Origin of the sequence: Echinicola arenosa, from assembly GCF_014841125.1 — a bacterium.
Taxonomy (GTDB): Bacteria; Bacteroidota; Bacteroidia; order Cytophagales; family Cyclobacteriaceae; genus Echinicola; species Echinicola arenosa.
Map to the genome: position 1 here is coordinate 1 of NZ_JACYTQ010000011.1, position 57,015 is coordinate 57,015.

Below are 57,015 nucleotides of genomic sequence, written 5' to 3' on the forward strand. Positions count from 1 at the left end.
TTCCCATCCCGAACAGAGAAGTTAAGCCCTGTCGCGCCGATGGTACTGGGGTTACACCCGGGAGAGTAGGTCGCCGCCCTCACCTATATGCCCCCTGTCCTACAAGGACACGGGGCTTTTTTTTGTGCCATAAAACATAAGAAGACCTTAAAACAGGTACTGATGCTGTATTTTAATAGCGGGTTGCTTAAACACAAAAGCCAAGAACTTTACTAAATGCCAAAGAAAAATAATTGAAATGGTAGTAAAATTATAATCGTGTAAAGATTATGGTATTGTTTCAATAAAATCAATAAAGTATTAATTGTTATAAATGATATTTTGTAGACCTCCAATTTTTTATTCTTTTGTAAAAAAATCACTATCTTTGGTAATTAGATTAAAACTTTGCAATATTATTCTGCATGGATTAATGATTTACAAAGTTTACAATAATGGAGGAGTAACTAAGTTTGGTTTTTTCAATTTCTTAAGACTTTTATATGTTGTTAATTATATTTTCTGTTTTGACAGCCTTTTTCATTGGGGTGATCATCACTCCCATGTTGATATTTTTTATTAAGAAAGGTAACCTACTAGATAAACCTGGAGGAAGAAAAATTCATAAGTATTCAGTGCCATCCATGGGAGGAATAGCTATTTTTTTAGCCCTATTAGGAGGTGTTCTCATATGGCTTAATTTTCAGCAATTGGTGGAAATAAGGTTTTTTATGATGGGACTGGGGATCATGTTTATACTAGGGCTAAGGGATGATTTAGTGGAGTTAACAGCTTACCAAAAGTTAATCGGTCAACTTATAGCCATCATAACAGTTGTTGTTTTGGGAGATGTAAGAATTCATAGTTTTTATGGTTTTTTGGGCATTGATGAACTTCCGATTTGGTTCAGCTATTCTTTGACTATATTTTCAATCATTGGGCTTACCAACGCTTTTAATTTAATTGATGGGCTAGATGGTCTGGCAAGTACATTGAGCTTGATTACGTTTGTATTCTTGGGCTCATGGTTTATTTACTCTGATTATACAACATATGGATTTATAGCCTTCACATTTGTTGGGGCAATTCTTTCTTTTATGGTTTACAATTGGCATCCTGCCAAAATATTTATGGGCGATACCGGCTCGCTGACATTAGGATTTACCCTTTCTGTTTTGTGTATTAAGTTTATAGAAGCTAACGGTACTGTTCCTGAAGGGATGTTTAAATTTGACGCACCATTAACAACTAGCATAGTCTTAATGATTGTGCCGTTTTACGATACACTAAGGGTTTTTATAAGGAGAGCAAGCAAAGGAAAATCTCCTATGGCAGCAGATAAAAGCCATGTACATCATTTTTTATTAAGAATGGGGTTCAGGCATGATCAAGTTGCCTTGATTTTAGGTAGTGTGAAAATCCTATTTATATTGATAGCAATAGCAAGCTATAAAATGCCAGACATAGTTATGATCCCACTAGTGGGGAGTGCCGTGATTTGTGCTGGTCTGATCCTAGATAAAATCACCTTAAAAAGGGTAAAAGATATTGTTAGGGATTCACCAAAAGTTTTGTCGCAAAGGTCTTACCATGGAGTAAGGGGGAAAGTTAAAATTGATAAAAGTGTTCTAAAAAGTGAAAAAGTTAATTTAAACTAATCATAGTGTAAAAGCTTTTTTTATAGATTCTCTTTCTTTTTTATATATACAATGTGTGTTTTAAGTGTTTATTGATCTTTTAATCACTCTTCTTGTCAATTGAAGGATTGTATTTTTAAGTAATAATTCCTTTTCTTTGATGTTCCTTAAATGAAGTGAAGAATTTATGGAGTGGATAAAGTTATCAGAACCCCAATTTGAAGATGTTATATGTAGTGAAGTCAATGAGGCAATTCTGAAAAAGGAAGTAGGTTATGTGGGTGGGTATATTGATGCTTTTACTAATCAACTACGTGATTACTTGAACTTTCCACATATTGGCTTGTTTAGCTCAGGTACAGCTTCTATTCATCTAGCTTTAAAATTACTTGACGTAAAATCTGGAGATGAGGTAATATGTCAATCGTTAACCTTTGTTGCTTCGGTTAATCCTGTAACTTACTTAGGGGCAAAACCAATATTTATAGGCAGTGAAGTATCAGGTTGGAACATGTCTCCGAATTATTTGGCTGCAGCTTTGGAAGATAGAAAGAAAAAAGGACGTCAAGCTAAAGCAATAATTGTAGTGCACCTCTATGGCATGCCGGCCAATATGGAAGAAATTATGCGGCTTTCTAACGAATACGGTGTTCCTGTGATAGAGGATGCCGCGGAAGCACTAGGGTCAAAAACTTCCAAAGGCTTTTGCGGGACATTAGCCGATTTAGGAGTTTTATCATTTAACGCCAACAAGATCATTACGACAGGTGGGGGAGGAGCATTATTAGCCAAGTCGGAAGAATTAATCACTAAGGCCAGATTCTTAGGGCTTCAAGCCAAAGACCCTGCGCCACATTATGAGCATAGCGAACTAGGCTTTAATTATGCCTTTAGTAATTTAAACGCTGTTTTGGGCTTTACTCAATTTAAGAAGATAGATTATAAAATAAGGAAAAGGAGAGCTGCTTACGAACATTACAAAAGGAACATTGAAGCTAACGGGCATATTACTTTTCAAGAAGGTCATAGTGAAGATTTTAGTAATAGATGGCTGACGGCTGTGATTGTTCCCGATACCAGTATTTCCGTTAAACTACAACATTACCTAAGAGAAAATTTTGTAGAGACTAGGCCTGTTTGGAAGCCTATACATTTACAGCCCTTATATAAGGACTGTGATTATTTTGGAGATAGGCTTGAAGAGAATTTATTTTATAAAGGTATTTGCTTACCCTCAGGAAGCGGTTTAAGAGAAGAACAATTGTTCAAGGTCACCGATTTACTTAATGAGTTTATGTCCCCCCTTTTTAGTTAAGATGTATAACTTGATAATTAAGCCTGTTTTTGATCGATTTTTTGGTGTATTTGGTTTAGTACTCTTTTCGCCTTTAATAGCTCTGCTTATAATAGTTTTATTTATTGAATTAAGAGAAAACCCTTTTTTTCTACAAAAAAGGGTCGGTAAAAATAATAGGGTTTTTAATATTATTAAATTTAAGACAATGAGACCTATAAAGGACCGGTATGGGAAGTTATTGTCTGATAAGGACCGTTTGACTCCAATAGGAAGATTTTTAAGAAAGACATCAATTGATGAATTACCACAGTTTTTTAATCTTATAATGGGCAATATGAGTTTGATTGGACCACGGCCTTTGCTGGTTAATTATTTACCTTTGTACGACGAGGATCAAGCCAAGAGGCATTTGGTAAGGCCAGGTATAACTGGTTTAGCTCAGGTAAATGGAAGAAATTCGATTTCATGGGAGGAGAAATTTTCATATGATATTGAATATGTTAACAGTAAAAGTTTAAGTCTCGATGCCAAGATTTTAATAAAATCATTTTTTCAAATTTTTAAATCACAAGAAATTTATACTCAAGGGGAGGAAGTTAAACCATTTTTAGGTAATGAATAGCTTTTGAAGAGAAATACGCCTGTGGTTTTTGTGATAATTGTAGTATTTTTGTTTTTATTTTAGGAGTGTTTGTTTATAGATATCAACATAATATTTTATTATTTGATTAGTTTTAAATGAAACAAATGTAAATGTATGTTGTATTTAAATACATGAAATACATTATGTTGAGTGCTTGTTGACCGTTGCGTAGGTTGAGAGTATTAGTTTGTTTGAAATGATCAAAATCTTTTGCAGTTTAACTATTGATTTTGATTTGAAATAATGACATTTTTAAGCAAACATAGTAATATGATAAAGTTAATCGCCCGAATATTGGACGCTGCGGTTCTTTTTCAATCAATCATTTTAGCATTTTTTATTAGACTCAATTTTGAGTGGGATTTGATGGAAGATTACTCTATCATTGAAAGCAGCTTTTTGTTTGCATTCATTGGTATGGTTGTGGGGATACTTTGTAAGAGATGTGATTGGATGGGAAGTAAGGCAGGGTTTAGTAACATTGTCGCGGTCATAAAGATTGTGTCAGTGTCTTTTTTAGTAACCTACTTTGCAGGGGAGCTGGTAGAATTATGGTCTGGAATGGATTATTTTCTGCCCTTATCGGTACTTATTATTGCCGCATTGGTTTCCTTCTTTGTAATGACGTTCTATAGGTTACTTTTCAAAGAGGTATACTCATACTATATTTCTGGGAAATATCCTCATAGGAAAATTGTGATTTTCGGAGGAGGTGAAGCGGGAAGACTTTCTAGGATTGCATTAACCTCTGAAACCGGTTCTAAGCAAAAAATTTATGCTTTTTTGGATGATGATCCTAGTAAAGAGGGAGAGAAGATAGGTGGCTTACCAGTCTATTGTGGATTGGATAAACTAACTCAGCTTCAGGAAGAATTGGGAATTACAGATTTGTTGATTTCAGTAATGTTTATTTCGCCCAAAAGAAAAAGAGAAATTATCGAGGAGTGCTTAAAGCTTAATATCAAGGTCAGTATTGTCCCTTCTATTGATGAGTGGGTAAAAGGCGATTTTAGTGCTGGGAAAATAAGGAAAATCAAAATAGAGGATTTGTTGTGCAGGCAAGAGATTTCTTTAGATAACCCTAAAGTCTTTCAGCAAATTAGTGGAAAGGTAGTTTTAGTTACAGGAGCAGCAGGTTCTATAGGGAGTGAATTATGTAGACAGATCATCACGAATAAACCTGATCTGCTCATAATGGCAGATAAAGCCGAATCGGCTTTGTATAATGTTGAACAGGAATTTAAGTCTGCAAATTGGAAGTCCCCTATTAAGCCTATTTTAGTGGATATTCGGGATGTAAAGAAGATGGAACAAATCTTTAAAGAATATAAGCCGGATATTGTTTATCATGCAGCTGCTTACAAGCACGTTCCTATGATGGAAACTTATCCAGAAGAAGCTGTGACTAGTAATGTCTTGGCTACCAAAAATTTAGCAGATTTGTCTGTGTTTCATAATGTTGAACAGTTTGTGTTTGTAAGTACAGATAAGGCAGTTAACCCTACAAATGTCATGGGGGCTTCTAAGAGAATTGCAGAGTTGTACATTCAGGCATTAAGCGAATATTTGGATGCTGAACAGGGACAGACAACTAAGTTTGCAATAACTCGGTTTGGAAATGTACTTGGTTCCAATGGCTCAGTTATACCGTTGTTTAGGAAGCAGATAGAACAAGGAGGGCCTGTATTTGTTACTGACCCGAACATTTCTCGTTACTTTATGACCATTAGCGAAGCATGCCAGCTAATATTGGAAGCAGGTACAATGTCTAAAGGAAGGGAAATATTTATTTTTGATATGGGAGAGCCTGTCAAAATATTGGATTTGGCCAAGAAAATGATCATGCTTAGTGATAAAAAAGTAGAGAAGGATATAAAAATTGTCTTCACAGGGTTAAGAGACGGTGAAAAACTGTATGAGGAGTTGGTATGTAATACGGAAGAATTGCAGGTTACGCATCATCCAAAGATAAAAGTGATCAAAATGTCTCCTGTTGGGTTTAATCGAATCAATTATCAGGTTGAATTTTTCGAAAGATTATTGATTATTAACTCTGAAACAGATATTGTTCGACACATCAAATCGATTGTCCCTGAGTATATTAGCAATACTTCTAGGTTTACTATGCTGGATCGTCTTAATTGATTCATTTTAATTGGGAATTGATTTGGTTGTAAATCAGATTCTTAATAAAATGAAGCTTGGATTTTGCTTTTTTAACAAGTCTAAATTCTAAGAATTTTATATCTTGCGGTGATGGAAAATTTCGTAGTCTCAGCAAGAAAATATAGACCTTCCAATTTTAAAAGTGTAGTTGGGCAGCAGCACATCACTACTACCCTTAAGAATGCTATAAAAAACAACCATTTGGCGCAAGCATTTTTGTTTTGTGGGCCAAGAGGGGTGGGCAAGACTACCTGCGCCAGAATTTTGGCAAAAACTATAAATTGCGAGAACCTTTCTTCAGACTTCGAAGCTTGTAATGAATGTGAGTCTTGCAAGGCCTTCAATACCAATAGCTCCTTTAATGTACATGAACTAGATGCGGCTTCTAATAACTCTGTGGATGATATTAGAAATTTGGTGGACCAAGTAAGGTACGCACCGCAAAAAGGATCCTACAAAATCTATATAATTGATGAGGTTCATATGCTTTCTACACAAGCATTTAATGCTTTCTTGAAAACACTGGAAGAACCACCAAAGTATGCTATTTTTATTCTAGCTACCACAGAGAAGCACAAGATTATCCCTACCATATTGTCCCGTTGTCAAATATTTGACTTTAATAGAATTCAGATAAAAGATATATCGGAACATTTACAATATATCGCTTCTCAAGAAAATATTGGTTATGAGGATGAAGCACTCAGATTAATTGCCGCTAAGGCTGATGGTGCGCTTAGGGATGCCCTTTCTATTTTTGATTTGATTGTTACTTATTCAGCGGGTAATAAGCTGACCTACTCAGAAACTATCAATAACCTTCATATTCTGGATTATGATTATTATTTCAAGGTAACAGAGTCATTATTGGAGGAAAGTATATCTAATGTATTGTTGATTTTTGACGAAATCCTCAAGAAGGGTTTTGATGGACACAATTTTATCATTGGATTGAGTGAGCACTTTAGAAATTTGATGGTATGTAAGGATGCAGCAACTGTTGAGCTATTGCAAGTTTCAGAAAGTGCTCAAGAGAGATATGTAGAGCAAGCCGCAAAGTCTAACCTGTCTTTTTTGTTGTCAGCATTGAATATCTGTAATCAATGTGATATCCATTACAAGGGAAGTAAAAATCAAAGATTGCACGTTGAATTGGCCTTGATGAAGCTTGCCAAACTCCCTCAGGCCATTTCATTGGCTGCATTGGCTCAAGAAGAGACAAAAAAAAAAGACTAGCTAAGAAGAAACTTTCTGATTCCAATAGTACCGGGCCAAACCAATCTGGATCAGGATCTGTACAGACTGTCAAGAAGGAATTAAAGAAAACTATGCCTATTCCCTCGAATATTTCCGAGGTGAAAAGAAAGGTTAAAGATCAACTTAAAGAGCAAGAAAATTCCGTTGCAACCAAACCTGAAAAGGAAGATGTGCTGTCTGGTCAAGAGCTTAGGAGCACGCCATTTGATCAAGGTAAGTTTGGCGCTGTATTGGAAGATATTATAGCGTCGTTCAAGTCTCAGAAGAAACACTTGGAATGTACCGTTCTCAAACAGCCTTATCAAGTTAATGGAAGTAAAATTAACTTTTTTCTAAACGGAGAGCTTCAAGAACACTTGTTTGTGAAGCTTAAGCCTGAGTTAATGGGGATAGTTAAGAAGAAACTCCAAAACGATTTAGTAGAGCTAGACTTTGAGGTAAAGGAAGATGCAGTAAGTGAGGAGAAAAAGTTATACACCTCAACAGATAAGTTAGCTTATTTGACCAAGAAATCACCAGCTCTGAAAGAGCTTCAAAAAAGGTTTGGCTTAGAAACAGACTTTTAAAAGTCTATGCCTAGACCAAAATTAATTAAATTCTGGAGCTGAATGGCCCTCGATTTGGCCCCGTCTTCCATTTCTATATAAACGTTTTCGTCATAGATCAATACCGTTTCAATTCTGGTACTAATATACTTATTGACCTTCATACTGATGGTGGAGTTAAAGTTAACGACCATATTACCAAACTTACCATAATTGGAGAATAGGTTGAGGTCAGCTTTCCATGTAATGTTTTCCATCACTTTGGTGTTGATAGAGGTACCTAAGGAAGCTCCTGCTTCAGGTCTTACCGGGTCTCCCGGAATCACACCAAAAGCCCCTGCTTGGCTCAAGGAATCATTCAGGACAATAGTGAAACGACCAGTAAAAGGCGATAGAATGGCAGAGAACTTAAAGTCTTTTTTTTCCTTTTGATAGTTAAGACCTGTTGATGATTGTACATAACCAGGGCTTAATAAATCAGAAATGAGATTTCTTGAATCTAAGTCTGATCCGGAGGGCTTAAAGTATTTGTAGCCTTCCAATAGTTGGGTTCTTGCTTCAAGTTGCGTGGACATATAAAAACCCTTTGAGAGCTCTCGTCCATATTTGCTGACAAACTTAAAGTTGTCATTTGTTTTTCTTGTTCTATAAGATCTATCGGCCTGTCTGTTGAAACCAAAATTGATGGTCAAAGAGGTTTCCCAGATTTTTTTGTTCTTTTTATAATTGGCAAAAAGGCTAACGCCGGTATTCAAAGCAAAGGAACTAGCTCCACCTGCAGCCCAATTGGACAAACTGACTTGCTGTACACTTAGGTTGTAATTTCCGCCGGACTTCCAGTAGGTTTCTTTGACTTCCTCTTTTACTATTAGGCTGTCTCCTAGCATGATCAATGTGTCTCCATTGATGAGTACGGTATCCGGTACGATTTGTGGATTACCATCTTGGGCTGAAGCAAAATGGAAGGTGGTTAAAAAGAATATCAATAAAAATGCAAAGTATTTGACCATTTAGGACTGAAAATTTATTGAGTTACAAATATACATTTCTTAAAAGATTGTAATTAGTTCTTTTTGATGATTAGCTTTTGGCCAACCTGTATGATAGATTGGTTAGCAATGTTGTTCCAGTTTTGTATATCAGCAACACTTACGCCATATTTTCTAGCGATTCCATATAAGGTTTCCCCTTTTGCTACAGTATGAGTCTGAGAGATGGACTTGGAGGTGGTAGGCTCAGGGTGTACCTTGTTTTGGTTGGAGGTAGGTTGTTGAATATAATTAGCCTGCTGAGCAGCTGGAGGAGGGGCTACCTTCTGATATTGAATTGGTTCGTTTCTTCTTCTGTAATCCCTGAGTTTTAAAATCATCCCTTCCCTCAAATCTTCATCTTTGTAAATTCTGTTTTTTGCCTTTAATGAATGTAACCTAATTCCGTACGCCTGCGAAATTTCCCAAAGTGTTTCTCCTTTTCGAACTACATGGGTTTCAACTGCTGCCTTGCCTTTTTTTCTCTTGATATAATAGTAATTCCCTTGAACAACCTGGGTTGATTTGGAAAGGTCGTTTACCCGTTTGAATTTACCCTCTTTTACACCGATTCTTTCTGCAAAATCCGCTGGGTTGGAATTTACTGGAGCGATAATACCTTTAATCCCATTTATTTTAATTTGTCCCGCTTCATAAGGTTTGGTTTGGATTCCTGTTATTTTAGGAAACCCAGCTGCGTTTTTGGCTGTAGTGCCTACTGCTTTTGTTGGCTCAGTTGAAGAAGAGGCGTTTTGACTGGATATTAGGACAGGTTTGAGGGGCGCAGACCCCGCAGTAATATATGTGAGGGCATAGGTCTTTCCCTCAGGGATTTTTTTTCCAGATACCCATTTATTATACTCTTTTAAATGATCTTCTGATACCCCTAGGTTTCTGGCAAGCTCTCCTAATGAAGTGGGACCTTGTACAGCGATTTCCTCTAGGTGTTGGTTGCTGGTGAATTTTCCAATTTGGTTTTCAAAGGCAATTTTATGTGCCAAGTATTTTTTAAAGTACCAATGGGTATTTTTGGTGATCTTCATTGACTTGTTGCCATTATACTGGCTTCCGAAGTAATTCTTTGCGCCACCAAGTCCCATTTGGTAAGAAACCAAAGCACAGACCCAATTGTCGAAATAGTTATTGTGTTTCTTTAAGTACAAAGCTGCTCCACGAGTTGAAGCGACAATGTTTTTTCTTTCGTCTATTTGGTTGTCTACCTGTAGGAAAACTTCTTGAGCAGTGCCTTTTTTAAATTGCCAAAAGCCTACTGCATTTGAAGTAGAGATAGCATCCGGGATTAATCCACTTTCCTGAATTACCAAGTATTTGACATCGTCAGGTACACCTTGCTCTCTCAAAACTCTTTCGATGATAGGCATGTAAAGGTTAACTCTTTCTAATTTAACCTTAAAATAGCTTGGGTTTCTGCAAAGTGCATCCACATCCAGTTGGATATCTCTTTGGGCTTGATCATTAAGATGCAAAGTCATATTTGCAAACTTAATGCTATTGGGTACCCTAGGGGCCTGAGCATAAAGTAACGGAGAAAGTGTTACGAATAGGATAAAAAGAAAACAGGATAGTAATTTAAACTTAGAAGAAAACATGTGGCAAGATCACTAAAGAGATAAGCAATTACAGATTAAAACGTTCCGAAATCCAGAATAATATATGAAATTATGCTTTTAAGAAAATAACTATTTATAGTTTTCGAGCCATTAAGATCCCATCCCTAATTGGAAACAGTACATTTTCAACTCTTGGATCAGCATTGACCATGTCATTAAAATCCATTATTGCTTTGGTGTCCTTGTCTATTTTTTCTGATGAATCTTTCAGTACTTTTCCTGACCAAAGCACATTATCTGCCATGATCAGTCCCCCTGAATTTACCTTGTCAATGACCAAATCATAGTAGTTGGAATAATTTTTCTTATCCGCATCTATAAATACCATATCAAACTTCTCATCTAGACTGGGTATAATATCCATAGCATTTCCAAGCTTGTACTCTATTTGTGAGGAGAGGCCTGATTTTTCAAAGAAGCTTCTGACCATTTCTTCCAATTCATCATTAATGTCCAATGTGATCAGCTTGGCGTTTGTTTCCAGTCCCCTTGCCATACAAATGGCAGAATAGCCAGTATAGGTTCCTATTTCCAATACCACTTTGGGTTTTTGCATTTTCGTAAAAAGCTCTAGTGTCTTTCCTTGGAGGTGACCAGATAGCATTCTCGGCATAAGGACTTTGGCATGTGTTTCCCTGCTGATAAGCTGCAAAAGTTCATCTTCAGCAGTGGTATGTGTTTCACAGTAGCTGAGGAGTTGTTCACTGATAAATTCCATGTCTAATTGGGTAAATAGGTTAGATAACTTAGTTCGTCTTCTCTGAAAACTTCCTGAGCAATATCCTGAAGTTCTTCAGATGTGGTATTGCGGATGATACTGAATATATGATCCAAAGAATCAATCTTGCCTTTGTCCAAAAGGTTTTTTCCAAAGACTAGCATGAGAGCAGCATAGTTTTCTTCAGCCATGGCCATTTGACCAATGGTTTGTTCTTTGGCCATATGTAGTTGTAGTGTGCCTAGTTTTTTCTCTCTCAGTTTTTTCAACTCTTTCATGACCAAGGTTCGCGCCTTTGGAGCAGTTTTTTCTTCCGTTCCATAAAATATCCCAATGAAACCAGTATCTCTATAAACTTGATACGCTGATTCTACACTGTAAACGTAGCCATATTTTTCCCTAAGTGCCAAATTCAACCTGGAGTTCATGCTAGGTCCCCCAAGGATGTTGTTGAGTAGATATAGTTTGTATCTCTTTGGGTGATAAAGTGAGTAGGCTGGCTTTCCTAAAGCACAATGGGATTGGGTAATATCTTTATGAATGGTTTTTTGTAAAGGTGTATAATGACCAAAATCACTTCTAATGTATAAGCTTTTCTTGGTGGGGATTTCATTCAGTTTCGGTTCCAGTTGCTTGAGGACTTTGTTAAATGAGATATTTCCCACTACAGAAAATACAATTTTTGAAGTATCCATTCTGGTGGAGATGAAATCAAAGAAGTCTGTTTGGACAAATGAATTGACCGTGTCTTCTGTACCAAGGATATTTCGGCCAAGTGAGTGGTTTTGAAAGACTACTTCATCAAACTCATCTTGAATGGCATCATCCGGTGAATCACGGTACATGGCCATTTCTTCAAGGATTACCTGGCGCTCTTTCTCTATCTGCTTTTCTGGAAAGGTGCTGTGAAAAGTAATGTCATACAAAAGTTCAGCAGCTTTATTAAAGTGTTCCTTAAGAATGGTGGAATAAAAGCATATTTTTTCTTTGGTAGTATAGGCGTTTAACTCACCTCCTACTGATTCTAGCCTGTTGAGAATGTGAAAAGCTTTTCTCTTTTTTGTACCTTTAAAAGCCATGTGCTCCCAAAAATGCGCAAGTCCAGCTTGTTCAAACGTTTCATCCCTGCTTCCAATATCGAGAATAAATCCGCAATGTACCAACCTAGTATGAGTAACCTCGTGATGGACTATTCGAATTCCATTCTGTAACTCTTTGATATTATATGACATGTATTAAATCTCTTTCAACTTTGAAATTACAAAAATAATGTACTTTATCGGGATATTTTTTTTGAGGCTTTTAATATGTTAATTTTATCTTGTTGAAATAAGGACTTGTTTCGACAAACGACTTCAAAATAAACCATGATGGTGAATAGCACAGAACTGAAGGCTTCATTGATTGTTTCAGTTTACAAAAACACAGATTTTCTAAAAGCAGTATTGGATTCTTTGGCTTATCAAACAGAGAATAATTTTGAAATTATTATTTCCGAAGACGGTGACTCGGAGGAGATGAAAAAATTTGTTGATAATTACCAATTTAAGCATCAATTCCAGCACCTTAGTAGAGAAGATAAAGGTTGGCAGAAGAACAGCGCTTTGAACGAGGCGATACGTTCTGCCAAAGCAGATTGGTTGGTTTTCATTGACGGGGATTGTGTGCTCCATCCTCGCTTTATGGAATTTCACCTTGAGCTTGCTGACCCTAAATCAATTCTTGCCGGCAAAAGAATAAAGTTGGATCAAGAGACATCCCAACTTTTGTTGTCCGGAGAAATACCTGTAGAGGAGATGAATAGGTTTTTGAAGAAGAATTTTAATAATGTGAAGAAGAGAGGGGCGCAGTTTGTTGAGGAAGGCTTTTTCATAGACCCTAAGGGTATTTTAGGTTTTTTGGTGAGGAAAAGATCAATGCGCCAATTGAAAGGTTGCAATATGTCTTTCCACAAAAAGGCAATTTACGATATAAATGGGTTTGATGAGGACTACATTCGGCCAGCGGTAGGGGAGGACATTGATCTTCTCTGGAGATTTGAGGGGGTGGGTTGCCGTATCAAATCTGTCCGTAACCTAGCTGTTCAATACCACCTTCATCATAAAGAGAGTTGGACAGATCAAGAGGAAAATATGCGATTGATGGAGAGCAATATCGCCCAAAAGAAATATGTATGTGAAAATGGCCTAAACAAATTCTAGTATGAGATATAATCCCTTGGATCAAAGAGTCTATATAAAAAATAGATCAAAGCTGAAGCAAAAATTGAATCCTAGGTCGCTGGTGATTATTCATTCAAATGATGTGATGCCTACCAATGCCGATGGAACCATGAAATTCAGGCAAAACAATGATCTGTTTTATTTGAGCGGAATAGATCAGGAGGAAACTATTTTAGTGATGTGTCCAGATTTTCCAAATGAATCGATGAGGGAGATACTTTTAGTAAGGGAGACCAATGAACATATTGCTATTTGGGAAGGTAATAAGCTTACAAAAAAACGAGCTGAAGAGCTTTCTGGTATCAAGAACGTCCAATGGACATCAAATTATGAAGCAACTTTGGCCACGCTCACGGCTTATGCAGAGCATATTTACCTTTCTACCAACGAGCACAGAGGTGCTTCACATGAAATTGTGACAAAGAATGCCCGTGAAATTGAAAAGATTAAAAAATATTATCCTTTACACGAGTTTTGTAGATTGGCGCCCATCGTGGAGACTTTGAGATCTGTCAAAGAAGAAGAGGAAGTAGAGCAGATTCAGAGGGCGTGTGATATTACAGAAAAGGGATTTCGGAGAGTTTTGACCTTCATTGGGCCAGGGGTCATGGAGTATGAAATAGAAGCTGAATACATGCATGAGTTCTTAAGACAAGGAAGTAGAGGCTTCGCCTATGAACCAATTATTGGTTCAGGCTATAATAGTTGTGTGTTACACTATTTGGAAAATGATCAAGTATGCCAATCTGGAGATTTGATCCTAATGGATGTTGGGGCAGAATATGGTAACTATAATGCGGATATGACCAGGACTGTTCCGGTGAGTGGGAAGTTTAATGAGCGGCAAAAATCAGTTTATAATGCTGTATTAAGGGTGAAAAGAGAGGCTGTAAATATGCTCCGGCCTAGTGTGGCTATTCAGGAATATCAAAAGGAGGTTGGTAAGGTGATGGAGTCAGAATTGGTAGGATTGGGTTTGCTAGATAGAACAGATGTCAAAAATCAGGATCCAGCTAATCCTTTATACAGAAAGTATTTTATGCATGGTACTTCCCATCATTTGGGTTTGGATGTTCACGATGTGGGTTCGGTTTACGAGCCTATTCAAAAAGGTATGGTGTTTACTGTGGAACCAGGGATTTATATCCGTGAAGAAGGTATTGGAATAAGATTGGAAAACAACTATGTGATAGGAGAGAATAGGAACTTGGATTTGATGGCCAATATTCCTATTGAAGTGGAAGAGATTGAAGAAATAATGAACTTCTAAAGGATTTAAGAAAATAAAAAAGACCACAGGCCCAAAGCTTGTGGTCTTTTTTATGACTTTTCGGAAAGGATTATCCGATAGATATTCTTTTGAAGTCTACTACTGTCAGACCTTTAGAAACACTGTCTAGGTATTGAGATACACTTTTGCTGCTATCTTTTACGAAAGCTTGGCTCAACAAAGTGTTTTCTTTGTAGAATTTATTCAATTTACCCATAGCGATCTTTTCGATCATTGCTTCAGGCTTTCCTTCTGCTAGAGCTTGCTCTTTACCGACGGCAATTTCTCTTTCTACTGTAGAAGCATCCACGCCGTCTTTATCAACAGCAACAGGGCTCATCGCAGCGATTTGCATCGCAACGTCTTTACCAGCTTCTTCCACATCAGCTCCACCAACGTTTTTAAGGGCAACTAATACGCCCAATTTACCATTAGAGTGGATGTAAGGAACAACAGCCTCACCATTCACTACCACGAAGTTGCTGATTTCAATTTTCTCACCAATTTTACCAGTCATTTCGATGATCTTCTCACCTACAGTGATGCTTTCAAATGGTAAGCCAATAATTTCTTCTTTACTAGTAGCACCTTTTTCTACTGCTAAGTCAAGAATAGCATTTGCGAAAGCTACGAATTCTTCATTTTTAGCAACGAAGTCAGTTTCACAAGTAAGGGTCAAAAGCACACCTTGAGATTTGTCGGCACTTACGTTAGTAACTACCACACCCTCTTTAGTTTCACGATCAGCACGGGAAGCAGATACTTTTTGTCCTTTTTTCCTTAAGATATCAACCGCTTTTTCAAAATCTCCTTCAGCTTCAGTAAGGGCTTTTTTACAGTCCATCATACCGGCGCCGGTCATTTGTCTTAGTTTGTTTACCTCTTGTGCAGTAATAGCCATTGTTTGATATTTTTAATAGTGATGATGACTTTTATTAAAACGTTTCGTTTTCAAGATTTTAGCAAACCTGAAACGAATAGGTAATAACAAAAAAATTGAACATAGGTAGTTTACCGTATGTTCAATTTTCTGTTATTATTAAATCATAGTGGATTACTCTTTGGTTTCCGCGTCAGCAGCTTTTTTTGCTTCTTCTTCTTCAGAGAGTTTAGCCTCTTCCTTGTCTTTCTTTCTTTCTGAAAGACCTTCCTCGATAGCAGCGCCAACAGCTTTTACCAATAATGAAATGGATTTAAACGCATCGTCATTGGCAGGGATAGGGAAGTCAACTTCACCTGGGTTTGAGTTTGTATCTACCAATGCGAATACAGGAATACCAAGCTTTTTAGCTTCGGCAATCGCGATGTGTTCTCTTTTGATATCAACTACAAAAAGCGCAGCAGGAAGACGGGTAAGGTCAGCAATACCTCCCAATACGTTTTCCAATTTTTGACGCTGTCTTGTAATCATTAAGCGCTCTCTTTTTGCTAGGCTTGTGTAAGACTCTTCTTTCATCAATTTGTCGATGGAAGACATCTTCTTCAATGACTTTCTAATAGTGGCAAAGTTAGTCATCATACCACCTAACCATCTTTCAGTTACGAAAGGCATTTTCAATCTTGCCGCTTCTTCAGCTACCAAGTCTTTAGCTTGCTTCTTAGTAGCAACGAACATGATTTTTTTGCCAGAGCGAACGATTTGCTTGATTGCGTTGGATGCTTCTTCAAGGCAAACGAGCGTTTTGTTTAGATCAATAATGTGTATACCGTTCTTCTCCATGAAGATGTACGGTGCCATTCTAGGATCCCACTTTCTTGTTAAGTGTCCAAAGTGAACACCAGCATCCAGTAAGTCTTTATATTCGATTTTAGCCATTTAAATATATATGTTTTAAATAATATCTGAGTATGGTCCAGATTAACGTTTAGAGAACTGGAATCTTCTTCTAGCTTTTCTACGTCCTGGTTTCTTACGTTCAACCATTCTTGGGTCACGAGTAAGGAATCCTTCTTTTTTCAAGGCAGGTCTGTGCTCTTCGTTGATTTCACAAAGTGCTCTTGAAATAGCCATTCTAGCTGCTTCTGCCTGACCTTTGATTCCTCCACCGTCTACATTGATTTTGATATCGTAAGCTTCTGCTTCGTTTACCAAAGTAAGAGGCTGCTTAACTACAATCTGGTGCAGGTCAAACGGGAAATAAGATTCAATGCTTCTGTTATTTACAGTGATTTCACCTTTGCCCGGCTTCATATAGATCCTTGCAACAGATGTTTTTCTTCTACCGATTGTATTGATAACTTCCATGGAATGATCAAATTATAATTTAATTTCTTTTGGTTGTTGTGCTTCATGAGGATGCTCAGCACCTTCGTACACATAAAGATTGGTATACAACTTATTCCCTAGTCTGTTTTTAGGCAACATACCTTTTACTGCTTTTTCGATAAGAATTGCAGAAGACTTCTCCTTTAATAATTTAGGAGTAGAGATTCTTTGACCACCTGGGAAACCTGTGTGACGAACATATACTTTCTCATCCCACTTCTTACCGGTTAACCTGATTTTGTCTGCATTGATGACAATTACATTGTCTCCGCAGTCTGCATGAGGAGTAAAGCTAGGCTTGTTTTTTCCTCTTAGAATTTTCGCTACCTCACTTGCAAATCTACCTAGTACTTGAGCTTGGGCGTCCACTATTACCCAGTTCTTTTGTACTGTAGCACTGTTTGCTGATACGGTCTTATAGCTTAAAGTATCCACTGTGTAAATGTTTAATTATTAGCTTGTTAAATACATTTCACCCTCAAAAAGGGACACAAAGATATGAGGATTTCCAAACATATGCAAAATATCCGAAGGTTTACTGCCTAATTTTCACGAGGATAGCGAAATTTTAATTCGTCTCCCGGTGAAAATTTTCAGTATTGAAGAATGGATTGATAAGATGGCTAAGGCTTTTTTGGGCCTTAAGCATTCTTTTCCAGTTGCTTAATCAATACTGCGTAGTCTTTGGGGTAGGGGGCTGATACATTGATCATGTTTCCATCCAATCCCTCAAATGCTATCGAATAGGCGTGCAGTGAAACCCGCTGCATAATTGGAAGCTCTTCTGTGCCTTTTTTAAGGTTAAATCGTCTTTTGAGATCTGATAGGTATAAGTTCTTGCCTCCGTACATTTCATCACCACAGATCGGGGAATTCAAAAAGGATAAATGTATCCTGATTTGGTGAAGCCTTCCTGTCACTGGTTTACACTCAATCAAAGAATGAGCATAATAGGTTCTTAATGTGTTGAAGTAAGTGGTAGCGGGCTTTCCCTTGATGCTGATTTTTGCAATTCCATTATTGGTTGCTACCAGATTTCGGTCCACAAGTTGGTTTTCATATTCATGAATCCCATCCACTACGGCATGGTAGACTTTTTCTACCTTTCTGTTTTCAAATTGGATGGCAATATTTCTATATGCCTCCGGGTTTTTCGCTATTACCAAACATCCTGAAGTTTCTTTGTCCAGTCTGTGACACACCTGGGCATCTGGAGTGTGACTCTTGGCCAAATGAAGGATGTTTTGTCTTTCATGCCTATCGTCTAAGGTCGATAAGTATGGCGGTTTATTAATGACTATATAGTCTTCGTTTTGAAACAGAATAAGGTTTTCAAAATCTACTTTTTTCATATAGCCGTGCTTACACCTTTCAAATCAATGTGCAAAAGTAGGTAAAAATAATAGATTTCTAAAGTACAATCAGAATAAAATATTGTATTAGGGCTTTTATTGTTTCTTCAATCTTTCTTTACCTTGTGAAGTGGAAGTGAAAAACTAAATAGTGAACCTTTTCCAACGGTAGAAGAAACAGATATTTTGCTCTTATGGCCTTCTAGGATATGTTTAACAATGGCTAAGCCAAGTCCTGTGCCTCCCATTTCCCTCGATCGACTTTTGTCCACTCTATAGAAACGCTCAAAAATTCTTTTAATGTCCTCTGCTGGGATTCCAAGGCCGTTGTCTTTGATGTCTACAGTCAAAGCGTTTTTGGAAGAGTTTAATGAAATATGGGCTTCACCACCCTCATGGTTGTATTTGATGGCATTGGAAATAAGGTTCTGGCAGACTCTGTAGATTTTGTCCTTATCTGCATTGGTCATGAATTTTTTGTCAGAATTGTATGTGAACCTGATGTTGATATGTCTTTTTTCCGCCTTGTGCTCCAATTCTTCAATTACTTCCTCAATTAGCTCTACCATATTAAATACTTCAAAGTGGAATTTAACCACTCCGCTCTCCATTTGGTTGAGGGTAAGTAAATCTTGGACTAGTTTATCCAGGGCATTGAGACTTTTGGCAGCTCTTTTTAGGAATTTATCTCTAACTTTTACATCTTCCACGGCACCATCAAGCAAGGTGTGTACATAGCCTTGAGCAGCAAAAATAGGTGTTTTCAATTCATGGGAGATGTCAGCAATGAATTCCCTTCTAAACGCTGCATTTCGCTGTAAGGTCTCGATTTCTTTGTTTTTTGCGATAGCATAGGAGTTGATCGTACTGTTTATTTTTCTAAGAGGAGAAATGGAGCTCTTTTTTGGTTTTTCAGCTACTCCACTAAGGTCTTTCTTTTGGATCTTTTCTAATACTGAATAAATATTGCTGATTTCCTTAAAAATTAGAAACTCTAGGGTGATGTTAATAAGGATATAGGAAATGGCAAGCGTAAGACCCCAGGCCACAGTAAGTAGCATTGGGGTCGCATCATCTAATAAGGAGAGGAATGCGACAGTAAGGGCAGATATAGCAAAAGCCAATACTAGGGAGATTCCCCTGGAAGTTGTAAGCATACTTTAGTTATTGTCAAACTTATATCCTACGCCTTTTACAGTAGTAATATAGTTTTCTCCTATTTTTTCTCGCACTTTTCTGATGTGAACATCTACTGTTCTGGCCAAAACAAATACATCTGCTCCCCAGATATTCTGAAGCAATTCATCCCGGCTGAATACCATGTTAGGGTTTTTTGCCAAGAAATACAATAGCTCAAACTCTTTCTTTGGAAGGGTGATGGTCTTGCCTCCTTTATCTATAGTAAAACTACTTCTATCGATAGTAAGGTCTTTGATTTTGATTTGGGAGACTTCTTGCTCTTTTTTGGACTCTCTTCTAAATAAGGCGGAGATTCTACTTACCAAAGCTCGTGGTTTGATAGGTTTGGTGATATAGTCGTCAGCCCCCACATCAAAAGCTGCCACCTCTGAATATTCTTCCGATCTTGCGGTAAGGAATATTACAAACGTGTTTTTGAGCTCTTCCAAGTCCCGGATTTGCCGGCAGGTTTCTACACCGTCTTGATTAGGCATCATGATGTCCAATAGGATGACATCAGGCTTAAACTTAGTGGCAGTTTGTACAGCTTTGATACCATCACTAGCAGAAGCTACTTCATAACCCTCTTTTTCAAGATTATAGGTTAAGATTTCAATAATATCTGGTTCGTCATCTACTACCAGAACTTTAATTTTTGGTTTGTCACTCATTTGACTTTGCCAGTTTGTTGATTGCTTAAAAACACCGCTAATTTAGAAAAACTATGAAAAGAAATAGCTTCATGATTTAAAAAAGCAGGTATCTTCCATATAAAATTTTGCTAATCGATATATTTGTTAAATTAATGTTAACAATAGATTAATTATTTGTTTCGTAAATTTTTGGCTTCTGTGATTTCCATGTTAAGTGCTCCCACGACCAGGTCTGCTTCTATTTTTACCGGAATTCGGTTTCTATCATCCGTAATCCACATTTTGATTGGATTTTCTCCACTGAAAAGTTTGTTGCTTGGCATAATTGGAGAGACTACAAAAGTTTCAAAATTCCCCAGCTTTGTGGAAATTTTATCTTTTCCTTCAAATATTAACTTTAAGTTATATGTTTTTTCGTCAAAGAAGCCTTTTATGGAAATGACGTCTCCTTTGTTCAGTTTCTCCAAATCCAAGTGACGCATGTAATAAAAACCACTGACTATATCTTGGATTTCTGGAGAGATATCATGTTCAGTGGTTTTTGTTAATTTTCGATTTTCCTTATCATAAAGTTTGACCGTAGCGGTTTTTTCTTCATGGTTAAAATCGATGATTTCGTGTTTTCTATAGCCTCCTTCCTCAATGTGTCTGTAAGAACGATATGGGATGTTTTGGGCAGTATCCATCAAAGTGCCCCAGTTGTCTTTTACTTTAAAAATGCTGAAGATGCTTAGTGTTTTTCCATAGACATCTATTTTATAAGCAGGCCGATCATTGATTTGATGGATTTCATTGTCAATGACCATTTTGGCTTCTGCTGCATTAAAAAAAAGGTACTTTACTTTAAAAGTAAGTTCTTCCCCTTTTTTGTAGGGTTTACTTTCCGTTTGGGCCATTAGCTGCGCTGAACAGGCAAAAGAGAGAAGGTTGAAAATGAAAAATAATCTTATTGGAAAGGACATATAATGGATGTTACTTTGAGAATCCGTGTTCAAAAGTTATACCAAACTGACAGTGACCTATTAATACAAATTCCTAAATTAATAAAACGACATTATAAAACAATGGTTGTAGCTAAAGTTGATATTCAGGATGCGAATGTTTACTTTCACATAATATTTACTTACCAAGTTTCTACCTATTGATTTATGAGCGAAAATACTGAAAAATTAAAAGCACTTCAGCTAACCATTGATAAGTTGGAAAAGACTTATGGAAAAGGGACTGTTATGAAGCTGAGTGACAATACCGTTATAGATATTCCTTCAATTTCGACAGGTTCTTTGGGCCTTGACCTGGCTTTGGGAGTAGGTGGTATTCCAAAAGGAAGGATCATTGAGGTTTATGGTCCTGAGTCTTCTGGTAAGACTACCTTGGCCATGCACTGCATTGCTGAAGCTCAGAAAAAAGGCGGCTTGGCTGCTATCATCGATGCCGAACACGCTTTTGATAAGATTTATGCAGAAAAGCTGGGCATTGATACAGAAAACTTATTGATTTCCCAGCCTGATAATGGTGAGCAAGCTTTGGAGATAGCCGAACATTTGATTCGTTCTGGAGCGATAGATATTATTGTTATCGACTCTGTTGCGGCATTGGTGCCAAAAGGGGAGTTGGAAGGAGAAATGGGAGATAGTAAAATGGGACTTCAGGCAAGGTTGATGTCTCAGGCCCTCAGAAAGCTGACAGGTGCGATCAACAAAACGGGATGCGCATGTATCTTTATTAACCAGTTAAGGGATAAGATTGGAGTAATGTTCGGAAGCCCTGAAACGACTACTGGTGGTAATGCCCTGAAATTTTATGCATCAGTGAGGTTGGATATCAGAAGAATTGGTCAAATCAAAGAAAGTGCTGATAATATCCTAGGTAACCGTACCAAGGTGAAGGTGGTAAAGAACAAAGTAGCACCTCCTTTTAAAGTGGTTGAATTTGACATTATGTACGGTCAAGGGATTTCCAAAGTTGGAGAAATCATTGATTTGGGCGTTGAGTTTGATATTATCAAAAAGGCAGGGTCTTGGTTCTCTTACGAAGGCAATAAATTAGGACAAGGTAGAGATGCCGTTAAAAACTTGTTGTTGGATAATCCAGAATTGATGGAAGAACTCGAGAACAAGATCAAAGCCAAATCTGGTCTGAACGGTGTGGTAGAGGAAGTAGCTAAAGACTAATCAAAGTTTAAATGAAAAACTAAAAGGGAAGGCATACAATGACTTCCCTTTTTTGTGCTTAATTACTTCTTATAGCTTCAACCGGATCCATTCTGGCAGCCATCCCCGCAGGGATCGAGCCGGAAAGCATTCCTATTGTAGAGCTTAGGACAAGCCCTAAAATGATGTTTTTGGCCGATAAAAACACTTCCAATGCCCCAAGAGGTATAAATGTTATGGCGAAAACCAGTAGCAAACCGGCTAATCCACCAAAAAGACTTAGGAAGGTAGACTCAAAGAGAAATTGTAGTAAAATGAAATAATTTTTTGCTCCAAGGGATTTTTGGATTCCAATGATATTGGTTCGTTCCCTTACTGATACAAACATGATATTGGCGATACCGAATCCTCCTACCAGAATGGAAAATCCGCCAATGACAGCCCCAGCAATACTGATCACATCGAAAATCGCTCCAATGGCATTTTGAATAAACTCCGATTTGTTTAAGGCAAAGTTGTCTTCTTCTATAGGTTTTAGGCCACGTTTTGCCCTTAATAATCCCGTCATTTCATTTTCTAAGGCGACCAGGTTTTTATCATCATCATAGCCTTTGGCAGCAATGGTAGGTTCTACTCCCCATCTGCCCATGTAATACATCTTGCCAAATGTGCCAAATGGAATGAGACAAGCGTCATCTTTGGAAGGCATATCAAACAGTCCTTCTCCCTCTTCTTCTAGAAGGCCAATGACAATAAACTTTTGCCCTTTGATTTTTATTTCTTTGCCAATAATGTTGTCATCCCCTTGGAAGAGTGTTTGAGCGATCTTTGCGCCTATAACGGTGACATTTCTTGCTGCGGAAATTTCCAATTCAGTAAAAAATCTACCTTCAACTACAGGTATATCATACACTTCTTTATGATTGAAAACCACTCCCTGAAGATTGGCTCCCCCAAATGAACTGCTGCCTCTTTTAATGGTGGTATTGGCTGAAGCGGAAATGGTAATGGCTTCTGCATTTTTCATGCGCTCCTTCAAAAACAAAAATTCGTTATAATTTCCAGGAGGTCTTCTGAAATATTTCCACCAAGGATATTCTCCTCCTCCTGCAGCAAAAGGAAACCGGTCAACTCGGACTACATTAGTTCCCAGGAAAGAAAAGCTTGATTTAATATTTTTCTCCAAAGAGTCCACTAATGTGAAAACCGCAATGATGGCGAATATACCTATGGTCACGCCAAGCAGGGACAGGATGGTACGTGTCAGATTAGATTTTAGGGCCTGAAGGGCAAACCTAAAACTCTCCCAAATAAGTCTGAAAATAATCACCAGATAAATTTTGTTTAAAAACTATTGACAATATAGGTAGTTTTAGCTATAATTCTTATTAACTTTGCAGTTTTTACGACCATATCGTAAATCAAAATATTCAATCATATTTCTATAAAATTATATATGAAATTATCAGATTTCAAATTCGAAGTTCCTAAAAAACTCATTTCTTTATATCCTTCTGAAAACCGTGATGAATCTCGGTTGATGGTAGTCCACAAAGACACTGGTGAAATAGAGCACAGGATTTTCAAGGACATTATTGAATATTTTGATGAAGGAGATGTTTTTGTGACGAATAACACCAAAGTTTTTCCCGCTAGGTTATATGGTAACAAGGAGAAAACCGGAGCCAAAATCGAAGTTTTCTTATTAAGAGAGCTTAATCAAGAACTAAGGCTTTGGGATGTTTTGGTAGATCCAGCGAGAAAAATCAGAGTAGGCAATAAGCTTTATTTTGGAGATAGTGATTTGGTGGCTGAAGTAATTGATAATACTACTTCCCGAGGTAGAACCATAAGGTTTTTGTTTGATGGAACTGATGAGGAATTCTACAAAACCATTGATGCACTTGGTGAGACTCCGATATTGAAAGAATACATTGAGCGAAAAGTGGAAGAAGAGGATAGAGCGCGCTATCAGACGATATATGCAGAGCATGTTGGTGCTGTGGCTGCCCCTACTGCAGGTTTGCACTTTACTCCTCATTTATTAAAAAGACTTGAAATCAAAGGAGTGGAGGTAAGTCCTATTACGCTTCATATTGGCTTAGGAACTTTCCGTCAGGTGGATGTAGAAGATTTGACGAAGCACAAAATGGATTCTGAGAATTATGATATTCCTGAACCTACCGTTGAATTGGTTAATAAAGCTTTGGACAATAAGAAAAGGGTTGTTTCTGTAGGTACCACCTCATTGAAAACGGTTGAATCTTCAGTAACTGCTAATAATAGATTGAAGGCTTCCAGCGGATGGACGGATAAGTTCATCATCCCGCCATATGACTTTAAGATCGCCAATGCTTTGATCACTAATTTCCATATGCCCGAGTCAACTTTGTTGATGACCACCGCAGCATTTGGAGGTTACGATTTGATTATGAAGGCTTATCAGGAAGCGGTTAAAGAAAAGTACAAGTTCTTCTCTTACGGGGATGCAATGTTAATCATATAATAAAAAAGGCTCTACTAAGAGCCTTTTTTATTGAAATATTTTTACCTAAGGATAATATTACCAATATATAATCTTCTTTTATAATACCTACTTTTGCAGCGTCAAGCTAAACGAGTTTTATGAACAGAGCAGCGATAATTGTAGCAGGGGGAAGGGGCACCAGAATGGGGACGCCAATACCGAAGCAGTATTTGGAAATAGGTGATAAGCCTGTTTTAATGCATACTTTGGAAATATTTCACAAGTTTGATCAATCTCTTGACTTAATTCTGGTTATCCCTGAAAATGATTTTTCATTTTGGGAAGAGCTTAAAGATAAGTTTGGTTTTCAAGTGCCTCATCAAGTGGTGGCAGGAGGTAAATCCAGGTTCCAGTCGGTGAAGAATGGATTAGGGGCGATTGATTGGGACGAAGGCTTGGTGGCTATTCATGATGGGGTGAGGCCCTTTGTGAGTAAAGAGGTTATTGGGAAAAGTTTTGAAGAAGCAGAACGGACCGGAAGTGGTATTGCTGTAGTGCCACTAAAAGACTCCATCAGAAAGCTGACCGATGAGAACAGGTCTTTTTACCAGGAGCGGCAATATTTTAGGTTGGTCCAAACACCCCAGACTTTTGATTTAGGTAAAATTAGACAAGCTTTTAATGTAACTGAACTTCATCATTTTACAGATGATGCAACAGTCTATGAGCATCAGGGCTGGCAAGTAAGCCTGATAGCAGGCAATGCGGAGAACATTAAAATTACCACACCTGAGGATATGGATTATGCTGAGTTTCTGCTACAAAAAAGCAAGACCTGATTTTTACCGATTAAATTTGTCAGTTTACCGATTTTTTGAGTAGGATGACCTAATTGGTTTCTGAAAATTTCATAAGTTGAAGTAGTTTTGGTTTATGGTTGTTGTGTTGACAATCTGCTAAACTATAATGCTATGAAAAGAAAATACGGAAATGGAGATGGAGGTAGGGTAACTACCGGTTTGATTGTGCTGGCAATAGGCTTGTTCTTGCTGCTTCGTAAGATGAATATTTTTATTCCGGACTGGATATTCTCCTGGCCAATGATTTTTGTGGCCATTGGTGTTATTTCTTTGGCCAAGCATAATTTCCAAAGTGGTTTTGGAGCTTTCATGCTGATTTTTGGAGGATTTTTCCTTATTAAAAATGAGTTGAATATTCCGTTTGGTATTGAGCCTTACCTGATACCGATTGGCTTAATTATTCTAGGGATCTTCCTGTTGGTTACCAAAAAGCAGAATAAGTTTCAGGATTTTAGTAATTGGAGTGGGTTTTCAGGAGGAACTTCCTCAGGGACTTATGAAGAAGGGAAGAGTACAGGGAAAGGTGAAACATTTATGTCAGATACAAGTTTTGGGCATGCGGACTCTGCAGAATTCCAAACAGAACAAAAGGATATGGTTAATTCACAGGCCTTGTTTTGTGGTATCCAAAAGAGGGTGATGTCTAAAAACTTTAAAGGGGGCAAAGTATCCGCTTTTTTTGGAGGTACAGAAATCGACCTTACCCAAGCTGACTTGGCTGAGAATGCTGTTTTGAATGTCGAAGTGGCTTTTGGTGGAGTTAAATTATTGATGCCACCTCATTGGGAATTAAAAATGGGAGTGACAAATATTTTTGCCGGAGTCGAAGACAAACGAATGTACCCTAAGTCTGGTGAAGAAACAGGGAAGGTCTTGGTCATCAATGGAACAGTGCTGTTTGGTGGTCTTGAAGTAAAATCCTTTTAAGTAAAGCAAAGTATGATAACTAGGCTATTGAAAACCTCAGATCAGGGATGGCTCAAAATTTTGATTTTTGTATTCCTGGTGATTGTCGGTATAGCCTATTTGATAACATATTATGGCTGGGATTTAAAGACCAGTTTTTTAGATAGTATTGTTTTTACTGGTTTGGCATTTGGAGGGGTGATGCTCCTTGAAAATATCTTTAGGTTTTACCAGCCTCAAAAAAGTAATACTTGGCTGTTGATTGGGCTTCCATTGTTACTTGATGTTTTTGTGGTCTTTGCGGCGAGCATGTTGCTTAAATACTTTATCAAAATTGATTTGGCCTATCTTGATTTTCTAAATGATTCCTTAGTTATCAGGGCTGTGATCGTTTTGATTGTATTGGGAATGTATACTGCAATTTTGGTTGTAGGAGGACAGCTTGAAGATCAATTGGAAGTTAGAAAACGATCCGAGGCAATGGAGCGGCTGTCCAAAGAAGCAGAACTGTACCACTTGCGTCAGCAATTGCAGCCACACTTTCTGTTTAATAGCTTGAATTCAGTGAATGCCTTGGTCAAGAGAGAGCCAGAACAAGCTCGGGAAATGATTTTGCAGCTTTCTGAGTTTCTGCGAGGAACCATTCGGAAAAATGATATGGAATGGGTCACGGTAGAAGAAGAAACCAATTACCTTAAGCTATTTTTGAAAATTGAGAAGGTTAGGTTTGGTCATCGGCTGGAAGTAGAGTTTGAAGTGGAGGAGGAGGCTTGCCCATTGATGGTCCCACCGCTTTTGATTCAGCCTTTGTTAGAAAATGCCGTGAAACACGGTGTATACGGGCAGTTGGACGGAGTCATGATCCAAGTACATGTGGCTAAAGTGAAAGGATATTTAGAAGTAGAGATTTCCAATCCATACGATCCCAATGCAGTGAATGAAAAAGGAGAAGGCTTTGGTCTGGAGTCCGTTAAAAGGAGAGTTTACCTTTTGTTTGGAAGAAATGATTTACTTAGTGTAAGTAAATATGATGATTTATTTAGAGTTAGTTTAAGAATTCCAGTTACCTATGATCAAAACCATAATAATTGATGATGAACCATTAGCAGGGCAGCTTGTTGAAGAGTATTTAGAAGATTATCCTAACTTTGAGGTTGTTAAAGTTTGTTTAGATGGTTTTCAAGGATTAAAGGCTATTCAAGAATTTGGTCCTGACTTGATTTTTCTGGATGTTCAAATGCCAAAGATTAGCGGTTTTGAAATGTTGGAACTCTTAGATAAGCCTCCAGGTGTCATTTTTACTACGGCGTTTGATGCTTATGCTATGAAAGCATTTGATGCTCATGCCATAGATTACCTCTTGAAACCCTACTCCAAAGATCGTTTTGCCCAAGCTATAGGCAAGTTTCTTCAGCATGGAGCAGGTTCAGAAATTGATAATTTGTTGTCCAGCCATCATCCGATGGGAGAAGAATTTGCCAGTCGAATAGTGTTGAAAGAAAAGGGAGAGATTAAGGTTGTTCCTGTTCAGGAAGTCAAATATTTTGAAGCCAATGATGACTATGTTAATATCTATTTGTCAAACCAAAAGTTTTTGAAAAACAAGACATTAAAGTTTTTTGAGTCAGTTTTGGATCCGAAATTATTTGTCCGAGTACATCGGTCTTACCTTGTAAAGGTTTCTGAAATATCAAGAATCGAACCCTATGAAAAAGATGGACACATTGTCCGGTTGAGAGGGGATGAGGTGATTCCTGTGAGTAGATCAGGTATGAATAAGCTAAAGTCAGTACTGGGAGTTTAAAGCAAAAAGAGCCCTTGATAAAGGGCTCTTTTTAATATTCATCTTCATTGAAGAAGAAGTCATCTTTTGTTGGATAATCTGGCCAAATCTCTTCGATGTTTTCATAAGGTTCTCCATCATCTTCCAATTCTTGGAGATTTTCAACCACCTCAAGAGGTGTACCTGTACGAATAGCGTAATCGATCAATTCGTCTTTAGTAGCTGGCCACGGCGCATCTTCTAAGTAAGATGCTAGTTCTAAAGTCCAATACATAGTGTCAACATTTTAAGTTTTTCCGTTGTGCACGGGAAAGCAAAAATATAAAATCTTTTAAGTTTTAAAACTCTAACCAATTATTTGTTTGAAAGTTCCTTCAAAATATGATTTTTTACTTCAAGCTTCCTTTTATAAGCACCTATTTTTCTATATAAAATTGTTTCGAAATCGCTCTCATGAGAACGGAATTTCTCTGAGTTTTCTTTAACTGTACTGAGTTCCTTTTCATCTCTTACGATCAGGTCTTTCATGATATTGATTTTCACCTGATTTTGTTCATGCTCTTCCATGTCGTGGAAGTTGTCAAACTTGGACCTTGCCAGTTTGTGCAAGAAAGATTTCTCAAATACAATATCAGTAAAGAAGACGAACAAGCGAGAGTATTGTTGTGCTTCTCTAGGTTTTTTGGGAGGTAATGTTTTCCATTCCGCCTGCAGACGTTTGGCTTTTGAGAGCTTCTCAGGCGTTGTTGCACCTAGAGAGAGTGTTCTCATATTGTCAGCCAATTGCTCCAGTTTTTTTACAATTTCATAAGGGCGGAGCATTGGAGGCCTTGATTTATTTTGTTGGACGGTCCTTTTATATCGGCTGAATATCCTGTTGTTCAATTTCGAAAATTCATCCCAAAGTGGCTGTCTTCTTTCTGCAGGCACTTTTCCAGACTCTTTCCATTGTTTTTGGATTTTCTTACTGATCTCAAAGGCCTGTCGGGCATCTTGCATATTAAAAGCGTCACGGGCCTGTTGGACCAGATGCTCGTAAACTTTTATGTTTTCATCCGCTTGCAGGGCTAGGCCTTCAAAATAGTTTTTCCTGTTTTCAAAAAAAGTATCTGTAGCAGACTGAAAAGCTCCTTCGATTTCATCTTTCAATTCAGGTGGAACTGGACCGGTCTTTATCCACCTTAATTTTAAATCCTTGAACTTTTCGGAAGTCTCTTTCCAATCAGTGTCGTTCTTGAGTTCTTCCGCTTCCAGGATAAGTCCTTTTTTAATTTCCAGGTTTCTTGCCCTGTTTGTTTGGATAATGTCATTGAGGTATTCCTCAAGTTTGTCCAGTTCCTCTATTAGAGGTACAAAGTCACCGAGTGCGTCATATTGCATCAATGCATCTCTCAAGTGAATAAGCTTCATTAAAAAAGAACCTTTGTTTTGGTTGTCTTCTATGTCTTGCTTGAGGTCAGTTACTTTCTTCTTGGCCTGTTCAAATCGTTCTTCAAAATATTTGATGGTGGAAGCTTCGCTCTCTTTTACTTCTCCGATCACTCTATCTTCCTGATTTAAAAAACCTTTTAAATAAACTTTGTCTTCTTTAATGTATCCATATGGATGCTCCATCTCGATTCAATAGGTTGGTGGTAAGTCGGCTAATTCTTGTTTTCTGCAAATTAATTAATTAAGATGCATTTATCCTAAGAAAGGCGATTATTTGCCATATTTGTTCTTTCTATAAATATAACCATTAGGTAAATACAAAAAATATGAGTGACGAGAAAATTATATTTTCAATGGCTGGGGTGTCTAAAATTTACCCACCACAGAAGAAAGTATTGAAAGATATTTATTTGTCTTTTTTTTATGGAGCCAAAATAGGGGTGCTAGGGCTTAATGGTTCCGGGAAAAGCTCGTTGTTGAAGATCATTGCTGGTATGGACACGGAGTATCAAGGTGAAGTGGTTTGGTCGCCTGGATACTCTGTTGGGATGCTGGAGCAAGAGCCGCAGTTGGATCCAGAGAAGACAGTAAAAGAAGTCGTAGAGGAGGCTGTTGCCGAAACAGTTCAATTGCTGAAGGATTTCGAAGAGATAAATGAGAAATTTATGGATCCTGCTGTAATGGAGGATCCTGATGCGATGAATGACTTGATTGAAAGGCAAGGAGAGGTACAGGAAAAGCTGGATGCAGCCAATGCTTGGGAACTTGATGTGGTTCTGGATAAAGCAATGGATGCCCTTAGGCTGCCACCAAGTGAAGCTATTGTGGGTAATTTGTCAGGTGGCGAAAAACGAAGGGTGGCACTTTGTAGATTATTGTTGCAGGAGCCTGATGTGCTTTTACTGGATGAACCTACCAACCACTTGGATGCTGAATCTGTTTTGTGGCTTGAACAGCATTTGAAGCAATATAAAGGAACGGTAATAGCAGTAACCCACGATAGGTATTTTCTGGACAATGTAGCAGGATGGATATTGGAGCTGGATCGAGGTGAAGGGATTCCTTGGAAAGGAAACTATAGCAGCTGGTTGGACCAGAAACAAAAACGACTTGCCCAAGAAGAGAAAACAGAATCCAAAAGACAAAAAACTCTTGAAAGAGAGCTGGAGTGGATAAAGATGACACCAAAAGCCAAGCAGGCTAAAGGCAAGGCGCGTTTGAATGCTTATGACAAATTGGTGGGGGAAGAAGCGAGAGAGAGGGAAGCCAAGCTTGAGCTTTATATTCCACCAGGGCCAAGGTTGGGAGCGAAAGTGATTGAAGTTAATGGTGTTTCCAAGTCTTTTGGAGATAAATTATTGTTTGAAGACTTAAGTTTTGCACTTCCTCAGGGGGGCATAGTTGGGATTATTGGTCCAAATGGTGCGGGTAAATCAACTTTATTTAAGCTGATCACTGGTAATGAGACGCCTGACTCCGGAAGTTTTGAAGTGGGTGAAACTGTTCAGTTGGCCTATGTCGACCAAGAGCATGATATGCTTGATGCCCAAAAGTCAGTCTACCAGACTATTTCTGAAGGCAATGAGAACATTAAGCTGGGAAATCGCGAAATGAACGCACGGGCTTATGTGAGCAAGTTTAACTTTTCTGGCTCCGATCAGGAAAAGAAAGTTGGTGTACTTTCTGGAGGGGAACGAAACAGGGTTCACTTGGCGCTTACTTTGAAAGAAAATGGTAATTTGCTGCTGTTGGATGAACCAACCAATGACTTGGATGTAAATACACTGAGGTCTTTAGAAGAAGCTTTAGAGAACTTTGGCGGCTGTGCAGTGGTGATCTCCCACGATAGGTGGTTTTTGGATAGGATATGTACCCATATTTTGGCTTTTGAAGGGGATTCACAAGTGTATTGGTTTGAAGGGAACTTCTCTGATTATGAGGAGAACAAGAAGAAGCGATTGGGAGATGTAACTCCTAAAAGGATTAAATATAAAAAACTGAAGTAGGTCATTTGACTAAAAGTTGGTGACTGGTCTGAAATACCAAATTTTATTGGTTCCAAAATAAGGTAGGGGGATTTATTTTCCCTACCTTTGGCGGGAATTTTAGAATTGCATTATTGGTATTGATATGATCAGACAGATTTTGCTTGCTCCAGGTGCTGATGAATTGAATTATGAGATCAGGGGCATAGTCAAGAAGGCAAAAGTGATCGAGCGTTTGGGCCATAAGATCACTTGGGAAAATATTGGAGACCCTATCCAAAAGAGCAATACTATTCCCGCGTGGATGAAGGAAATTGTAATGGGATTGGTCAGTGAAGACAAAACCTACGGATATGCTGACTCTAAGGGAATGTTGCAAACAAGAGAGTTTTTGGCAGGATTGAACAACCAAAGAAATGGTGTCCAGATTACTGCAGAGGATATTTTGTTTTTTAATGGTTTGGGGGATGCTATTGCCAAACTTTATCAGTTTTTGATTCCAACGGCCCGAATTATCGGTCCTTCACCTGCTTATTCTACCCATAGCTCTGCAGAGGCAGCGCATGCCAATTCCTTTCCGATAACCTATAAGCTGGACCCGGATAACAATTGGTATCCCGACATGGATGACTTATACAATAAAGTCAAATACAACCCTAACATTGTAGGTTTATTGATTATCAATCCGGATAATCCAACGGGCATGGTCTATCCAAAAGAGGTGTTGGAGAAATTTGTCGCCATAGCCAGGGAGTTTAATTTACTTTTGATAGCTGATGAAATTTATCAAAACATTACTTACAATGGCTATGACGCGATTTCTTTGTCAGAAGTCATAGGTGATCTTCCTGGGATATCATTGAAGGGGATTTCCAAAGAATTTCCTTGGCCGGGCTCTAGGTGTGGTTGGATGGAGTTTTATAATAAAGATGCTTCAGAGGAATTCAATAAACTTTGTACTACCTTGGAGAATGCGAAGATGATTGAGGTTTGTTCTACGATGCTTCCTCAGCTAGCTATTCCTAAGGTGATGAGTCATCCTGAATACGCACCTTATAGAAGGGAAGCTAATGATCGGATTGGTAAAAGGAGCAAGATCATGGAGGAAGTGCTGTCTGGAGTTCCGGGAATTAAGTTCAATAAAACAAAGGGAGCCTTTTACAATACCATTGTCTTTGATGAAAGCATGTTAAATGAGAGACAATTTCTTCCTGTAGAGGACTTACAAGTGAAAGGGTATTTGGATCAGTGGTTAAGGGAAGATGACATGCCCCATGATAAGCGTTTTGTCTATAATCTTTTGGCTGCAGAAGGGATATGTGTGGTGCCTGTCAGTTCTTTTTGCTCCAATTTAAGAGGTTTTAGGGTGACGTTATTGGAGGAGAATGAAGAAGTGTTTAGGGATACTTTTACCAGGATCGCTAATAGCATAAAGTGTTATCTTAAGTCGGCCTAAGCCAATCAAAAGAATATGTAAGAAAAGATATGGCCGCCTCTTCAAAAGGCGGCTTTTTTAGTATTCGTGGGTTCTAGTTTTTAGTTTTGTATCGATTTTGGTGGTGTCCACTGAAGGATCAGGTTTGATTTTTTGTTTAGTGAACAGGGTGAGGCCAGGCTGTCCTGCATCCACCCAGCAGGTGAACCAAAAGTCGGCTACCATTTTGATCGATTTTTTCATTTGGCGCTCCACTTGTCCTGAAAGCATCAGGTTATACTCGGTGGTGAAAGCTTTCGAATAAACTTTGGTATTGATGTTTCCTCGTTCTTCAAAGCTATACTTTTTATCTTTCCGAAATTTTTGGCTTAGTTCTTTTTCAAACTGCAAAACGCTGTCAACGGCTTGGTGCGATTGAATGATTGCTTCCCAAGCGGCAAGCTGGGTATTGGGAATGTATTCTGCCTGACCAACAAATAGATCAAAATCTTCAGCTATCAATTCAGGAATTCGGCTTTCCCAGAATCCATGGATGCCGTCTTGTCCTGTAAGTTGTCCATTATAATTTTCAGTAGTGTGGAGAGGGACATTAATGTCACCAAGGTAATGGCCAAGGTCCGCTGAAAGACGAAGTATGGAAGTTACATTTTTTTCTTGGAAAGCTTTAGTTAACTGTGCCTTTACGAAATAAATATTCCATGGAGCAATTCCATATTTTCTTAAGCTATCCTCTCCAAATTTAGCTATAGCATCATCCCAATACCTAGGGAGTTTATACACAGCACTGTCTCCAAAGACGTCAGCATCTAGGTAGTGTTTTTCAGCTTCGCCTTTTACTGCATATCTTCTTTTGTCTGGATTTACCGCGTTCTCGGTAATGAAAGCGATGTTTTCTTTGTAAAAACCTAGCATTTCTAAGGGGAGTGAAAACACAGCGGTTTGATTGATCTTTTTGTGGGCATAAAATCCCCAAAAGGCGAAACTCTGACAATCGATAATGAGGAATAAAATAAAAAGTGTTAAACGTTTCATGTTGAAAATTATTACAGGTTATGTAAAAATAGAAAGTGGAATTGCTTACATTTGTAGTTGGTTATGGTTTAGATCGTTTGAAATTTAGCATAAATCAAAAACTTTCTAGCCTTTAGTTTATTAATCCTTTTGTGATTAAAAATAAAACAATTAACTTTGCACTCCTATTAACGGGAAGTGGAGAAATAAAGAAATTTAAGTTAAAAATAAGATATGGCAAATCACAAATCAGCTCTAAAAAGAATTCGTGCAAACGAAGCCAAGCGTTTGAGAAACAAATATCAGGCTAAGACGACAAGAACTTTTATCAAGAAGTTGAAACATACTACTGATAAGGTTGAGGCGCAAGAGCTATTTAAGAAAGTTTCTTCTATGATTGATAAGCTTGCTAAAAAGAACATCATTCATAAAAATAACGCTGCCAACAAGAAATCAAGCTTAGCGAAGTTCGTTAATGCTCTAGGATAAGCAATCCTAATAAGCTTTGAAAGCCCTGCTGTGATCAGTAGGGCTTTTTTTATTGCTTGAATTTTAATATTTTAAGTTTCTATTTTAATCAGTTTAGAGTTTTTTAGCTATTTTTTTACAATGGAAAGCTATCAATCAATAAAAATTTCTGCTTTGGCAGAGGAAGACCGTCCGAGAGAAAAGTTATTGTTAAAGGGTAAGGCCTCTTTGACAGATGCTGAGTTAATTGCCATTTTAATTGGATCAGGAACGAAGTCAATGAGTGCTGTAGATTTGTCAAGGCATATTCTTTCAAGCGCCGGGAACAATTTGGCAGATCTTGCCAGGCTTAGTGTAATGGACCTTCAGAAATTTAAAGGTATAGGAGAGGCCAAGGCAATTTCGATTGTAAGTGCCTTGGAACTGGGGAGGCGGAGGAAGGCCATGGATGCCCCGAAAAGGCCAAAAATAACCGGCTCGCAAGATGTCTATGATTTGATGCGGGCAGAACTATTGGATGAACAAGTTGAGTGTTTTTATGTGATATTGCTGAATAGGGCTAATTTTGTGATCCGAAAAGAAATTGTCAGCAAGGGAGGAAAAAGCGGTACGGTGGCAGACCCCAAAGTGATTTTTAAACTTGGCTTAGAGCATGGAGCCTCTGCAATGATCCTGGTACATAATCACCCGTCAGGAAACCGAAAACCATCACGGGCAGACGAAATATTGACCAAGAGAATGGTCGATTTAGGCAGGGATCTAGAACTACCTGTGATTGATCATTTGATTTTCACTGATGTTAGCTATTTTAGCTTTGCCGATGAAGCAATGATTTGAAAATAGAATGAAACAGAAACAATTATTATTAGCAGGAGTTGGGTTGGTCGTTTTGGTAACCTTTATTTATATGTTTACAGGAGGGGAAAGTACAGCAGGTTATCAAGAGAGTGTGCTGAGTGAACGGGAAAAGCAATTTAAGTTCTTGAAATTTAATGACGAATCACCTCTTACTGCTGTGCAGAAAAGGTCCTTTGATTCTTTGAATTGTTTTCCGATTGATGAGAAATTTCGTGTTCGAGCACGAATAGTGCCGCTTCAAAACAAGGAGTTGTTGGAAATTCCCATGACGGATGGTTCAAAAGAAAGGTATTTGAAGCACAGTTATGCTGATTTTGAAATTGCTGGCACCTCTCAGCGCTTGTTGCTTCTGCAGCCAGTTAATGAGGTAGATAAGAAAAATTTCTTTCTGCCTTTTGCAGATGAAACCAGCGGTGGACTAACCTATGGTGGAGGAAGGTACCTGAATTTGAGGCAGGATGGGCTGAATTCCATTACCATTGATTTTAATTTAGCCTATAATCCATATTGTGCTTATAACGCTGATTATGCATGTCCTATTCCACCCAAAGAAAATATTTTAAGTATCGCAATAGAGGCTGGTGAGAAAAATTACGAGGAATAAGCTTTCTGCCATTGGCATTTATCTTAAATTTGCTCCTTAATTCGATAAAATCAGTTTGAATACATGAAAGTTGCTATAAATAGATTAAAAGATTTTATACCCTTTGATGAAGATACCGATAAAATAGCTGAGTTGCTTACCCAGTCTGGTCTTGAAGTAGAAGGAGTTGAGCGGTTTGAGTCTATTCCAGGTGGGCTTCGTGGTGTGGTGATTGGAGAAGTCATGACGTGCGTTCCTCATCCCAATGCTGACCGACTTAAAGTCACTACGGTGGATGTCGGTGAAGAGATAGTGCCTATTGTTTGTGGAGCTCCTAATGTAGATAAAGGCCAAAAAGTAGTCGTTGCTACTGTAGGAGCAGAATTGACTCCGGAAGGGGGAGAGCCGTTTACGATTAAGAAAGCTAAAATTAGAGGAGAGGTTTCTCAAGGGATGATCTGTGCCGAAGATGAGTTAGGGTTAGGTCAGAGCCATGATGGAATCATGGTTTTGGATACAGATTTACCTAACGGTACACCTGCAAGTGAATATTTCGATCTAGAAGTTGGAGATGTCCTTGAAATCGGATTGACACCAAACAGGGCTGACGCTGCGTCACACTTAGGAGTAGCCAGAGACTTGAAGGCTTTATTGAAAAAAGATGTCATTATGCCTGACGTAAGTGCGTTTAAGGTAGATAATACGTCACGGTCTGTAGAGGTGGAAGTGGAGAGTTTTAAAGATTGCCCTCGGTATGCAGGTCTAACTATTTCCAATATTAAGGTTGGGTCTTCTCCTTCTTGGTTACAGAATTACTTGAAAGCTTTGGGCTTGGAACCAATCAATAATGTGGTGGATATCACCAACTTTATTTTACATGATTTGGGTCAGCCTTTACATGCCTTTGATTTGGACCAAGTTGCTAATGATAAGATCATAGTGAAGAAGTTGCCTAAGGATACTCCTTTTGTTACCCTTGACGAGAAGGAAAGGAAGTTGACAGGTGAAGAATTGATGATTTGTGATGAAAACCATGGCTTATGCATTGCGGGGATTTTTGGAGGTAAAGGTTCTGGGGTAAGTGATCAGACTACCTCTATCTTTCTTGAGAGTGCTTATTTCTCCCCGGATGTGATCAGGAAAGGAAGCCAAGTTCATGGTATTAAAACAGATGCTTCTTTCCGATTTGAGAGAGGTACTGATCCCAATATGCCTTTATTTGCCTTGAAGAGGGCCGCTATTTTAATCAAAGAAATTGCTGGTGGTGAGGTGACCTCTGAGGTAGTGGACTTGTATCCTGTCCCAGTTTCAGACTTCGAGATTGATGTGAAATATGCTCATATTGATCGATTGATTGGGAAGCATATTCCTAAGGAAATGGTGAAGGAGATTTTAGAAAACTTAGAGATCAAAGTTGCTAATGAGTCGGAAGAAGGGTTCAAAGCGATAGTGAAGCCATACAGGGTGGATGTGACCAGGGAGGCTGATATTATTGAAGAAGTACTCAGGATCTATGGCTTTGAAAATGTACTGCTATCCGAAACTTATGAAGCAGGTTTCTTGGCAGAACATCCTGCAAAAGACTCCAATAAGTTGCAATACAGGACTTCCGAACTACTTTCAGGAATGGGATTCCATGAGATTATGACTAACTCCCTGACCAAGCCATCTTATGCCGAGAAATCAGGATTCCTGAATGTCGAAGAGAATGTGGAGATTTACAACAAGCTAAGTGAAGACCTAGGGGTGATGAGGCAGACCTTGTTGTTCACAGGTTTGGAAGTATTGGCTCACAACATCAATAGGAGGCAAAAAGACCTGAAACTCTTTGAATTTGGGACAGCTTATTTCAGGGAGGAAGAAGGTTACAGAGAAGAAAAACACTTGTCTTTGTTTTTGACTGGAGATAAGGCGGCAGAAAGCTGGTTGGAACCCTCCAAGCCTGTTGGTTTTTCTGATCTTTACACTATTGTGGAGCGTCTTTTGGACAAGTTGAACATTGGTTTGCCCAACGTAGAGATCATTCATGAAGCACCTTTTGAGTATGCCTTAAAGCTGACCCTAGGGGAAAAAGAAATTGGGAAAGTGGGTGTTCTATCATCAAAAATCACCAAATTGGTAGAGGTGAAGCAAGAAGTGTTTTTTGCGGAATTGCGTTGGGATTACTTGCTAAAGAAAGCCAGTGGTCTAAAGCAATATCAAGAGATTTCGAAATTCCCAGAGGTGAGAAGAGACTTGTCTTTGGTGATCGATAAAGAGGTTTCTTTTGATACGGTTAAAAAAGTAGCAGAAAAGGCAGGAGGCAAGCTTTTGAACCATATTGGTGTGTTTGATGTGTATCAGGGAGATAAAATTGATGCAGGTAAAAAAGCTTATGCGCTAAGTTTTTATCTTCAGGACAATAACAAGACGTTAACCGACAAAATCATTGATCAGTCCATGAGCAGGCTGATGAAGTCTTTTGAAAAGGAGATAGGGGCTTTGATTAGAAAGTGATAAAATGATCCACGAGGAACTCCAAAATTTGCAACAACTGGCCAACAGGGTCACCAAAAAGATCGAACAGCTAGAGCTGGAAAACCAGTCTCTGAGAGATCAATTGGGTGGCATGAGACTGGAAATTCAAGAAAAAGAGGTCTCTCTGGAGCATTTTAAAAATCAAATTAAAATTAGTAAAATTGTAAACAACATACCGGTAGAAAATTTAGAGTCTGCTGAATTGCGCAATAGAATAAATAATTATATAAAGGAAATTGATAAAATAATTACTTACCTGTCTGAATAATATGGATACGCTTTCAATAAAAATTAAAATTGGAGATAGGGAATACCCTATGAAAGTGAAAGCGGAGGATGAAGCGAAAATCAGACGGGCGGGGAAATTAATCAATGACAAACTTAAAAGATATAGAGAAGAATTTGGTTTGGATGACAGGCAAGACCTGTTGGCAATGGTAGCATTTGACTGTATGGTGGAGGCCATGGAGGCGAACGAGGTGAGCTCTGAAGATAGCGAACAGATTTCAGCTACCCTTTCTACGATTAACAACCAATTAAAATCCATATTGTAACTATTGTTTGCAAAGCGGGGGCAATATCTTTCCGTCCGGTAGGTCTTTTTATTAACCTAAAATACCGATGGGAATAACATTATACATTATCATTGCAGGCGTAGTAGGCCTTGCACTTGGGGCATTGATGGTTGGTTTCTTCATGAAGAAAGACAACCTCAAAATAGAGCAGGAAGCTCAGGAAAAAGCAAAGAGCCTCTTGAGAGAGGCAGAACTTACTGCTGAATCAGTTAAAAAGGATAAGATTCTTGAGGCCAAGGAAAAATACCTGAAACTAAAGGCCGACTTTGAAGAGGAGGTTAATAAGAAGAAAAATATCCTCATCACCAATGAAGGTAAACTAAAGCAAAGAGAGCAGATTCTTTCTAAAGAGATGGAACAGATCAAGCGAAAGGAAGCTGAGCTTGATAGCAAAAAGGAAAATCTCAATGCACAATTACATTCAGTTCAAGTTAAAAAAGAAGAGCTTGACCGGGTAACCAACCAGCGTATCTCAGACTTGGAAAAGGTAGCCCTCTTAACAAAAGAAGAAGCCAGAGACCAGTTGGTAGTAATGCTGAAGGATGAAGCGCATACCAAGGCTTCTTCCCATATCAAGGACATTTTGGACCAAGCAAAACTTAGCGCTACCAAACAAGCGAAAAAGATTGTTCTGGATACCATTCAAAGAACTGCCACTGAACATGCTATTGAAAATTGTGTTTCTATTTTCAATATAGAAAGCGATGATATCAAAGGAAAGATCATTGGAAGGGAAGGTCGTAACATCCGTGCTTTGGAGTCTGCCACTGGTGTTGAGATTGTTGTGGATGATACGCCTGAGGCTATCATTATCTCTGGTTTTGATCCAGTTAGAAGGGAGATTGCAAGACTTTCGTTGCATAGGTTGGTTCAAGATGGGAGAATTCACCCTGCCAGGATTGAGGAGGTAGTGGCCAAGACAGAGAAGAATATTGAAGAAGAAATTGTGGAGATTGGTGAAAGAACCTGTATTGATCTTGGGGTTCATGGCTTGCACCCCGAATTGATCAGAATGGTTGGTAGAATGCGTTTCCGGTCTTCTTATGGTCAGAACCTACTACAGCACTCCAGAGAAGTAGCCAAACTTTGTGCTACCATGGCTGCAGAGATGGGTTTGAATGCCAAGTTGGCTAAAAGAGCAGGCCTGCTGCATGATATTGGCAAGGTCTATCCCGAGGAGGCTGAACTGCCACACGCTATCTTGGGTATGGAATTGGCCAAGAAGTACAAGGAGAATCCAGAGGTTTGTAATGCCATTGGAGCCCACCATGATGAGATTGAAATGACTTCAATGATCTCACCTATTGTTCAAGCATCAGATGCTATTTCTGGTTCAAGACCAGGAGCCAGGAGAGAGATAATGGATAGTTATATCAAGAGGTTGAAAGACTTGGAAGATTTAGCATTGAGCTTTGACGGGGTAAATAAGTGCTTTGCAATGCAGGCTGGACGTGAGTTGAGGGTATTGGTGGATGCTGAAAATGTAGATGATACTACAGCTGGAAAGCTTTCTTTTGACATCTCTCAGAAGATTGAAAAAGAAATGCAATACCCAGGGCAAATCAAAGTTACTGTGATCAGAGAAATGAGAGCTGTTAACTACGCTAAGTAACAGCTTATCGCATAAAAAATAACCACAGTTGGTTTTAAATTAAGCGTCAAACTTGATTTAAGGCGACTGTGGTTTTTTTGTTTTTACAATAAGGAAATTGAATAAAATTGAAATCCTGTTTTGTTTTAAGACTTTTTTTTGGTTTCTAATTATTTGTTTTAGGGATTTTTAACTTTTTTAAACTAGTCTTTCAAAAGGTAGTGTTTTCATAAGAATTGCTTTAAATACTACTTTTGGTGTATTGTTTGGTACTGTTTGTTTACGTAGTATTACAGTATATTTCTGGACTATTTGATCTAAAAGTGTTTTTTGTTTAGGTAGTCCTAAGTTTTTGGAAAATTAACAACAACAATTTTATTTCTTATGAAAAAATTATTTACCCTAATTTCATTGCTTGTATTGACTACAGCGTTAGTAAATGCCTTTGATCACAAAATGAAAATCAGTACTTCTGAGCAAGATGCCAATATTTTTGTAGATGGCCAATTAGCAGGGACAGGAAGCGTAGAATTGAAAATTGAAAAAGGAACATGTGTTAATGTTCGCGTTGAAAAGGTTGGTTTTGTAATCGAAGAACGTACTTTCTGTGACCAAAAAAATCAACCAAAACCTGGTAAAAATGAATACATTAGAATGTCTGTAGATGAAGCATTCACCGCTTCTTCAAGCTCTGATATTGCAAATGTAGACATCAGCTTAAAGCCATCCAAAGATGAGCTTGAATCATGGCAGCTTATTTCGAGGATCATTACCTCTTATTTTGATGTGATCGAGACAACAGATAGAGAGACCGGTTACCTTAGAACTGCATGGGTAGCACAGAACTTTAATGGTTCAATAGTAAGGTCTAGGTGTATTGTGAAGTTGGGAAATACAAGTCCATTGGAATATAAGGTTAAGCTGATTAGCGAGTACTCTAATGCCAATGGAGCAACTGTAAAAACTGATGAAGCTTTTAAAGAATGGGAGAGAATCCTAAGAAAATATGAGGGGCTGATCCCAGAGATGCAATCTAGGGTTGGAAGGTAATTATTATTTGTTCATAAAAAAGGCTGCCAAAATTTGATTTTGGCAGCCTTTTTTCTTTTGTTGATAATGAGTTTATATGTTTTGCAATTCGCCATTTTCGGCTTTTTCAACAAGCTCTTCATTGGCTGTTATGGCAACTTCAACTCTGCGATTTTCCGCTCTTCCAGCATCTGAATCATTTGACGCAACGGGCATTGATTCTCCATGCCCTACCGTAGTCAATCTAGCTCCATCGATACCTTGCATTTTTAAATAGTTGGCCACAGAGTTAGCTCTTTTAACAGATAATTCTTGGTTATAATCTTCGCTGCCTTTGCTGTCAGTATGACCATCGATCATGATATTGGTATCAGGGTAATCATTCAAGATTTTGGCTAATTTCATCACGTTTTCCTGTGCTTCAGGAGTTAACTGATAAGAGTCAAAGCCATATAAAATTCCTGAGTCAAATGTTAGTTGGATGCCTTCTCCTACACGTTCAACTTTGGCATCCTCAAGCTCTTCCATTTCTTTGGCTTGTTTGTCCATATATTTACCTATGGCTGCCCCAGCCGCACCCCCAACAGCTGCTCCTATTACGGCACCTGCAGCAGTATTGCCTTTTTTAGATCCGATTAAACCACCGATGGCTCCACCGGCACCTCCGCCAATAGCGGCTCCTTTACCTGTATTGCTCCAGTCGGCACAGCCAAATAAGATGGCTGTACTCAATACTATCCCGAGTACTGATTTTAAAGTTTTCATTTGTAAAAGTTTATAGTTGATTTAAGTTTTCAAACCCTTCATGAATTTTTGATATTGCATCAAATGACTCATCAAGGTTAACTACACCTTTGCCAAATTTGTGCCAAAGTCCATCCCCGCAGTCTATGTACTGACCACGTTTTTTAGGTGTAGAGTCCGAAGCAACCTCATAGTCATAATCAGGAAGGTATATGAAAGCCAGTAGTTTACGGCTTTCTTCCCAGTCTAATTCAGTTATCTGGTCATTGATTTCAACTATTACTTTTCTTACCGAAAATTTTACAGTTAATACATAGTTTGTGACAGTTTCTTTATCTATGGATCGGTATCTGATGGTCAGGGGCGCTTCTTTTTGATTGACTTCATAGATTGCTTGGATAAATTCCTGTGCCAGCATGTGCCATTCATCTTGGTTAGTAGGGATACTGCGGGAGATTTTTCCGTGAAGATCTTTAGCAAAGATTCTTATTCCACCGTCTTCATCTAAGTCTCGCTTGTTTGACCACTTGGTGTTTGCGTAAAGCGTTTTGAATGGCTGCTCCCATACTTTAGGGACTTCCCCTAAAAAGTCATAGTCATCCTCTAGCGTAAAGCCTTCCGAAATGATTTCTTCCTCGGATAGTTCTTCTCTGTCGGTGTAATGAACAGTAAATTGCGTATTGATAAAGTCCCTTTCAAAACTAATCTTAAGCTTAAAAATATGACTAAATGGAGGTGGAATGACACCAGATTCGAAATCTATTTCAATTCTTTTAATATCGTCGGATTTAAGGAGCATTTTATATGTTTCTTAGTGAAGATTTTAATTGAGTGGTTATCTACTCAATATTTCCGTACAAAATTATGGTTTTCTAGAAAATTATTGACGTATTTTTGCCGCTAAAATATCCAGCATGGAAAACGAGTTTGAGTTAATAGCAAACCAACTGTATGAGAAAGGATGGTGCATTACTGACCACTTTATTTCAGACGACTTTAGAAAGGAATTATTGCAAGAGCAACAAGATATCCTTTCTCACGGGCAGTTTCGATTGGCTGGTGTCGGTAAGGGCGATAACTTTAAGGTCAAGACAGAGATTCGTAGTGATAAGGTGTTTTGGATGGATCATACCTCTCTGACACTATTGCAGACAAAATATTGGGAGCTAATGTCTGCGTTAAGCAGGGCAGTTAACCAGCGTTGTTTTTTAGGATTAAGGTCTTTTGAAGCGCACTTTGCGATGTATCCTCCTGGATCTTTTTATTTAAGGCACCTTGATCAATTTCAGAATGTGAAGTATAGGGTAGTTACCGTAATACTTTATTTGAATGATGAATGGACAGAGAAAGATGGAGGCGCTTTGAGGATGTACCTGCCAATGGAAGAGGGAGAAGAAAAACTGGATGTTTATCCCAAAGGAGGAAGGCTAGTGGTCTTTTTGAGTGGGGAAATTCCCCATGAAGTTTTGACCACTAATAAAGAGAGAATAAGTATTACTGGCTGGTTCAGGGACATTGAATATTGAAATGATGCCAAACAAAATCGCCATCCAATTTCAATTGGATGGCGATTTGAATTTGTTTTAAGCAAGGCTTAAGCTTTTACATTAAGTGCTTTGGCCATCACGTCTCCGATTTCAGCTGGAGATTCTGCTACGTGAATACCATTTTCTCTCATGATTCTCATCTTAGCTTCAGCTGTATCATCAGCTCCACCTATGATGGCTCCAGCGTGTCCCATTCTTCGGCCTGGAGGTGCAGTTTGGCCTGCTATAAAGCCAACTACAGGTTTTTTATTACCGTCTTCTTTGATCCATCTAGCGGCCTCAGCTTCATAGTTGCCACCAATTTCACCAATCATTACGATTGCGTCAGTTTCAGGGTCTTCCATCAACAATTGTACGGCTTCTTTAGTAGATGTACCGATGATTGGGTCACCACCAATCCCGATGGCAGTAGAAACACCTAAGCCAGACTTGGCAATTTGGTCGGCTGCCTCATAAGTTAATGTACCGGATTTTGACACGATACCAACTCTTCCGTGCTTAAAGACAAAACCAGGCATGATTCCTACCTTAGCTTCTCCAGGGGTGATAACACCTGGACAGTTAGGGCCAATTAGGGTAGCTCCTCTTTCTTTGATATAAGGTTTGGCTACCATCATATCTTTAACTGGAATGCCTTCAGTGATGGCGATGATAACTTTAATGCCTGCATCAGCAGCTTCCATGATGGCGTCAGCAGCAAAAGCTGGTGGTACAAATATAATGGATGTATCTGCCTCAGTTGCTTTTACAGCCTCTTCTACTGAATTGAATACTGGCTTTCCCAAATGAGTACTGCCCCCTTTACCAGGAGTAACACCTCCTACTAAGTTAGTACCATACTCAATCATTTGCTGTGCGTGGAAAGAACCTTCAGATCCAGTAAAACCCTGGACGATTACTTTAGAATCTTTATTTACTAAAACACTCATGATGCGATTTTTAAAGTTCGGATACAAAAATAAAAGATTAAGGCCTAGTACAAAAAGAAAAGAGAAACAATGTCAAATTTAATTTACTCGAACAAATTCTTTTTCTAATTTAGGTTTGCACTATGGCTAAGACTAGATTCCTTTTTATTTTATCATTCCTCATTGCGCGGATGGTGTTTTCACAGTCCTTCCAGATGAACAAGCAAATCAAAGGATTGGAATTGCCTTCCGAGAATGCCTATTCAATTGCCCAAGATAAAAAGGGAAGAGTTTGGTTTGCTACTGAAAGGGGAATTTATTATTCCGACGGGATCAATACTTATGGGATTCCGGGCAATGTGAAGTCTAGTATTGGTAGGGGAGTAGATTTTCTGATAGATGAAGAAGGGATAGTATGGGTTTTCAATACCATTGGAGTGCCGAATGTTTTTTATTTCTCTGATGAGAAGTGGAGCAGGTTTGAGTTACCTTATACATTGGAAGGGGAATTGAAGGAGGGGAAAACAAGGATTTCAATTATTGGCAGAGGTGACGAAAAAAGTATTATCATTAGTAGAGGAGAAGTGATTGCTATTTCCAAAGTGGAGTCTTTCGAATGGGACTATCATGATTTTCCATTACATAAGTGGGGTAGCCTGGAGAGTGTGGCTTGCTTTGACGAAAAAGGAGATGACTTTTATCTTCTATTTTCAAATCATTCGGCAAAGCATACAGGGAGAGAATTGATTCCTTTAATGATAGGTGAAGGGGTCTTACCGTATGTCCCATGGTCTATACATTTTAATGAACAAGATAGCTCATTTTATTTTTTAGGAAATGATTTTTTGGCAGTCGGGAAGACTGCTGAAACTCCTGAAAGGATTATTTCGACCGGCTTTTCTGAAGTGACTTATGATGGTGTCAAGCGTTATGGACTGCAAGTTAAAAATGGTCAAGTTTATTATTTTTTTGGTTCACAATTGTTCAAGTACAATTCCAATAATGGTGAAATACTTGAAATTACCACTTTTGATAAGCTAAAGGCTTTTTTTATCAATTCGGCCTTTGTTGATAGGGAGAATATTATTTGGATCGCAACAGTAAGAGGAACAGTCAATTTGCCTACTTTAAGGTTTCAAAATTACGACCAATTGGATGGCTTATTGGAGCATGAGGTATCAGCTATCGAAAGACTTGGTTACAGGCATTATTTATATGGCTTTAATAATGGAATCCAACTTCGTAAAAACGGAAAAGTACTGTTAGAATCAACAGCAGTTGGGCAGCCGGGTGAGCCAAAAAATAGAGTGACAAGCTTTCATAGGGATAAGAATGGGGTTATTTGGATAGCTTCATCAAGGAGAGGCGTTGGACGTTTTGATCCGTCAAAGGGAAGTTTGGAGTTTTATGCTGCACCTGACAGTTCGTTTGTAATGAATTTGGCTCCTAAGGGAAATAGCTTGTTTATAGTGGCAGGTAAGAAGGTCTTTTTGTCTGATATTGACAAGAAAGGCAAAAGCCTTTTTGAATATGATATAACTGATTCACTTTTTAATCAAGTTTTGGGCTCAGAAGTCATGCAGTTAAGAAAAATTGACTTCATGGAAGATGGTAAGATGGTTTTGATGCTTGGAGAGTCCAATAGTCAGAAGATGGATGTTCTAGAAAATGACTCTGTTCTAGCCTTTGTTGGTTATGACTGGGAGGGCAAGGAAGGCAGGAGGATATTTGGAACAAATGAAGGCCTAAAAGTTTACGAGGGTGATAGTTTGAAGTTTTTAGAAATAAATGGACAACATATTGATAGGCCCGTTTATGCGATTTTAAAAGATCAAAATTCTAATATATGGGCAGGAACGGATGATGGTGTTGCTATAGTAGGGAATGGGACTATGAGATTTTTCGATGAACATACCGGACTTATCGGTAGCGAGGTCAATAGAGGAGCCTTAGTGGAAGGGGATAACGGTAAAATTATGATTGGTACACAGAATGGCCTTTCGGTATTCATTCCTGAAGAGGATGAGTCGTCATTTGCCAAGCCTTTGGTTTCAATCAATTCCATGAATATCCTTGGTGTGGGAGACAGCACCATGACTTTGGATAGAATTCCATATGAGCATAATAATGTTGAGTATGAATTTAATGCAACAAGCTTTTTAGAACTTACCAATTTCACAGTTAGCTATATGTTGGAAGGGTTCCATTCGGATTGGCAGCATATTCAAAATCCAAGGGTTAATAAGCTGCAATTCAACAACCTTCCTCCCGGAGATTATCGATTGCTCATCAAGGCAAGTTTGGGAGGCCAGTTTGAATCTGATGTAGTTCGATCAGGCCACTTTTCAATTATCAAACCTACTTACATGCAGTTTTGGTTCATTAGCTTAATCATGTTTGTGTTTTTGATGATTGGCTTTGGGCTAAATATTTTATTCAACCAGTTCAAGGAAAGAGGTATTCTCCAAAAAAGCATTGATGAAAAAGACCAGGTTATCAAGACCGCAGAGGACCAATTCAGGAATGTTTGGGAGAGTTCCAGAGATGGGTTTGCTTTGCTCAATTTAGACGGACATATTATGGCTGTAAATCCATCGCTGACTAAATTGGCAGGTTTGGAAGGGGCTGTTGGTCACATTAAGGATATATTTAGAGACGAAAATTACTTTTATTCAAACAAAGACCGAATAGTGGCCTTACTGGAAAAAAGTGGGGGGAAAGGAGGTTCCTTTGAAGCGTTAATGCCTTTTTATTCCGGTGACAAGAACATAGATCTTTATGTTACTCGAGTGAATCCCAAGGATGAAGTTGAAGAAATTGTATTATTGGTCTTTAGAGACGTGACAGATAAGAAAATTTATGAGGCAGGACTTAAAGAAGCCAAGGAAAAGGCTGAGGAGGCCAATCGGATCAAGACCAACTTTCTGTCCAATATGAGCCATGAGATTCGCACACCTTTGAATGGGATCTTGGGAAGTACTGAGAATATCATTTTGCAGAATACTGATAACCACTTGCTGATAGCGCAACTGGAGATCATCAAAGAAAGTGGTGAAAGACTTCTCAATACCATCAATAGTATACTGGATATGTCCAAAATCGAAGCCAACAAGGTGGAGGTCTTCTATGAGCATACCAATGTAAATGATTTCCTTTCGAAAATTTTACTTCCACTTAAAACCTTGGCCATCAGGAAAAACTTGCTTTTGACAGCTAAGTTTGAAACAAAACCATTCTTTGCGAATGTAGATAAAAGGTATTTGGAGATGATTGTTAATAATATTGTAGGCAATGCGATAAAATATTCCGAAGAAGGGTTGATTAAATTATGTGTAAAAAAAGAAAGTGAAAATTTATTGTTGCGGGTAGAGGATACTGGTATTGGAATGAGCAAGGAGTTTATTACTAATATTTATACGCCTTTTGAGCAGGAAAGTGGAGGTTATGATAGAAAATTTGAAGGGACAGGCCTTGGTCTATCTATAACGAAGAACTTAATTGAACTGTTAGGAGGTACAATTGAAATAACCAGTGAACAAAAAGTAGGAACAACAGTCGTAGTGACTTTGCCCGTCAATTAATTAATATTCTTAATATTGTGAAAAATTGAACAACGAACCACCTTTTTAGACTAATAAACGAAAATTTATGCTCGCATTGAAAATACTTATAGTGGAAGATGATAATGTGTCTGCCCTTCTGCTCAAAAAGGCACTGGAAAAGAACCACCATGAAATATTAGGAATAGCTGCGACAGGTGAGGAGGCGTTGGACTTGATGGATGAACAGCAAGTGGACCTTGTGATGATGGATATTAATTTGGGAGGGCAACTTGACGGAATCAAGACCACTGAGATTATAAATGAAAAGTACGATATCCCTGTGGTCTACTTGACTGCCAGTTCGGATGAAGAGACATTGCAAAAGATAGCGGGTACCAATCCAAGTGCTTATGTCATCAAGCCTTTCAATATTCGTGAGTTAAACATGATGATTGAGCTTGCCATATTCAAGGACAAAAAGGAGAAAGAGCTTCAAAAACTAAATAACGAACTTGAAGAAAAAGTAAGGAAAAGAACTGCCGATCTCAATGAAGCCAATAAAGAATTGAAGAAGGCTTTGGAAAAAGAAAGAGAGATTGGTGAGCTGAAATCCAGGATTGTACAAAATGTATCACACGGTTTTAAAACTCCACTTACTTCTATCTTGAGCTCGGCTCAGCTTTTGCAGATTTATGCGGAGAAAGGTCATCCCATGAAGCAAAAACTGGTTAAGCACTCCAGGAAAATCGAGAACTCAGTCAGGAGTTTGAATAGCCTGCTGACTTCCGTTTTATTCTTCGGTAAAGCAGATGCCAATAAAATAGATTATAAGCCCTCCCGTTTTTTTTCAGCAGCATTCTTTAATGAAGTGCTTGATGTGGTCAAAGCCAATAATGACAACAATGTGACCATTTCAACCCATTTTAACAATGTTCCTAAAACCATAAAGTCAGATACAGAATTACTTTATCAGGTTTTTGAAAACCTTTTGTCCAATGCAGTTAAATACTCCAAAGAAAATGGACATGTGAATTTTTCGGTTGAAGTAGCTGATGAAATCATGAAGGCAACGATTGAGGATGATGGTATTGGTATTCCTGCCAAAGAACAATCTCAACTTTTCGATAGGTTTTTCAGGGCGAAGAATGTTGGGATCACAGAAGGTTCAGGGCTAGGATTGTCTATTGTGAAGAAATGTGTGGAGGTGTTGAAAGGAGAAATTCATGTAAGCAGTGAGGCAGGAAAGGGATCCGTATTTATTGTAAACATTCCAATAGGATAATTATACAAATGATTTTAGCGAAGGATATTAGTTTCCAATATGATGCAAATCATCAATTTGATATTCCTGATATAAAACTTGATGAAGGGGAGGAGTTATTGATCCTTGGGAAATCAGGTAGTGGAAAGACTACCGTGTTGAATATTTTGGGAGGACTTTTAAAACCACAATCAGGAACCGTAGAAATTGGCAACACATCTATATATGATTTAAAAGGAGCTGCTTTGGATAAATATAGGGGAGCTAATATTGGGGTGATTTTCCAAAAGCCACATATTCTATCTCCACTTACGGTTGAAGAAAACCTCCAACTCGCACAGTACTTTTCAGAGAAGCGTGAAAAGCACTTAATCGAAAAAATGCTAAATGATTTGGGAATTGCCCACAAGAAGAATTCTAAAATAAGTTCGCTTAGTGAAGGGGAAGCTCAAAGGGTTTCTATAGCAAGGGCATTGGTCAATAATCCCAAAGTGATTTTAGCGGATGAGCCTACGGCAAGCTTGGATGATGAAAATGCAGCAATGGTGATCCATATGCTGAAAGAGCAAGCAAGCAGGATGAAGTCAGCGTTGATAGTGGTAACCCATGATCAAAGAGTTAAAGAGCATATTTCCAATTATATATTGATGGGAGGTGTATCATGAATATGCTGAAGCTGAGTTGGAAATATTTGATTTCGAAACCGCTAAATACTGGGCTTAATATTTTGCTCTTGGCTTTGGGGCTGGCCATTATTGCTGTATTGCTGTTGGTGCAAGACCAATTTGAAAGTCAGATGGATAAGGATGCCAAAGGGATTGATCTGGTAGTGGGGGCAAAAGGAAGTCCATTGCAATTGATTTTATCCAGTGTCTATCATATTGATTTTCCAACCGGAAATATTGACATGAAGGAAGCTAAAGCAGTTTCAAGGAACAGGTTGATCAAAAATGCCATCCCATTAAGTTTGGGAGATAACTATGAGGGGTACAGGATAGTTGGTACCAACTATGATTATTTGGAGTTGTATGAGGTGGAGTTTGAAAAGGGAAAAGCCTGGCAGAAGCCGTTTGAGGTAGTTTTGGGTCAGGATGTAGCAAAAGCGCTACAGCTAGGTGTTGGAGATAAGTTTATGGGATCACATGGAATTGGAAGCAGTAGTCATGAGCATGATCATCATGCTTATGTGGTGACTGGTATTTTGGCAAAATCAGGTCGCGTGGTGGATAAGTTGGTTTTAACAAGTATAGAGTCTGTGTGGTTTACCCATTACGAAGAAGATGAGCATGATCACTCTGCTATGGATAGGCCTGTTGCGACAAAGGGGTTTCCAAATACTGAAGGGGATAGGGAAATAACGACTTTATTGATCCAATACCGAAGCCCAATGGCCGCTGTGCAGTTGCCTCGCTTTATCAATAGCAGAAGTTCTCTTCAAGCAGCTTCCCCAACTTTCGAAATTTCAAGACTTTTTGAACTTTTAGGGGTGGGGATTAAAATGATTAAAGGTTTGGCTTTTGTGATTGTTTCTATAGCGGGCTTGAGTATTTTTATAGCGCTTTATAATTCGTTGAAAGAACGTAAGTATGATTTGGCTGTAATGAGGACAATTGGAGCCTCCAAGAAGCAGCTTTTTTTCCACATCGTATTGGAGGGGATTATATTGACAGGTCTTGGTGCTTTAGTTGGGATTTTGATGGGGCACCTTTTTTTATCAATTTTGGTTATTGGTCAAGAACAAGGAGCATTGAGTAGTATAACACCTTGGGTGTTTTTAAAAGAAGAGGTATGGATCGTTTTATTTGCGGTGGTCGTTGGTGTAGTCGCTTCGATTATACCTGCCTCTGGAGCCTATAGAACAGATATCGCAAAGCAACTGACAAAATAATAGCGCTGATAATATGAGATTGAAATTAAGTTTACTGACACTGTTTATTATTGCTGTATGCGGCATTTCCCAAGCCCAGCAGAAAGAAAGTGTTTGGAAAGAGTTATCTGAAGTAAAATATGAAATCGGAGAGGATGAGTATGGAGAATTGTACTTACCGGTTTTTAGCGATAAGGTGAAGCAAATGGAAGGCAAAGAAGTTTTTGCAGATGGCTATATCATTCCCTTTGAGGGAATGTTTAAGCCTGAGCATATCATCCTGTCATCTTTACCACTTGCAGAATGCTTCTTTTGCGGCTCTGGTGGCCCAGAAACAGTCATGGAAGTTATGCTGACAGACCCCATAGAATATACTTCAAAAAGAGTAAGGGTGAAAGGAAAGCTTAAACTTAATGCCAAGGATCCTGAAAAGTTAATGTACATCCTAACGGATGCTGAATTGGTATTGTGATAAACAAAATGGCCCTCCTAGATGAGGGCCATTTTGTTTTCAAGTGCTTTGAAGTCTTCCATTAATTCCTTAGTATAAACTCCTACTTGCCCTTTACCGATAGGCTTGCCATCAATTCTTGTAATGGGAAGGATTCTTTTGGTAGTGCTGCTCATAAAAACTTCGTCAGCATTCACCAATTTCTCAAGAGATATGTCCGTGACAATGATTTGATCATTAAGAGCCAATATGTTTTTTCTGGTTATGCCCATGAGAATATTACTTTTTGGAGTGCTGATCAATCCATCTTTGACCATGAATATATTACTTCTTGAGCTTTCTGAGATTAGGCCGTTATGATGATAAAGTACATCTTCAGCATTTTTCTCTTTCCAATCAGCACTTAGAAATACTGGTAATGCATAATTTGTTGTTTTGATTTCGGGTATCGGTCGGATATATTCTACCGTTACAAGGTTTACCCCATTGTTATATTTTTCTGAGGAAGGCATTAGCAGCTCTTCACAGAAGATATATAAACTGCCATTTGCTGGAGAAAAATGGTTGTCTGAAACCCCACCAGATAGCACCATCCTTATTCCACCTTGTTCAAGATTATTTTTTTTAATCAATTGAAGAATAATTACTTCAAGTTCTTTGGCATCGTACCGAAGATTTAAGTGAGCTTTATTAGCAGATTTAATGAATCTGTCCAAATAAGCCTCTAAAAATAATGGGGTATAATTGACGGTCCTAAAAAAATCAAAAACTGCATAGCCCCTGATCAGTCCTATATCCATAGGGTGAAGGCTGGCTTTTGGGCTTTCAGTAATTTGGTCAACAGAGAAGCAAAACGGTTTCATAGGTAGTAAATATTGATTTAGTTAAAGTGTATGATTTCTTTAAGGTATAAATATAACTATTGTATCGAAAGCGATCATTCGACTTAAGGTTTCTAAGAGTTGAGTTTTATAGTTTTTTAACTTCAATAATACACTTTTTGATAGGGACTGAAGTTACTCGTCATGAAATATATAATTATAGAGGATGGCATCAGGCTGTGGTATATCTCTTCTTGAAAAAAATAAGTTGGTGGATTAATTTATTAGTTTTCCTAAGGCCTTATGTTTCAATATGGATATCTCACTTTGCAAGATTGCTTTAGTTGGCTTTTGAATGGGTGTGAATTGTGTTGATTGAAAATTAATATAATATTTTAAAGATATAATTTGTTTAATTATGTCTATTTATTCAAATTTAAACTTATTTAAAGATTTTAAAACTATGTGGTTGAAAGCTAATAAGTTACTTTTGTTGTGTGTTGTTATCATGATGGCTTCTTGCGAATCTGACAAAAAGAGCCGCGAAAAAATGATTGAAGAGGTGATGATTATTCATGATGAAGTGATGCCTAAGATGGGGAAAATTAAGTCGGCACAAAAAAGACTATTACAGGAAGCTGAAATATTAGAAAGAGAAGACTCTGTTGCAAAAAGTTCCAAAGTAAAGGAGCTTAGAATGATAGCAGGGCAGTTAGGGGATGCATATGATGGTATGTTTGATTGGATGCACCAATATCCAAAGAGTTTTGATGATATGGCCGAAGACGAAGTGTTTAAGGTTCTAGAAGAACAAAAAGTCAAAATTACCAAAGTGAATAAAGACATAAAGGAAGCCTTAAAGCAACTAGATGATTTAGAAGAATAGGAGTACTATTCTTCTAAATATTGTTTCACTTTTTTTGCATCGATGAGCCTCTCATCTCTTCCGAATACGCAATAGACATAAGTGGCTATTTCAGCAATTTCAAGATTCGTCAGCTTTGGATTTCCGGGCATTGGCTGGTTATACTGCACTCCATTTACTGTGATTCCCCCTTTTAACCCATGCCTAATAATTTTAACGGTTCTATCTTCATCATGAAGTAGAAAGTCTGCAGCTACGAGTGGGGGAATTAATTTACCTAGGCCTGTGCCGTCTTTTTGATGACAATTGGCACAATAATTCTCATACAGCAGTTGCCCTTCAATAGCGTATTGCCTGGTTTTTAGGTCTTCAATGTCATTCAATGAAAAATGCTCATTGCCATTTTTATTCGAATCATTGCAACTACTAAGAAGGCCTAAGAGTAGGGCAAAAAAGGTAAGTTTAAACGCCTTTGTCATCCTTGTTTAACAATTTAGGGATGTCCTTAATGAGTTCGTCGACCTGTTCCTTAACAGTTCCGTCATAAACACCTCTGATATGTCCTTTCCTGTCGATTAATATAAATGCACCACTATGAAGAAACCCTCCTGGTTCGTTTTTATCCTTCATGGCTGTGGCAAGATAGCTGGTTTGGCCAATTTCGAATATTTTTTCCTGGTCACCTGTAAGGAAATGCCATGTAGAAGCATCCTCTATACCCAGTCTTTCCGAATAATCTTTTAAAACCTGTACTGTGTCGTAAGTTGGGTCAATGGAATGACTAAGTATCTGAAAATCGGGGTTGTCCTTAAACTTCTCATATACCCTAAGCATTTGGGTTTTCATGATCGGACAAATAGTAGGGCAAGTAGTGAAAAAGAAGTCCGCAACATATACTTTGCCATTTACATCCTCATTGGTGATCGTATGGCCATCTTGATCGGTGAAAGAAAAATCCGCTATTTGGTGATACACCGTATCAATCACCGTTTTTCCATCCACTTCTTTTTCCATTTCCACCATTTCACTGAAGCCCAAATAAGGAAGTTCCTCTTCTTCTTGGGGTTTTGAGGTGCAATTCCATACGGTAAGTACGGAACAGAGCATGGCAAATACGATGAGGTTGTGTCTAAGCATTTTTTTATTTTTATTACGCTTTGATAATTTTATTAGTTCCTTGTTCGGCTTTTTTTATACAGTTTGATGGCAATCATAAGTAGGGCACTCAACACCACTAAGCCAACCACTCCCCATAACATATCCATGAGGTTTTTGAGTACTATTAGGAATACAATGGCAAATAGCAGAACTGTTGCAGCTTCATTCCAAATCCTTAGTTGAGTGGAGGTCCATTTGGTTTTGCCTACTTGGAGGTTTTTAAAAATTTTATGGCAGACAAAATGATAGAGGTATAGCAAAAAAACAAAAGCAAGCTTGGCATGCATAAAACCCATTTGTAAATATCCCCAACGATAGGAAAGAGTCCATATACCAAAGATTAAGGTTAAGATGGCTGATGGCCAAGTGATTCCTAACCATAATCTCCTAGCCATCAAGTCCAGTTGAGGTTTTAGAATTTTCTGCTCTTCAGGAGATTTTTCCAGGGTTTCTGTTTGATAGATGAATAGTCGTACAATATAAAATAAGCCTGCAAACCAAGTGACAATGAAGATAATATGCAGTGCTTTGATGTATTCGAACCCCATATTGAAATTTTTCCCCTAAATTAATGGTTTAGGTCTAAACAACCTTGGATTACTATGAAAACAAAGCGACTGTTTTATTTTATTGGGATATTGGTTATGGCCATGGTCATTTGGATGGTAAGTGATACCATTTCACAGCCAGGCGTGAAAGATTTGAAAATGGACTTTATAGAAGTGGCATTTTACAGAAATGAGAATAATACAGGGCCAATTAAGCGAATTTATGCAGTAACAGTGGAAGATACCTTATGGACGGAAATGAGTAAATATGGAGAACTTATGCCGCACACAAAATATGGAAATACTCAGGTTTTTTTCTTTTTGAGTAGTCAAGAGTCCCCTAAAAAGCTACGGTCAGAGCCTCCTTATTTTGATGTGCGCTTTGATAAATATTGCGTAGGAAAGTTTGAAAAGAAGCCAATGGGGGAAGAAAGTTTCAGAAAGTATCCCTTTGAAAATAATTAGCATACCAAATCACAGAAATATTTTTTATGTCCCAAGCGTCGAAAAATAGATTAAAGGCCTCAGAATATGTTGATGGACTTCTATCCAGAGATCGCAGTATTTTGAGTAAAGCGATTACTTTGGTAGAAAGTAAGTTGGAGAAGGACCAGAAACTAGCTGATGAAGTTATCAATCGAACCATTTCGTATTCGGGTAAAAGTATTCGGATCGGAATAACTGGATCGCCTGGTGTTGGCAAGAGTACATTTATCGAGCATTTTGGTTTATTGTTGGTAGAGAAAGGCAAGCGAGTGGCAGTATTGACCATTGACCCTAGTAGTCTGGCATCGAAAGGAAGCATATTGGGGGATAAAACCAGAATGGAAAACTTGTCCAAGAAGGAAGAGGTGTTTATCAGGCCTTCCCCTAGTTCTCAAGTTTTGGGAGGAGTGGGAGCTAAGACTAGGGAAAGTATATTGTTATGTGAAGCAGCAGGATATGATGTGGTTTTGGTGGAAACCGTGGGAGTAGGGCAATCGGAAATTATGGTGACAGAAATGGTTGATTTTTTTTTACTGTTGGTTCTGCCTAATTCTGGCGATGAGCTTCAAGGGGTAAAGCGTGGGATAATGGAAATGGCAGATGCCATCATAGTGACTAAAGCCGATAGAAATCACCTTTCAGAAGCCACTATATCAAAAAAGGAGCTTGAACATACTGTGAAATTAATGAAAAAGCCGAACAAGCCTTGGAGTACAGAAGTGATGCTTGTATCTGCCATTGAGCAAAAAGGCCTTTCGGATATATGGGGATTAATTCAACGTTATGAAAATCAGATGAAAGCTCAGGGTTTTTTCGATTTAAATAGAGAAGAGCAGCGGGTCAGTTGGTTTTATACGCATATTCAGCAGGCTTTGGAAGCTCAGTTTTATCAAGATAAAAGGGTGAAGAAGAGATTGGAAGAACAGGTGGAAGAAGTGAAAAAAGGTAATTCTTCTCCATTGGTTGTGGCAAGGAATTTGGTTGAGAGCTTTCTAAAAAAACAATGATAATCGCAGTGATGAATGTAGAGAAAATACCATTTTTATTGGGCTTTACTCTGTTATTTTTTGGAGTAATGGCTTGTAGCAGTGGTCAAGAAAAAAAGATACATGTTTTAGAGCAAGCATCCTTGAGATATGAAATCGATGATTTTTCTCAAAATGCTTGTGTTGGTGAAGATAGTGTTTGTGCTGAGGTAAATATGTTTTATCCTATTTTTGAAAATGGGGATGAAGGACTGACTTCTTGGATCAATCTTCATATAAAAGAACAATTGTTAATGTACCTTACTTGGGGAGAGGAGGAGATTCAAGTTGATAGCC

57 protein-coding genes and 1 rRNA gene (1 of these 58 only partly in view) are annotated in these 57,015 nt (G+C 38.3%); 35 read left to right on the forward strand and 23 right to left on the reverse strand.

The annotated features are described in order from the left end of the window. The 7 genes from rrf to IFO69_RS20510 all read left to right on the forward strand — a co-directional run. A 5S ribosomal RNA gene (gene rrf / locus IFO69_RS20480) occupies window positions 1–82 on the forward strand; the annotation flags it as partial. Between the two features lie 460 nt (window positions 83–542). Then, the gene (locus IFO69_RS20485) at window positions 543–1,637 is read left to right on the forward strand and encodes an MraY family glycosyltransferase (protein ID WP_225444238.1); all 1,095 of its coding nucleotides are present in this window, start codon (window positions 543–545) and stop codon (window positions 1,635–1,637) included. A gap of 166 nt (window positions 1,638–1,803) precedes the next feature. After that, the gene (locus IFO69_RS20490; protein WP_192012022.1) at window positions 1,804–2,931 is read left to right on the forward strand and encodes a DegT/DnrJ/EryC1/StrS family aminotransferase; all 1,128 of its coding nucleotides are present in this window, start codon (window positions 1,804–1,806) and stop codon (window positions 2,929–2,931) included. Window position 2,932: 1 nt separating this feature from the next. Continuing rightward, window positions 2,933–3,535 carry a sugar transferase gene (locus tag IFO69_RS20495; RefSeq protein ID WP_192012023.1) on the forward strand — a complete coding sequence of 201 codons (603 nt, stop codon included), beginning with the start codon at window positions 2,933–2,935 and terminating at the stop codon, window positions 3,533–3,535. A 291-nt stretch (window positions 3,536–3,826) separates the two neighbouring features. Then, on the forward strand, window positions 3,827–5,701 hold the full coding sequence (locus IFO69_RS20500; RefSeq protein WP_192012024.1) for a polysaccharide biosynthesis protein: 1,875 nt from the start codon (window positions 3,827–3,829) through the stop codon (window positions 5,699–5,701). Window positions 5,702–5,812: 111 nt separating this feature from the next. Continuing rightward, on the forward strand, window positions 5,813–6,958 hold the full coding sequence (locus IFO69_RS20505; protein WP_192012025.1) for a DNA polymerase III subunit gamma/tau: 1,146 nt from the start codon (window positions 5,813–5,815) through the stop codon (window positions 6,956–6,958). 92 nt (window positions 6,959–7,050) lie between these two features. After that, complete coding sequence (locus tag IFO69_RS20510) at window positions 7,051–7,545, forward strand: DNA polymerase III subunit gamma/tau (protein WP_192012026.1); 495 nt, start codon at window positions 7,051–7,053, stop codon at window positions 7,543–7,545. Here IFO69_RS20510 and IFO69_RS20515 read toward each other — a convergent pair. The 4 genes from IFO69_RS20515 to IFO69_RS20530 form a co-directional block, all read right to left on the reverse strand. Then, window positions 7,542–8,534 carry a DUF3078 domain-containing protein gene (locus IFO69_RS20515; protein WP_192012027.1) on the reverse strand — a complete coding sequence of 331 codons (993 nt, stop codon included), beginning with the start codon at window positions 8,532–8,534 and terminating at the stop codon, window positions 7,542–7,544. The two genes, IFO69_RS20510 and IFO69_RS20515, sit on opposite strands and share 4 nt — an antisense overlap. 53 nt (window positions 8,535–8,587) lie before the next feature. Continuing rightward, on the reverse strand, window positions 8,588–10,045 hold the full coding sequence (locus tag IFO69_RS20520; protein WP_225444239.1) for a LysM peptidoglycan-binding domain-containing protein: 1,458 nt from the start codon (window positions 10,043–10,045) through the stop codon (window positions 8,588–8,590). Between the two features lie 211 nt (window positions 10,046–10,256). Beyond that, window positions 10,257–10,901 carry an O-methyltransferase gene (locus tag IFO69_RS20525; protein ID WP_192012029.1) on the reverse strand — a complete coding sequence of 215 codons (645 nt, stop codon included), beginning with the start codon at window positions 10,899–10,901 and terminating at the stop codon, window positions 10,257–10,259. A gap of 2 nt (window positions 10,902–10,903) precedes the next feature. Continuing rightward, window positions 10,904–12,133 (reverse strand): M16 family metallopeptidase, encoded by a 1,230-nt coding sequence (locus IFO69_RS20530; RefSeq protein WP_192012030.1) that lies wholly within the window; start codon window positions 12,131–12,133, stop codon window positions 10,904–10,906. Window positions 12,134–12,268: 135 nt separating this feature from the next. Here IFO69_RS20530 and IFO69_RS20535 point away from each other — a divergent pair, with 135 nt between their 5' ends. Both IFO69_RS20535 and IFO69_RS20540 read left to right on the forward strand, forming a co-directional pair. Next, window positions 12,269–13,102 carry a glycosyltransferase gene (locus IFO69_RS20535; RefSeq protein WP_192012031.1) on the forward strand — a complete coding sequence of 278 codons (834 nt, stop codon included), beginning with the start codon at window positions 12,269–12,271 and terminating at the stop codon, window positions 13,100–13,102. A 1-nt stretch (window position 13,103) separates the two neighbouring features. Beyond that, the gene (locus IFO69_RS20540; protein ID WP_192012032.1) at window positions 13,104–14,393 is read left to right on the forward strand and encodes an aminopeptidase P family protein; all 1,290 of its coding nucleotides are present in this window, start codon (window positions 13,104–13,106) and stop codon (window positions 14,391–14,393) included. A gap of 70 nt (window positions 14,394–14,463) precedes the next feature. Here the strand turns inward: IFO69_RS20540 and tsf are convergent, their stop codons facing one another. From tsf to IFO69_RS20580, 8 genes are all read right to left on the reverse strand, one after another. Further along, window positions 14,464–15,294 (reverse strand): translation elongation factor Ts, encoded by an 831-nt coding sequence (gene tsf, locus IFO69_RS20545; protein WP_192012033.1) that lies wholly within the window; start codon window positions 15,292–15,294, stop codon window positions 14,464–14,466. 153 nt (window positions 15,295–15,447) lie between these two features. Continuing rightward, window positions 15,448–16,209 carry a 30S ribosomal protein S2 gene (rpsB, locus tag IFO69_RS20550; protein ID WP_192012034.1) on the reverse strand — a complete coding sequence of 254 codons (762 nt, stop codon included), beginning with the start codon at window positions 16,207–16,209 and terminating at the stop codon, window positions 15,448–15,450. A 42-nt stretch (window positions 16,210–16,251) separates the two neighbouring features. Continuing rightward, window positions 16,252–16,638: a 30S ribosomal protein S9 gene (gene rpsI, locus IFO69_RS20555; RefSeq protein WP_192012035.1), complete on the reverse strand. Its 387-nt coding sequence runs from the start codon at window positions 16,636–16,638 to the stop codon at window positions 16,252–16,254. Window positions 16,639–16,650: 12 nt separating this feature from the next. Further along, window positions 16,651–17,094: a 50S ribosomal protein L13 gene (gene rplM / locus IFO69_RS20560; RefSeq protein ID WP_192012036.1), complete on the reverse strand. Its 444-nt coding sequence runs from the start codon at window positions 17,092–17,094 to the stop codon at window positions 16,651–16,653. 206 nt (window positions 17,095–17,300) lie between these two features. Further along, window positions 17,301–18,011 carry an RluA family pseudouridine synthase gene (locus tag IFO69_RS20565; RefSeq protein WP_192012037.1) on the reverse strand — a complete coding sequence of 237 codons (711 nt, stop codon included), beginning with the start codon at window positions 18,009–18,011 and terminating at the stop codon, window positions 17,301–17,303. A gap of 107 nt (window positions 18,012–18,118) precedes the next feature. After that, a complete protein-coding gene (locus IFO69_RS20570) occupies window positions 18,119–19,168 on the reverse strand; it encodes a sensor histidine kinase (RefSeq protein WP_192012038.1) in 1,050 nt (349 codons plus the stop codon). A gap of 3 nt (window positions 19,169–19,171) precedes the next feature. Then, window positions 19,172–19,861 carry a response regulator transcription factor gene (locus tag IFO69_RS20575; protein WP_192012039.1) on the reverse strand — a complete coding sequence of 230 codons (690 nt, stop codon included), beginning with the start codon at window positions 19,859–19,861 and terminating at the stop codon, window positions 19,172–19,174. A gap of 152 nt (window positions 19,862–20,013) precedes the next feature. After that, window positions 20,014–20,805 (reverse strand): DUF3108 domain-containing protein, encoded by a 792-nt coding sequence (locus IFO69_RS20580; RefSeq protein WP_192012040.1) that lies wholly within the window; start codon window positions 20,803–20,805, stop codon window positions 20,014–20,016. A gap of 186 nt (window positions 20,806–20,991) precedes the next feature. On the opposite strand from IFO69_RS20580, the gene recA reads away from it, so the two are divergent. Beyond that, complete coding sequence (gene recA / locus IFO69_RS20585; RefSeq protein ID WP_192012041.1) at window positions 20,992–22,017, forward strand: recombinase RecA; 1,026 nt, start codon at window positions 20,992–20,994, stop codon at window positions 22,015–22,017. A gap of 58 nt (window positions 22,018–22,075) precedes the next feature. Here the strand turns inward: recA and IFO69_RS20590 are convergent, their stop codons facing one another. After that, window positions 22,076–23,326, reverse strand: coding sequence for an ABC transporter permease (locus tag IFO69_RS20590; RefSeq protein ID WP_192012042.1), 1,251 nt, complete (start codon window positions 23,324–23,326; stop codon window positions 22,076–22,078). Between the two features lie 126 nt (window positions 23,327–23,452). On the opposite strand from IFO69_RS20590, the gene queA reads away from it, so the two are divergent. From queA to IFO69_RS20615, 5 genes are all read left to right on the forward strand, one after another. Further along, window positions 23,453–24,502, forward strand: a complete 1,050-nt coding sequence (gene queA, locus IFO69_RS20595; RefSeq protein WP_192012043.1) for a tRNA preQ1(34) S-adenosylmethionine ribosyltransferase-isomerase QueA — start codon at window positions 23,453–23,455, stop codon at window positions 24,500–24,502. A gap of 119 nt (window positions 24,503–24,621) precedes the next feature. Then, on the forward strand, window positions 24,622–25,302 hold the full coding sequence (locus IFO69_RS20600; protein WP_192012044.1) for a 2-C-methyl-D-erythritol 4-phosphate cytidylyltransferase: 681 nt from the start codon (window positions 24,622–24,624) through the stop codon (window positions 25,300–25,302). A 132-nt stretch (window positions 25,303–25,434) separates the two neighbouring features. Continuing rightward, complete coding sequence (locus tag IFO69_RS20605) at window positions 25,435–26,250, forward strand: LiaF transmembrane domain-containing protein (protein WP_192012045.1); 816 nt, start codon at window positions 25,435–25,437, stop codon at window positions 26,248–26,250. A 12-nt stretch (window positions 26,251–26,262) separates the two neighbouring features. Beyond that, window positions 26,263–27,321 carry a sensor histidine kinase gene (locus IFO69_RS20610; protein ID WP_192012046.1) on the forward strand — a complete coding sequence of 353 codons (1,059 nt, stop codon included), beginning with the start codon at window positions 26,263–26,265 and terminating at the stop codon, window positions 27,319–27,321. Then, window positions 27,299–28,033 carry a LytR/AlgR family response regulator transcription factor gene (locus IFO69_RS20615; RefSeq protein WP_192012047.1) on the forward strand — a complete coding sequence of 245 codons (735 nt, stop codon included), beginning with the start codon at window positions 27,299–27,301 and terminating at the stop codon, window positions 28,031–28,033. The genes IFO69_RS20610 and IFO69_RS20615 overlap by 23 nt, the downstream gene beginning before the upstream one ends. A 31-nt stretch (window positions 28,034–28,064) precedes the next feature. Here IFO69_RS20615 and IFO69_RS20620 read toward each other — a convergent pair whose 3' ends face one another. Together IFO69_RS20620 and IFO69_RS20625 are read right to left on the reverse strand one after the other, a co-directional pair. Further along, entirely contained in the window at window positions 28,065–28,286 is a 222-nt protein-coding gene (locus IFO69_RS20620) for a DUF2795 domain-containing protein (protein WP_015263907.1), read from the reverse strand. 80 nt (window positions 28,287–28,366) lie between these two features. Next, window positions 28,367–29,626: a DUF349 domain-containing protein gene (locus IFO69_RS20625; protein WP_192012048.1), complete on the reverse strand. Its 1,260-nt coding sequence runs from the start codon at window positions 29,624–29,626 to the stop codon at window positions 28,367–28,369. Between the two features lie 143 nt (window positions 29,627–29,769). Between IFO69_RS20625 and ettA the strand changes: the two genes are divergently transcribed. Together ettA and IFO69_RS20635 are read left to right on the forward strand one after the other, a co-directional pair. Next, entirely contained in the window at window positions 29,770–31,449 is a 1,680-nt protein-coding gene (gene ettA / locus IFO69_RS20630; RefSeq protein WP_192012049.1) for an energy-dependent translational throttle protein EttA, read from the forward strand. Window positions 31,450–31,576: 127 nt separating this feature from the next. Next, the gene (locus IFO69_RS20635) at window positions 31,577–32,884 is read left to right on the forward strand and encodes a pyridoxal phosphate-dependent aminotransferase (protein WP_192012131.1); all 1,308 of its coding nucleotides are present in this window, start codon (window positions 31,577–31,579) and stop codon (window positions 32,882–32,884) included. Window positions 32,885–32,941: 57 nt separating this feature from the next. Here the strand turns inward: IFO69_RS20635 and IFO69_RS20640 are convergent, their stop codons facing one another. Beyond that, window positions 32,942–33,895, reverse strand: a complete 954-nt coding sequence (locus tag IFO69_RS20640; protein WP_192012050.1) for a zinc dependent phospholipase C family protein — start codon at window positions 33,893–33,895, stop codon at window positions 32,942–32,944. Window positions 33,896–34,108: 213 nt separating this feature from the next. Between IFO69_RS20640 and rpsT the strand changes: the two genes are divergently transcribed. The 8 genes from rpsT to IFO69_RS20680 all read left to right on the forward strand — a co-directional run bounded on the left by rpsT (window position 34,109) and on the right by IFO69_RS20680 (window position 41,516). After that, window positions 34,109–34,363, forward strand: a complete 255-nt coding sequence (rpsT, locus tag IFO69_RS20645) for a 30S ribosomal protein S20 (RefSeq protein ID WP_192012051.1) — start codon at window positions 34,109–34,111, stop codon at window positions 34,361–34,363. Between the two features lie 120 nt (window positions 34,364–34,483). Then, window positions 34,484–35,179: a RadC family protein gene (gene radC / locus IFO69_RS20650; RefSeq protein WP_192012052.1), complete on the forward strand. Its 696-nt coding sequence runs from the start codon at window positions 34,484–34,486 to the stop codon at window positions 35,177–35,179. A 7-nt stretch (window positions 35,180–35,186) separates the two neighbouring features. Beyond that, the gene (locus IFO69_RS20655; RefSeq protein ID WP_192012053.1) at window positions 35,187–35,804 is read left to right on the forward strand and encodes a DUF1684 domain-containing protein; all 618 of its coding nucleotides are present in this window, start codon (window positions 35,187–35,189) and stop codon (window positions 35,802–35,804) included. Between the two features lie 63 nt (window positions 35,805–35,867). Then, window positions 35,868–38,279: a phenylalanine--tRNA ligase subunit beta gene (pheT, locus tag IFO69_RS20660; RefSeq protein WP_192012054.1), complete on the forward strand. Its 2,412-nt coding sequence runs from the start codon at window positions 35,868–35,870 to the stop codon at window positions 38,277–38,279. Between the two features lie 4 nt (window positions 38,280–38,283). Beyond that, window positions 38,284–38,568: a hypothetical protein gene (locus IFO69_RS20665; RefSeq protein WP_192012055.1), complete on the forward strand. Its 285-nt coding sequence runs from the start codon at window positions 38,284–38,286 to the stop codon at window positions 38,566–38,568. Between the two features lies 1 nt (window position 38,569). Next, window positions 38,570–38,854: a cell division protein ZapA gene (locus IFO69_RS20670; RefSeq protein ID WP_192012056.1), complete on the forward strand. Its 285-nt coding sequence runs from the start codon at window positions 38,570–38,572 to the stop codon at window positions 38,852–38,854. A gap of 67 nt (window positions 38,855–38,921) precedes the next feature. Then, on the forward strand, window positions 38,922–40,487 hold the full coding sequence (gene rny, locus IFO69_RS20675) for a ribonuclease Y (protein ID WP_192012057.1): 1,566 nt from the start codon (window positions 38,922–38,924) through the stop codon (window positions 40,485–40,487). Window positions 40,488–40,850: 363 nt separating this feature from the next. Next, window positions 40,851–41,516, forward strand: a complete 666-nt coding sequence (locus tag IFO69_RS20680) for a hypothetical protein (RefSeq protein WP_192012058.1) — start codon at window positions 40,851–40,853, stop codon at window positions 41,514–41,516. Between the two features lie 72 nt (window positions 41,517–41,588). Here IFO69_RS20680 and IFO69_RS20685 read toward each other — a convergent pair whose 3' ends face one another. Next, the gene (locus IFO69_RS20685) at window positions 41,589–42,260 is read right to left on the reverse strand and encodes an OmpA family protein (protein WP_192012059.1); all 672 of its coding nucleotides are present in this window, start codon (window positions 42,258–42,260) and stop codon (window positions 41,589–41,591) included. A gap of 10 nt (window positions 42,261–42,270) precedes the next feature. Next, a complete protein-coding gene (locus IFO69_RS20690) occupies window positions 42,271–43,038 on the reverse strand; it encodes a hypothetical protein (protein WP_192012060.1) in 768 nt (255 codons plus the stop codon). Between the two features lie 115 nt (window positions 43,039–43,153). On the opposite strand from IFO69_RS20690, the gene IFO69_RS20695 reads away from it, so the two are divergent. Continuing rightward, the gene (locus tag IFO69_RS20695) at window positions 43,154–43,765 is read left to right on the forward strand and encodes a 2OG-Fe(II) oxygenase (RefSeq protein WP_192012061.1); all 612 of its coding nucleotides are present in this window, start codon (window positions 43,154–43,156) and stop codon (window positions 43,763–43,765) included. A gap of 68 nt (window positions 43,766–43,833) precedes the next feature. Here the strand turns inward: IFO69_RS20695 and sucD are convergent, their stop codons facing one another. After that, window positions 43,834–44,715 carry a succinate--CoA ligase subunit alpha gene (gene sucD / locus IFO69_RS20700; protein WP_192012062.1) on the reverse strand — a complete coding sequence of 294 codons (882 nt, stop codon included), beginning with the start codon at window positions 44,713–44,715 and terminating at the stop codon, window positions 43,834–43,836. A gap of 122 nt (window positions 44,716–44,837) precedes the next feature. Between sucD and IFO69_RS20705 the strand changes: the two genes are divergently transcribed. The 5 genes from IFO69_RS20705 (at window position 44,838) to IFO69_RS20725 (ending at window position 51,836) form a co-directional block, all read left to right on the forward strand. Then, a complete protein-coding gene (locus tag IFO69_RS20705) occupies window positions 44,838–48,275 on the forward strand; it encodes a sensor histidine kinase (protein ID WP_192012063.1) in 3,438 nt (1,145 codons plus the stop codon). Between the two features lie 67 nt (window positions 48,276–48,342). Continuing rightward, entirely contained in the window at window positions 48,343–49,518 is a 1,176-nt protein-coding gene (locus IFO69_RS20710) for a hybrid sensor histidine kinase/response regulator (RefSeq protein ID WP_192012064.1), read from the forward strand. Between the two features lie 8 nt (window positions 49,519–49,526). Next, window positions 49,527–50,162, forward strand: a complete 636-nt coding sequence (locus IFO69_RS20715) for an ABC transporter ATP-binding protein (RefSeq protein ID WP_192012065.1) — start codon at window positions 49,527–49,529, stop codon at window positions 50,160–50,162. Then, complete coding sequence (locus tag IFO69_RS20720; RefSeq protein ID WP_192012066.1) at window positions 50,159–51,385, forward strand: ABC transporter permease; 1,227 nt, start codon at window positions 50,159–50,161, stop codon at window positions 51,383–51,385. The genes IFO69_RS20715 and IFO69_RS20720 overlap by 4 nt, the downstream gene beginning before the upstream one ends. Window positions 51,386–51,398: 13 nt before the next feature. Further along, window positions 51,399–51,836 (forward strand): hypothetical protein, encoded by a 438-nt coding sequence (locus tag IFO69_RS20725; RefSeq protein WP_192012067.1) that lies wholly within the window; start codon window positions 51,399–51,401, stop codon window positions 51,834–51,836. 17 nt (window positions 51,837–51,853) lie between these two features. On the opposite strand, the gene IFO69_RS20730 is transcribed toward IFO69_RS20725, so the two are convergent. Continuing rightward, the gene (locus IFO69_RS20730; protein ID WP_192012068.1) at window positions 51,854–52,678 is read right to left on the reverse strand and encodes an aminotransferase class IV; all 825 of its coding nucleotides are present in this window, start codon (window positions 52,676–52,678) and stop codon (window positions 51,854–51,856) included. Window positions 52,679–53,054: 376 nt separating this feature from the next. On the opposite strand from IFO69_RS20730, the gene IFO69_RS20735 reads away from it, so the two are divergent. Further along, window positions 53,055–53,522 carry a hypothetical protein gene (locus IFO69_RS20735; protein WP_192012069.1) on the forward strand — a complete coding sequence of 156 codons (468 nt, stop codon included), beginning with the start codon at window positions 53,055–53,057 and terminating at the stop codon, window positions 53,520–53,522. A gap of 5 nt (window positions 53,523–53,527) precedes the next feature. Here IFO69_RS20735 and IFO69_RS20740 read toward each other — a convergent pair whose 3' ends face one another. Genes IFO69_RS20740 through IFO69_RS20750 form a run of 3 tightly spaced genes read right to left on the reverse strand, consistent with a single transcriptional unit; the run spans window position 53,528 to window position 55,207 of the window. Beyond that, the gene (locus IFO69_RS20740; protein WP_192012070.1) at window positions 53,528–53,980 is read right to left on the reverse strand and encodes a c-type cytochrome; all 453 of its coding nucleotides are present in this window, start codon (window positions 53,978–53,980) and stop codon (window positions 53,528–53,530) included. Beyond that, on the reverse strand, window positions 53,964–54,638 hold the full coding sequence (locus tag IFO69_RS20745) for an SCO family protein (RefSeq protein ID WP_192012071.1): 675 nt from the start codon (window positions 54,636–54,638) through the stop codon (window positions 53,964–53,966). The genes IFO69_RS20740 and IFO69_RS20745 overlap by 17 nt, the downstream gene beginning before the upstream one ends. A 32-nt stretch (window positions 54,639–54,670) precedes the next feature. Continuing rightward, window positions 54,671–55,207, reverse strand: coding sequence for a CopD family protein (locus tag IFO69_RS20750; protein WP_192012072.1), 537 nt, complete (start codon window positions 55,205–55,207; stop codon window positions 54,671–54,673). A gap of 54 nt (window positions 55,208–55,261) precedes the next feature. On the opposite strand from IFO69_RS20750, the gene IFO69_RS20755 reads away from it, so the two are divergent. The 3 genes in view from IFO69_RS20755 to IFO69_RS20765 are tightly spaced (at most 26 nt apart) and all read left to right on the forward strand, a layout consistent with a single transcriptional unit that may run on beyond the window. Further along, a complete protein-coding gene (locus IFO69_RS20755; RefSeq protein ID WP_192012073.1) occupies window positions 55,262–55,672 on the forward strand; it encodes a hypothetical protein in 411 nt (136 codons plus the stop codon). 26 nt (window positions 55,673–55,698) lie between these two features. Next, window positions 55,699–56,700, forward strand: coding sequence for a methylmalonyl Co-A mutase-associated GTPase MeaB (gene meaB / locus IFO69_RS20760; protein ID WP_192012074.1), 1,002 nt, complete (start codon window positions 55,699–55,701; stop codon window positions 56,698–56,700). Next, window positions 56,697–57,015, forward strand: partial view of a DUF3298 and DUF4163 domain-containing protein gene (locus IFO69_RS20765; RefSeq protein ID WP_192012075.1) — the beginning only. Its footprint extends 512 nt past the window's final position; 319 of the gene's 831 nt are visible here — the first part of the coding sequence; the start codon lies at window positions 56,697–56,699; the stop codon falls past the right edge of the window. The genes meaB and IFO69_RS20765 overlap by 4 nt, the downstream gene beginning before the upstream one ends.

Excerpts from the sequence above, each read along its gene's own strand:
- IFO69_RS20750 (WP_192012072.1), bottom strand. The coding sequence starts at position 55,207 with ATGGGGTTCGAATACATCAAAGCACTGCATATTATCTTCATTGTCACT.
- IFO69_RS20515 (WP_192012027.1), bottom strand. The coding sequence starts at position 8,534 with ATGGTCAAATACTTTGCATTTTTATTGATATTCTTTTTAACCACCTTC.
- IFO69_RS20605 (WP_192012045.1), top strand. The coding sequence starts at position 25,435 with ATGAAAAGAAAATACGGAAATGGAGATGGAGGTAGGGTAACTACCGGT.
- rpsB (WP_192012034.1), bottom strand. The coding sequence starts at position 16,209 with ATGGCTAAAATCGAATATAAAGACTTACTGGATGCTGGTGTTCACTTT.
- IFO69_RS20715 (WP_192012065.1), top strand. The coding sequence starts at position 49,527 with ATGATTTTAGCGAAGGATATTAGTTTCCAATATGATGCAAATCATCAA.
- queA (WP_192012043.1), top strand. The coding sequence starts at position 23,453 with ATGAAATTATCAGATTTCAAATTCGAAGTTCCTAAAAAACTCATTTCT.
- IFO69_RS20655 (WP_192012053.1), top strand. The coding sequence starts at position 35,187 with ATGAAACAGAAACAATTATTATTAGCAGGAGTTGGGTTGGTCGTTTTG.
- ettA (WP_192012049.1), top strand. The coding sequence starts at position 29,770 with ATGAGTGACGAGAAAATTATATTTTCAATGGCTGGGGTGTCTAAAATT.
- rpsI (WP_192012035.1), bottom strand. The coding sequence starts at position 16,638 with ATGGAAGTTATCAATACAATCGGTAGAAGAAAAACATCTGTTGCAAGG.
- IFO69_RS20600 (WP_192012044.1), top strand. The coding sequence starts at position 24,622 with ATGAACAGAGCAGCGATAATTGTAGCAGGGGGAAGGGGCACCAGAATG.
- IFO69_RS20520 (WP_225444239.1), bottom strand. The coding sequence starts at position 10,045 with ATGACTTTGCATCTTAATGATCAAGCCCAAAGAGATATCCAACTGGAT.
- IFO69_RS20500 (WP_192012024.1), top strand. The coding sequence starts at position 3,827 with ATGATAAAGTTAATCGCCCGAATATTGGACGCTGCGGTTCTTTTTCAA.
- recA (WP_192012041.1), top strand. The coding sequence starts at position 20,992 with ATGAGCGAAAATACTGAAAAATTAAAAGCACTTCAGCTAACCATTGAT.
- rpsT (WP_192012051.1), top strand. The coding sequence starts at position 34,109 with ATGGCAAATCACAAATCAGCTCTAAAAAGAATTCGTGCAAACGAAGCC.
- sucD (WP_192012062.1), bottom strand. The coding sequence starts at position 44,715 with ATGAGTGTTTTAGTAAATAAAGATTCTAAAGTAATCGTCCAGGGTTTT.
- IFO69_RS20720 (WP_192012066.1), top strand. The coding sequence starts at position 50,159 with ATGAATATGCTGAAGCTGAGTTGGAAATATTTGATTTCGAAACCGCTA.
- radC (WP_192012052.1), top strand. The coding sequence starts at position 34,484 with ATGGAAAGCTATCAATCAATAAAAATTTCTGCTTTGGCAGAGGAAGAC.
- meaB (WP_192012074.1), top strand. The coding sequence starts at position 55,699 with ATGTCCCAAGCGTCGAAAAATAGATTAAAGGCCTCAGAATATGTTGAT.
- IFO69_RS20575 (WP_192012039.1), bottom strand. The coding sequence starts at position 19,861 with ATGAGTGACAAACCAAAAATTAAAGTTCTGGTAGTAGATGACGAACCA.
- pheT (WP_192012054.1), top strand. The coding sequence starts at position 35,868 with ATGAAAGTTGCTATAAATAGATTAAAAGATTTTATACCCTTTGATGAA.
- tsf (WP_192012033.1), bottom strand. The coding sequence starts at position 15,294 with ATGGCTATTACTGCACAAGAGGTAAACAAACTAAGACAAATGACCGGC.
- IFO69_RS20665 (WP_192012055.1), top strand. The coding sequence starts at position 38,284 with ATGATCCACGAGGAACTCCAAAATTTGCAACAACTGGCCAACAGGGTC.
- IFO69_RS20490 (WP_192012022.1), top strand. The coding sequence starts at position 1,804 with ATGGAGTGGATAAAGTTATCAGAACCCCAATTTGAAGATGTTATATGT.
- IFO69_RS20705 (WP_192012063.1), top strand. The coding sequence starts at position 44,838 with ATGGCTAAGACTAGATTCCTTTTTATTTTATCATTCCTCATTGCGCGG.
- IFO69_RS20745 (WP_192012071.1), bottom strand. The coding sequence starts at position 54,638 with ATGCTTAGACACAACCTCATCGTATTTGCCATGCTCTGTTCCGTACTT.
- IFO69_RS20690 (WP_192012060.1), bottom strand. The coding sequence starts at position 43,038 with ATGCTCCTTAAATCCGACGATATTAAAAGAATTGAAATAGATTTCGAA.
- IFO69_RS20640 (WP_192012050.1), bottom strand. The coding sequence starts at position 33,895 with ATGAAACGTTTAACACTTTTTATTTTATTCCTCATTATCGATTGTCAG.
- IFO69_RS20730 (WP_192012068.1), bottom strand. The coding sequence starts at position 52,678 with ATGAAACCGTTTTGCTTCTCTGTTGACCAAATTACTGAAAGCCCAAAA.
- IFO69_RS20495 (WP_192012023.1), top strand. The coding sequence starts at position 2,933 with ATGTATAACTTGATAATTAAGCCTGTTTTTGATCGATTTTTTGGTGTA.
- IFO69_RS20710 (WP_192012064.1), top strand. The coding sequence starts at position 48,343 with ATGCTCGCATTGAAAATACTTATAGTGGAAGATGATAATGTGTCTGCC.
- IFO69_RS20735 (WP_192012069.1), top strand. The coding sequence starts at position 53,055 with ATGTCTATTTATTCAAATTTAAACTTATTTAAAGATTTTAAAACTATG.
- IFO69_RS20485 (WP_225444238.1), top strand. The coding sequence starts at position 543 with ATGTTGATATTTTTTATTAAGAAAGGTAACCTACTAGATAAACCTGGA.
- IFO69_RS20540 (WP_192012032.1), top strand. The coding sequence starts at position 13,104 with ATGAGATATAATCCCTTGGATCAAAGAGTCTATATAAAAAATAGATCA.
- IFO69_RS20740 (WP_192012070.1), bottom strand. The coding sequence starts at position 53,980 with ATGACAAAGGCGTTTAAACTTACCTTTTTTGCCCTACTCTTAGGCCTT.
- IFO69_RS20615 (WP_192012047.1), top strand. The coding sequence starts at position 27,299 with ATGATCAAAACCATAATAATTGATGATGAACCATTAGCAGGGCAGCTT.
- IFO69_RS20625 (WP_192012048.1), bottom strand. The coding sequence starts at position 29,626 with ATGGAGCATCCATATGGATACATTAAAGAAGACAAAGTTTATTTAAAA.
- IFO69_RS20755 (WP_192012073.1), top strand. The coding sequence starts at position 55,262 with ATGAAAACAAAGCGACTGTTTTATTTTATTGGGATATTGGTTATGGCC.
- IFO69_RS20505 (WP_192012025.1), top strand. The coding sequence starts at position 5,813 with ATGGAAAATTTCGTAGTCTCAGCAAGAAAATATAGACCTTCCAATTTT.
- IFO69_RS20530 (WP_192012030.1), bottom strand. The coding sequence starts at position 12,133 with ATGTCATATAATATCAAAGAGTTACAGAATGGAATTCGAATAGTCCAT.
- IFO69_RS20510 (WP_192012026.1), top strand. The coding sequence starts at position 7,051 with ATGCCTATTCCCTCGAATATTTCCGAGGTGAAAAGAAAGGTTAAAGAT.
- IFO69_RS20670 (WP_192012056.1), top strand. The coding sequence starts at position 38,570 with ATGGATACGCTTTCAATAAAAATTAAAATTGGAGATAGGGAATACCCT.
- rny (WP_192012057.1), top strand. The coding sequence starts at position 38,922 with ATGGGAATAACATTATACATTATCATTGCAGGCGTAGTAGGCCTTGCA.
- IFO69_RS20685 (WP_192012059.1), bottom strand. The coding sequence starts at position 42,260 with ATGAAAACTTTAAAATCAGTACTCGGGATAGTATTGAGTACAGCCATC.
- IFO69_RS20620 (WP_015263907.1), bottom strand. The coding sequence starts at position 28,286 with ATGTATTGGACTTTAGAACTAGCATCTTACTTAGAAGATGCGCCGTGG.
- IFO69_RS20610 (WP_192012046.1), top strand. The coding sequence starts at position 26,263 with ATGATAACTAGGCTATTGAAAACCTCAGATCAGGGATGGCTCAAAATT.
- IFO69_RS20695 (WP_192012061.1), top strand. The coding sequence starts at position 43,154 with ATGGAAAACGAGTTTGAGTTAATAGCAAACCAACTGTATGAGAAAGGA.
- IFO69_RS20535 (WP_192012031.1), top strand. The coding sequence starts at position 12,269 with ATGATGGTGAATAGCACAGAACTGAAGGCTTCATTGATTGTTTCAGTT.
- IFO69_RS20570 (WP_192012038.1), bottom strand. The coding sequence starts at position 19,168 with ATGCTTACAACTTCCAGGGGAATCTCCCTAGTATTGGCTTTTGCTATA.
- IFO69_RS20565 (WP_192012037.1), bottom strand. The coding sequence starts at position 18,011 with ATGAAAAAAGTAGATTTTGAAAACCTTATTCTGTTTCAAAACGAAGAC.
- IFO69_RS20725 (WP_192012067.1), top strand. The coding sequence starts at position 51,399 with ATGAGATTGAAATTAAGTTTACTGACACTGTTTATTATTGCTGTATGC.
- IFO69_RS20680 (WP_192012058.1), top strand. The coding sequence starts at position 40,851 with ATGAAAAAATTATTTACCCTAATTTCATTGCTTGTATTGACTACAGCG.
- IFO69_RS20580 (WP_192012040.1), bottom strand. The coding sequence starts at position 20,805 with ATGTCCTTTCCAATAAGATTATTTTTCATTTTCAACCTTCTCTCTTTT.
- IFO69_RS20525 (WP_192012029.1), bottom strand. The coding sequence starts at position 10,901 with ATGGAATTTATCAGTGAACAACTCCTCAGCTACTGTGAAACACATACC.